We start from the raw sequence: 56,797 nt of genomic DNA, 5'->3' as shown, positions 1-56,797 counted from the left end.
AACTGGTGGAATTCGCCCGGCTTGCCCATATCGACATGCTGATCATCGCGTTGCCGCTCTCGGCGGAGGCTCGCATCCTGCACCTCCTCAAGATGCTCTGGGTCCTGCCGGTCGACATCCGCCTTGCCGCCCACTCCAACAGCCTGCGCTTCCGTCCGCGTTCCTATTCGCATGTCGGCGCGGTGCCGATGCTCGACATCCTCGACAAGCCGATCCGCGACTGGGATTCGGTCGCCAAGCGCGGTTTCGACATCTTCTTCAGCATTGTCGCGCTGCTTTTGCTGTGGCCGGTCTTCATCGGCGCGGCGATCGCCGTCAAGGCGACCTCCAAGGGACCGGTGCTCTTTGTCCAGAAGCGGCACGGCTTCAACAACGAGGTCATCAACGTGCTGAAGTTCCGCTCGATGTATACGGAAATGAGCGATCCGACGGCGCGCCTGGCCGTCACCAAGGGCGACCCTCGTGTTACCCCCGTCGGCCGTTTCATCCGCAAGTCCTCGATCGACGAACTGCCGCAGATCTTCAACGTGCTCAGGGGCGACCTCTCGCTTGTCGGCCCGCGTCCGCACGCGGTTCTGGCCCAGACGCATGACCGCCTCTACGGCGACGTGGTCGAAGGCTATTTTGCCCGCCACCGGGTCAAGCCCGGCGTTACCGGCTGGGCCCAGATCAACGGCTGGCGCGGCGAGGTGGACAATGACGACAAGATCAAGTTCCGCACGGCCTACGACCTCTACTATATCGAGAACTGGTCGCTGCTGTTCGACCTGAAAATCCTGTTCCTCACGCCGTTCCGCCTGCTCAACACGGAAAATGCGTATTGAGCACGCTCGACGCCCATCATCCGGTAGCGTTCAGGCCGCAGATCGCGGTCCTGACGTTGTTCGGCTCGGCGATGGTGGCCTTTGGCGTCTTCCTCTCCGGTTTCGTGATGTCGGAACCGGCTCCTTACGAACTGCTGATGGTCCTGCAGGTTGCGGTCTGGTTCCTGCTCGGGCTGAAGATCTCGCGCGCTGTCGCCCCGCTTCTGGCCTTGCTGCTCACCTTCAATGTCGGCGGCATACTGTCGCTGACCGTGATGAAGGATCTTGGCACCGGGCCGATGTATCTGGCGGTCTCCACCTTCCTGGCCCTCACATCCGTCTTCTATGCGGCGATCATCGAGGACCGCCACCAGCGTCTTCGATTGATCTTCCAGGCCTGGGTGGCGGCGGCGATCATCACCGGGCTGCTTGGCATCCTCGGTTATTTTCACGCCTTCCCTGGCGCCGAAGCCTTCACCCTCTATGACCGCGCGAAAGGTGCATTCCAGGACCCCAACGTCTTCGGCCCCTTTCTCATCGCACCAGCGCTCTATCTGATGCACGGCCTGTTGACCGGAAAACTCTCATCGGCGCCGCTCCGGGTCGCCGGCCTCTTGATCATTGCACTCGGCGTGTTCCTGTCGTTCTCGCGCGCTGCCTGGGCGCTGTTCCTGTTCTCCGCCGTCGCGCTGGTCTTCATCCTGCTGCTGAAGGAGCGCACGGGGGCCTTCCGGCTGAAGATCCTCCTCCTCTCGCTGGCGGCCGTCGTGCTGCTCGTGGTGGCCGTGGTGATCGCGCTGCAGTTCGAACAGGTCCGCAACCTGTTTCTCGACCGCACGACGCTGGTCAAGGAGTATGACGGCGGCCATCTCGGCCGTTTCGCCCGCCACCGCATCGGCTTCCTGATGATGATGGAAAACCCCCTCGGCATCGGACCGATGGTGTTCAGCGAGATCTTCCCCGAGGACGAGCACAATATCTGGCTGAAGTCGCTGACGAGCTACGGCTGGCTCGGCTTCGTCTCCTACGTCGCCATGATGGTGTGGACGCTCACAATCGGCTTCCGCTTTCTGCTGCGCGACCGCCCCTGGCAGCCCTATCTGATGATCGCCTGGATCGTCATCATTGGTCACGTGATCATCGGCAATGTCATCGACACCGACCACTGGCGGCATTTCTATCTGCTGCTCGGCATCGTCTGGGGCTGCGGCGCGCTGGAATGGCGCCACCAGCGGGCGCTGCGACGCAGCCCCTTCCCTGCCTGACCCATGAAAAAGAGCGAGACACCGTTGGACATCCTCGAAGTGCTCGAACCGAGCGGCGGCGGCTCAGGCCGCCATTTCGTCGACCTGTGTGGCGGCCTGAAGGCGCGCGGCCACCTGGTGACGGCGGTCTATTCCCCCGTCCGGGCGGAAGAGCGCTTCGTTCGCGAATTGATGGCACTCGATCTCGCCAAGGTCATCGCCCTGCCGATGCTGCGGGCCGTCGGGCCCGGGGATTTCGCTTCCTGGCGCGCCCTCGGCCGGGTGATCCGCGAGGAAGGCCCGTTCGACATCATTCACGGACACAGTTCCAAGGCCGGTGCGCTGACGCGCCTTCGCCTGCCCGGCCCGCATGTGCCGCGCATCTACACGCCACACGCGTTTCGCACCATGGATCCGAGCCTGTCGTCGAAGGGACGTCTGGTGTTCGGCGCGATCGAAGGTCTCCTCGGACGCTTCTTTACCGACCGGGTGATCTGCGTCTCGAAGAATGAATACGACCACGCGCTCGGACTTGGCATTCCCGGTTCAAGGCTCGCCGTCGTGGTCAATGGGGTCGGGGTGATCCCGGCCGGGCGGCGCGGGGAAGTCCGCTCGCGGTGCGGAATTCCTGAGGACGCGCTGGTGTTCGGCTTCATCGGCCGGCTGTCGGCTCAGAAGGCCCCGGAGCGGCTGATTGCAGCCTTTGCCGCCATCGCGAGAGATATGCCGAAAACCCGCCTGCTGATGATCGGCAGCGGGGAGCTGGAGGCCGACGTGCGGCGCCAAATCGAGGCGGCCGGCATCGCGGATCGCGTCGTCATCGAGGCCGACCTGCCCGGAGCGGAAGCACTGCAGGCGATCGACGTGCTGGTCATGACCAGCCGCTACGAGGCGATGTCCTATGTCATGCTGGAAGGTGCGGCCGCCGGGCTGCCGATGATCCTGACCGATGTCGGCGGAACGGCGAATGTGCTCGACCACGGCGTCAACGGCCTCGTCGTGCCGAACAGCGACGACACGGCGCCGCTCATCGCCGCCATGACAAAGCTCTGCGACGCGGCGACGCGCGCGCGACTGGCCGACGCCGCGCGCGCGCGCAGCGGGCGCTACGGCGTCCACGCCATGGTCGACCAGACGCTCGATGTCTACCGCCAGGCGCTCGCCGGTCGACATGGGGTGCGCGATTGATTTTTCCTGCACATCCGCCATATTCCTTCTCATGATCACACCCGCTCAGATCCGCGCCGCACGAGCGCTCCTCGGCCTCAGTGTCGACCAGATTTCGGCGAAAAGCGGCGTATCCGCCTTCATGGTCCTGCAGATCGAGGAGGAGAAGCCCGCTTCGCCCGATCAGGCCGTCCTGCTCGCCCTTCGCAGCGCCTTCGAGCAGGCCGGCATTGCCTTTCTCGCCGACGGGGATTGTCCTCCCGGTGGGATGGGGGTAAGGCTTGCCGCCCGCCACGACACTGGCGAGGGCCTGCGGCCGGAAAATCTCAACGCGACCAATGACGGCTGAAACCTGCAATCGTCAGGGAACAAAAGCGCGTCTGCCGGTTTATTGCCCGTCACACCTTTTAGGAGCAATGCATGAATCGGAACAATGGTCTCTATCTCGTCATCGGCGCGCTGATCGTCGTGGTCGTCGGTCTGGGTGTCTACCTGTACCGCGAGGAGACGAAGCCCAAAGGCGTTGAAATGACCATCGGAAGCGACGGCGTGAAGATCCAGGAGAACTGAAACAGACTGGGTCCCGACGGCGGCCTGACGCGGCCGACACTGGTTCCTGCTGATAAGAAGCCCGGTTCGCCGGGCTTTTTTTCTTTTCAAGCGCACGCCATCCAACATCGCTTCAGCGACTCGCCAGGATGGCCCGGTTCAAATGGGTCGGCGCGCTGATGCCGCCCTCCAGCATGTAAGGCATACCGGCCTTCACGGTCGCCGAGCGCTTCGCCATGATCGGCAGGCCATGGCCCATTCCTTCGATCAGGCAGAACTCGACCAGCGGTTTTCCAGCCGCATCATGCCAGACCCTTGCTGGCTGTCCCTTGATCGTGACGGCCTTGCCGTCGGCCTCTTCGAGACCGTAAAAGTCGAGCCATTGCGAAAGCGTGGCGCGGGCATTGGCAACCGAGACCACACGGTCGGCCGTTCCATGCCAGATCGATACCATCGGCCGCTTCTTTGGCTGCGGCGTGACGGCACGCACAAGATCGCCCCATTCTTGTGGGGTCCGGTTGATCCCGGAGTTCATCACCGACAGCGCCGACATGGCATCGCGCGCCGCTCCGAACGGCAATCCCGCGACGATCTGGCCGGCAGCGAACAGTTCCGGATAGGTTGCGAGCAGCGCCGAAGCCATGGCGCCGCCGGCCGAAAGGCCCTGAATGTAGATGCGCTTCTTGTCGACATGGTGCCGGGCGCAGGCATTGTCGATCATCTGTCGGACCGACATCAGCTCGCCGCGGTCCCTCGCCACAGCGCTCGGGCGGAACCAGTTGAAGCAGAGATTGGGATTGTTCGACTTGCGCTGCTCGGGATAGAGCAGCACGAATCCGCCCTCACGGGCCAGCGCGCTCCAGCCGCTGCCCCTGTCGAAATCATCGGCCGTCTGTAGACAGCCATGCAGGACGACGACGAGCGGAGCCCCCTTGCGCGCTTTCGGCGGCACGTATTCCAACATGCGAAGGTGACCGGGATTGGTGCCGAAGCCGGTAACCTCGATGAGGCGGGTGCGCACCGTGCGCGGCTTGCGGGGGCGCACGGTGCGGGCCGGCGCGGTCAGCGGGAGTGAAGGCATGGCCTTCAAAATCTTCTTCTGCAGCTTCTTCTGCTGGCCGAGGATGAAGGAAAACGGCATGGGAATCTTGAGGCGCATGAAAAAGGGATTCCTTTTCGAAAAACTCGAAGTATCTCTCCCCGTCTAAAGCCCCGCCGCGCGCTCCGGTTCCCATGCGGAGGACCCAAGAACAAATATAATGCCGCGATGCAGCATTTATAGGGCAAGAACGTCCTTTGACACAAAAAGACACCCGCCCTGCGGCGGGCGTCCGGCTCCCCAAGTTTGCTGATCCGGCTGGCGTGACGCCCTTGCGGAGAAATGGCGGCACCCGCTTTGCACGGGCGCCGCCATGCCTTCGCACCGCCCCAAGACGACGAGTTCAGCAAGCGCCGAGCTCCCGTCCGGCTGCGATCAGTCACGACCTAGATGACAAAGAAGTCGGCGTGCGTAAGCGTGGCGAAATTCGCGATTTCGGCGATCCTGACGGCGCCATAGGCGGTTCCCGAACCATCGCGGTCATAATAGAGATCGCCGCGATCCTGATCGTACAGGATCCGGTCGTTGCTGTCGGCGGCACCCAGGTCAAGGTTCTTGAATGCCGTGGCCGCAAGTACTCCGGTCGCCGTCAGTGCACTGAAAATGCCGTTTTCGAGCCAGATAACATCGTTGTTTCCGGTGGAATTCGAGAAATCCCGGATCGTATCGATGTTGGAAGAGCCAAGGGCGGTATTGAACACGAAGGTATCGTTTCCCACGCCGCCGGTCAGCGTGTCGCTGCCGGCCGCGCCATTGAGCCTGTTGGCACCGACATTGCCGACGATCACATTCGCAAGGCCGTTGCCACCAGCGCTGAGGTTGGCGCTCCCCAGCAGCCCGATGCGCTCGACATTGGCCTCCAGATTGCGACTGACCGACGTTTGAATGGTATCGATGCCGGAACCTGCCGCTTCGCTGACCACGTCACCGGCATTGTCGACCACATAGGTGTCGTTGCCGCCGTAGCCTGACATGCGGTCGGCACCGCCTCTCCCGTTCAGGATGTTGGCGGCGTTGTTTCCACGCATGGTATTCGCCAGGTCGTTGCCGACCCCGTTGATCGCGGCGCTGCCTTCCAGATACAGCATTTCGACATTGGCCGAGAGCGTGGAACTGACGAAAGCCCTCACCAGGTCGATGCCATTGCCGGCGGCCTCGATGACCGTGTCGGCCGCGTTGTCGACGATGTAGGTGTCGTTCCCGCCAAGGCCGAACATGCGATCCGCGCCGCCTCGTCCGTTGAGGACGTTGGCTCCCGCATTTCCGATCAGGGTATTGACCAGTTCGTTGCCGGTCAGGTTGATCGACCCTGTGCCACGGTCGTTCGTCGTTCGCAATTCCTCGACATGCTCGCCTGTCGCAAGGGCAAAACTCACACTGGTATAGACGCGGTCATAGCCTCTTGCGGCGTCCTCGAATACCTGGTCCCGGGCGTTGTCGACGTAGTATGTGTCGTTGCCGCTGTCGCCCCACATGGCGTCAGCGCCGCTGCCGCCATGAAGGAAATCGGCCCCGTCGCCGCCGTGCAACTCGTCAACCCCCGCTTCGCCGTTCAGAAGGTCGCTTCCTGCCCCGCCGGCGGCAAAGTCATTGCCGCCTCCCAGGTAGGTGTCGTCGGCGTAGTCGCTGCCGAAGAGAATATCGATGCCCGTCGAGCCGTAGTAATCCTGTCCGGTCGTCGCCAGCGTATCGTTAACGAGTTGGGCGCGCCAAACGACGGTCTCACCTGTCCAGTCGCTGGAGACCGTGGCGGTGATCGTCTGAATGCCCCTTCCTACATAGTCGTTGAATGCAACGAACGACACGTAGCCGTTCCCGTAACCGGAGCCCACGACACGTCCATCGACCGTGGATTGGAAACTCCAGTCGCTCAGGTCTTCGCCCGTGTACGGGTCATAATAGGAATAGTCCACTGTAGCCTGGGCGTAGAAAGTCTGGCTGTAGCGATCGAAACTGAAACCATACAGGGACATATAGAGCATAGCGACCTCACCGGGAGCAGGGTGCTCAACATCGTCCTTGAGACGTGGCGAAAGTAAGGCCTCAGTCTATGAAAGGTGAACGCGTTCCGCCGCGAAGATGGAAATCACATCCTGCGGCACGAAAGCCCCAAAACGACGAAAGCCGCCAACGGCGGCATTCGAGTATAACCAGGGATATCAAGAGTTTATTGGTCGGGACGGCGTGATTCGAACACGCGACCCCTTGACCCCCAGTCAAGTGCGCTACCGGGCTGCGCTACGCCCCGACCTGCTTTTCGCAAAGCACGTTCTCCATAATGGCAAGGTCCGGCGCACGCAAGGGGAAAAAGGAATGAATCTGCAACGGCTGAGTGGCACCTATCGTACCTGGTCGAGCAGACGCTTGCATTCGAGGAGATCGAACAGCGCTTCCTGCAGCAGGGCGCGGTCTTCCTTGCCGACGGTACTACCCTTTCCGACGGAGATTTCCGGCATATCATCTTCGCTTCCGCCAAAGCCGAAGAATCGGCCGCTGGCCTTGACCTTCGGCCGGCCGACGATCTGGTCCTCCTCGGGGGGGCCGAGCTTGGGCTCCTCCGCCTTGGCAGCGCCGGCGGCCATCAGCGCTTCCATGGTCGCAAGATCGCCGCTGGCGACCGCCATGACGAACTTGTTGCCGTTGGTCTTGAGCAGCTTCTGTACGCCCTTGATGGTGTAACCCTGATCGTAGAGCAGATGGCGAATGCCCTTGAGCAATTCGACATCGTCGGGGCGATAGTAGCGGCGACCGCCGCCGCGTTTCATCGGCTTGATCTGCGGAAAGCGGGTCTCCCAGAAGCGCAGCACGTGCTGGGGAAGATCGAGATCGTCCGCAACCTCGCTGATGGTGCGAAAGGCATCCGGGCTCTTTTCCAACTCCATCTTACCGCTCCTGCCAACAGATAGCGCGGATAAGCCGCGACTCACGGGCTATTTCAAAGATTTGTATCGGAAATTTCAAGCAGCCCGAGAGGCTCGGCCGAACGGTCCACGGTTTTCGTGGTCAGGTCGCGGGGTTTTGCGGCTTCTGCTTGGCCTTGCGCTGCAGGTGCGATCGCAGGATGCGTTGCTTCAGCACGTTCGACGCCTTGAAGGTCATCACGCGTCGGGGCGAAATCGGCACTTCCTCGCCGGTTTTCGGATTGCGGCCGATGCGCTCGTTCTTGTTGCGAACCTGGAAGGTGGCAAAGGACGAGAGCTTGACCATTTCGCCACGGACGATCGCGTTGCAGATCTCATCGATCACCGTTTCGACCAGTTCCGCCGATTCGGTACGCGAAAGGCCCACCTTGCGAAAGACCGATTCCGCCAAATCCGCTCGCGTCACTGTCTTACCGGCCATGGTTCTCGTCCGCTTAAATCAATGATCTTGTTGAATTCGCCAGAGAGTATTGCCCTTGGGCTTGACGGTCAAGCGCTTGTTACAAATCCTTTATTTCGCCTCCGTGCGGCTACCAGCGCAGGAGCACGGCTCCCCAGGTGAAACCGCCGCCCATCGCTTCGAGCATCACCAGGTCGCCCTTCTTGATGCGTCCGTCGGCCGCAGCCACGGACAAGGCGAGCGGAATGGAGGCCGCCGAGGTATTGCCGTGCAGGTCGACGGTGACGACGACCTTTTCCAGCGGAATGCCGAGCTTCTTGGCCGAGCCGTCGATGATTCGACGATTGGCCTGATGCGGCACCAGCCAGTCGATGTCGTCGGCCGTTGTGCCGGTTGCGGTGAAGGCTGCCTCGATCACATCGGTGATCATGCCGACGGCATGCTTGAAGACTTCGCGTCCTTCCATGCGCAGATGGCCGACCGTGCCGGTCGTCGAGGGCCCACCATCCACGTAGAGCTTTTCCTTGTGCGTGCCGTCGGAGCGGAGGTGGGAGGAGAGCACGCCGCGATCGGCATTGGTTCCCTCGCCTTCGGCCGCTTCCAGCACGAGGGCACCGGCGCCGTCGCCGAACAGGACGCAGGTGGTGCGATCCGTCCAGTCGAGGATACGCGAAAAGGTTTCCGCGCCGATCACCAGGACGCGGCGGGCCATGCCGCCACGAATATGCAGATCGGCGGTCGAGACCGCATAGACGAAGCCCGAACAGACCGCCTGCATGTCGAAGGCGAAACCGTGATGCATGCCGAGGCGGTTCTGGATATTGACGGCTGTCGCCGGAAATGTGTTGTCCGGCGTAGACGTCGCACAGATGATCAGGTCGATGTCGGCGACCGTGAGGCCGGCGTTTTCAAGTGCCTTCTGGGCCGCTTCGGCCCCGAGCGACGCCGTGGTCTCTCCCTCGCCGGCGACATAGCGCTGGCGAATGCCCGTGCGCTGCACGATCCATTCGTCGGAGGTTTCCACCGTCTCCTCCAATTCGCGATTGGTCACCACCCGCTTCGGGAGCGCTGCCCCGAAACCGCGAACAACAGAACGGATCATTGTCTTCCTAACCCCGTCGATCATGCCGCTTCCGGTCCGGCCGAAGACGGATGCCGGGCATGATATTTCTTCAGATCGTTTTCGATTTTCTGCGTCAGGCCATTGCGCGCCATGTCATAGCCGACATCGATCGCGGCAGCGAAACCCTCGGCATCGGTGCCGCCATGGCTCTTGATGACGATGCCGTTCAGCCCGAGGAACACACCGCCATTCACCTTGCGGGGGTCCATCTTCTCGCGCAGCTTGTCGAAGGCGCCCTTGGCGAACAGATAGCCGATCTTGGCCAGCAGCGTGCGCGACATGGCGGCACGCAGGTATTCGGCGATCTGGCGTGCCGTGCCTTCGGCGGTCTTCAGCGCAATATTGCCGGTGAAGCCCTCGGTCACCACGACGTCGACCGTGCCCTTGCCGAGATCGTCGCCCTCGACGAAACCGTAATAGTCCATCGTGTCGAGACCCGCCTCGCGCAGCATGCGACCGGCTTCGCGGACCTCTTCCTGGCCCTTGATTTCCTCGACGCCGACATTGAGCAGGCCGACCAGAGGGCGCTCCACTTCAAACAGGGCCCGCGCCATGGCGCCGCCCATCAGGGCGAAATCGAGAAGCTGCTGGGCGTCCGCGCCGATGGTGGCGCCGACATCAAGCACGATGCTCTCGCCCGAGAGCGTCGGCCAGATCGCCGCGATCGCCGGACGCTCGATGGTCGCCATGGTGCGCAGGCAGAACTTGGCCATCGCCATCAGGGCACCGGTATTGCCTGCCGAGACGACGACGTCGGCCTGGCCGGTCTTGACCGCCTCGATCGAGCGCCACATGCTCGAGACGTAGCGGCCACGACGCAGGGCCTGGCTCGGCTTCTCGTCCATGGCGACCGCCACATCGCAATGATGGAAGACCGACTTTTCCTTGAGCTTCGGATACTGGGCGAGGAGCGGCAGACAACGCTCCTGCTGGCCAAACAGAACGAACTGGATGTCGGGATGCCGTTCCAGCGCCTTGGCAGCACCGGGAATGACGACTTCGGGGCCGAAGTCGCCCCCCATGGCGTCAAGAGAAATTCTGATCACTTATGCCTGATCCTTCTTATTCGCTGCCCGGCGAAATTTCGGCCAAAATACCGGTTTCGCTGTACCGCACAACCCAATTCACCGATGTTGCGGCCGCGATCAGTCCTTTTTCCAGTCCTTCAACACGGCGAAGGGCGATGGTCGCCGGTCCTCGGCATCATTGCTTTCGATATGTCCGGCAAATTGCGCACCGGGTTTCTTTGGATAGGGATCGATGCCGAGGGCTGCGAATTCCGCAACCAGTGCACCGGCGTCGATCGTGTCGCCGACGAAGGTTTCCGGCAGGTCCGGCCCTTCGGGATCAAGCAGCATCTCTCCGGCCTCGTCGGTGACGATGCGGGCGAGCTTCGAGCCTTCGGGCACGAAGATCTGATCGATCTCCTGCCGGATTTCGGTGACCACCGGCTCGAGCGTCACGACACAGGCCTGCACGAGTTCTCCGTCGACCTGGCCGCGAATGCGGATACCGTCCTTCTTCCAGCGATTGATCTGCAAATCGGCCTTCAGCCGATTGACCGCCTCCACCTTCCACAACTCTGCGAGTGCTGCGCGCTCGCGTGCATCGGCCTCGACGTGCACCTGCACGGGATTGGCCGACACATGGCCGACCTTGACCCGATAGGAGAAGGCCGATTGATCGGCGTCCTTGTTGTGCGATGTCATATCAGAGCAAACCTCCGGGAGGATCGAGCCGGACGGTGCCGGTCTCGACGACCCCTTCATCGAGGACCCGGAGCTTGCGCTCGACGTCCATCATCCATTCGGCGAGACCGGCCATATCCGGCGCGTCTTCGCCCGTTTCGGGATATATATTGCGCCGAAGGGCAGACGCCAACAGGTCCCGGTCATCTTTGTCGAGTGCGGCGGCATAGGATTCCAGCCGGCCGTAGAACATCCCGGCCAGTTTCTTCATCCGCTTCGGCACGCCCTGGTCGCCGATCCCCAACTCGCGGATGGAATGATCAACATCCTCGAAGAAGGCGTCGACGATCTCCTGGGCGATCTCCTGACCGCTGCGCGGCGACTGGCGCGTGCGGCGAAAATAGAGAATCAGGACCAGCGACAACATTTCGAAGCGGCCCATGACCGTATCGGGCACGGCGAGTTGCTCATAGAAAACAGGCGTTCGCGCGGTGGCGGTCAATGCCGCATACTGGCGCTCGACGATGAGCCGGTTGTGCTTTTTCTGCCGGAAGAACCCGAATAGCATTCATTTCACCAAAAAGAACCCAGCGAACCGGTTCGCCTGCCCTGGGTCGTGTTGCATGATTGCGAAAGCTGGTTTACCGAAGCAGACGTGAATTGCAATGCCGTTTCTGCCGTCCGGTCCGAACCTCGAGGCCGTTACCGGGCAGCCGGCTGCCTGGTCCCGATAGGGTAAAGCAGCACTGGTTTCGACCCCGGAAAGGCCACAATGGTATGCGCATCAGGTTTTGCGGTCGACCCAGTCGGGTGGCCTCATCGTGTCATTGGAGACGTGTGGTTGGAAATGCGGTATCTCGGATCGGACAGAAAAGTTCTCGGCTGCACTGCCCTCGCCCTTGCTCTTTCGGTTGCCAGCCTTAGCGGCTGCACCACGTCGGAAGTCTTCCACAACGGCTATGTCGTCGACCAGGACGCGCTGGACCTCGTGCCGGTCGGCTCGAGCCGCGAACAGGTGCTGTTGTCGCTCGGCACGCCGTCGACCACCGCCACCTTCGATGGCGAAGTGTTCTACTACATCTCGCAGAAGCGCACCCGTTCCGTCGCCTTCATGAAGCAGAAGCTGGTCGAGCAGCAGATCCTGGCGATCTACTTCGACAAGGACGGCGTGGTTTCGCAGCGCGCCAACTACACCATGCAGGACGGCAAGGTGTTCGACATGATCTCGCGCACCACGCCGACGGGCGGCAAGGACCTCACCTTCCTGCAGCAGATCCTGTCGGGTGGCGGCGGCGCCGCCAACAGCGTCAAGAACTTGCTCGGCGGCATCTGATAACCGCCTAGGAATACCGGACAGGTATTTCTCTCGCTCCACTGAAAAAACCGCGGAAGTCAGCTTCCGCGGTTTTCTGTTTCCTACGCTGGCGCCCGAGACTTAGCCGGCCAGAACGGCAAGCAGCAAAAGCGCGACGATATTGGTAATCTTGATCGCAGGGTTAACTGCCGGGCCGGCGGTGTCCTTGTAGGGATCGCCGACGGTATCACCGGTCACCGAGGCCTTGTGCGCATCCGAACCCTTGAGGTGCTTGACGCCATCCTTGTCGACAAAGCCATCCTCGAAACTCTTCTTGGCATTGTCCCAGGCGCCGCCGCCCGAGGTCATGGAAATCGCCACGAACAGGCCGTTGACGATGACGCCGAGCAGCGAAGCGCCGAGCGCCGCAAAGGCCGAGGCCTTGGAGCCCGAGATCGCCAGCACGCCGAAATAGACGACGAGCGGAGCGAGAACCGGCAGAAGCGAGGGAATGATCATTTCCCGGATCGCCGCCTTGGTCAGCATGTCGACGGCGCGGCCGTAGTCCGGCTTGACCGTTCCCTGCATGATGCCGGGGTTTTCCCGGAACTGCCGGCGGACTTCCTCGACGATCGAACTCGCTGCACGGCCGACGGCGGTCATGGCGATGCCGCCGAAAAGATAGGGAATGAGGCCGCCGAAGATCAGGCCGGCGACGACATAAGGGTTGGACAGGCTGAACGAGATGTCGCCCATGTCGGCGAAATACGGATACTGCGCCGCATTGGCGGCGAAATATTGCAGGTCGTTGGAATAGGCGGCGAACAGCACTAGCGCGCCAAGACCGGCCGAGCCGATCGCATAGCCCTTGGTGACAGCCTTGGTCGTGTTGCCGACGGCATCGAGCGCGTCGGTCGACTTGCGGACTTCCGCCGGCAGACCGGACATTTCGGCAATGCCGCCGGCATTGTCGGTGACGGGACCGAAGGCGTCGAGCGCGACGATCATGCCGGCGAGGCCGAGCATAGTGGTCACCGCGATCGCCGTGCCGAACAGGCCGGCAAGCTGGTAGGTCGAGATGATTCCGCCGACGATGACGATAGCCGGGAGCGCCGTCGACTCCAGCGAGACGGCAAGCCCCTGGATGACGTTGGTGCCGTGACCGGTCACCGAGGCCTGGGCGATCGAGTTGACCGGCCGCTTGTTGGTGCCGGTGTAGTATTCGGTGATGACCACGATCAGTGCGGTGACCACGAGGCCGAGGATGCCGCAGATGAACAGGTTCCAGCCGGTGATGTCCATACCGGCGACAGTGCCGATCGAGCCCCAGCCGATGGTCAGCGAAGTCGCCGCAGCAAGACCGAGGATCGACAGCGCGCCGGTGACGATGAGGCCCTTGTAGAGGGCGCCCATGATCGAGCCGTTGGTGCCGAGCTTGACGAAGAAGGTGCCGATGATCGAGGTGATGATGCAGGCGCCGCAAATGGCGAGCGGATAGATCATCGCGATCTCAAGGGCGGCGGAGCCGGCAAAGAAGATGGCGGCCAGAACCATGGTGGCAACAACCGAGACCGCATAGGTCTCGAACAGGTCGGCGGCCATGCCGGCGCAGTCGCCGACATTGTCACCCACGTTGTCGGCGATGGTCGCCGGGTTGCGCGGGTCGTCTTCCGGAATGCCGGCTTCAACCTTGCCGACGAGGTCGCCGCCGACGTCGGCACCCTTGGTGAAGATGCCGCCGCCGAGACGGGCGAAGATCGAAATGAGCGAAGCGCCAAAGCCGAGCGCCACGAGCGAGTCGATGACTTCGCGCGAACCGCTCTCATGGCCGAGTACCACGGTCAGAATGTAGAAGTAGATGGCAACGCCGAGCAGGGCGAGACCTGCCACCAGCATGCCGGTGATGGCACCGGACTTGAAGGCAATGTCGAGACCGGCGGCAAGGCTCTGCGACGAGGCCTGGGCCGTGCGGACATTGGCGCGGACGGAGACGTGCATGCCGATGAAGCCGGCAGCACCGGACAGAACTGCGCCGATCAGGAAACCGATGGCCGCCGTTGCGGAAAGCAACAGCCAGGTCCCGATGAAGACCACGACGCCGACAATGGCAATGGTGAGGTATTGGCGGGCGAGATAGGCCTGGGCACCTTCACGAATATAACCGGCAATTTCCTGCATGCGGGCATTGCCCTGATCGGCGGCCAGCACCGAGCGCGTCGCCCAGACCGCATAGACCACCGAAAGCAGACCGCAAAATATGACGCCTAAAAGCACTGTCATTCGCAATACCTCCCGTATTGCCCGCGCCTCACTCCCCGCGGGCGGTGACGTCCGGCCTGGCCCCTCCTCCAGAGGTCTCCGGACTTGGCGCGAGATTGCGTTGCGGATTCCCTAACGTCAAGCCCCGGTGGCGTCGCAGGGACGAGGGATCAGGCTTGGTCCTTGCGGGCAGCGGCACGCATCTGCAGGACCACGAGGATCAGGCAGACGATGGTCACGGGCCAGATGACGAGGTTCATGAAGGACCAGCCGAAGGCGGAAAAAATCTTGCCCGAGGAGAAGGAGGAAAGCGCCACGGTGCCGAACAGCACGATGTCGTGGAAACCCTGGACCTTGTCTGCCTCGTGCGGCCGATAGCTGGAGGCGACGATCGCTGTCGCGCCGATGAAGCCGAAGTTCCAGCCGATGCCGAGCAGGACGAGCGCCAGCCAGAAGTTCCACAATTCGACGCCCATATGGGCAATGACGGCACAGCTCATGAGGATGAGAAGGCCGGCAGCAACGACCTTTTCCGTGCCGAAGCGCGAGATCAGCATGCCGGTGAAGAAGCTCGGCGCGAACATGGCAATGACGTGCCACTGGATGCCGAGGGTGGCAAGATCGGACGAGAAGCCGCAACCGACCACCATGGCAAGGGGCGCGCCGGTCATCATGAAGGTCATCAGGGCGTACGAACTGATGCCGCAGATCATGCCGGTGGCGAAGCGCTGCGTCATGACGATTTCGCGCAGCGGACGCGCAGGCTCGCCATCGGTCCCCGTCTTCGACGAAGTGTCCGGCAGCTTGAGGAAGAACAGGACGCCGATGGCGAGCAGCATCAGCGGCACGAGACCCATGAAGGCGCCGGCGAACGTCACCGGCTCCATCCAGTCCTTCAGCCAGATCGCCAGCTGCGGGCCGACGATGGCTGATACGATGCCGCCAGCGAGAATCCAGGAAATCGCCTTGCCCTTGTAGAAGCTGGGCGAGGCATCGGCCGCGGCGAAGCGGATCTTCTGGGTGAAGCCGCCGGACAGACCGATCAGCAGGAGGCCGAAGGCAAACAGCCAGAATTCGGAACGGAAAAGCGCAAGGGCCGCAACCGCGCCGCCGATCGCGCCCATCAGCGCTCCAACCATGAAGCTCTCGCGCCGACCAAGAAAGCGGGAGGCGGCAGCAACGACGATGGCGCCGAGCGCCACGCCGACGTTGAAACCAGTCAGAGGCGCCGTCGCCAGAGACTTGTCGGCGCCGAGCAACTGGAAGCCGGCCAGACCGCCGACCGAAAAACTCAAGGGGGCCGCGGATCCGAGAATGGCCTGGGCAACCGTGAGGAGGGACACATTGCGCTTGGCCGTGCGCAGTTGATCGTCCAACCCTTGAGCCTCGTGAGCGGACATAGCGTGTTTCCCGGATTTACTTCTTGGTGATGCCGCGGACCTGCTTGGCGATCCGATCGAGCACGGCGTTGACGAGCTTCGGCTCCTCGTCCTCGAAGAATGCCCGGGCGATCTCGACATATTCGGTGACGATCACCGGGACGGGCACGTCCTTGCGTTCGAGCAGCTCGAAGGTGCCGGCACGCAGGATGGCGCGCACGGTGCTGTCGATGCGCGACAGTGCCCAGTCGTCCTGCAAGGCCTTGGCGATCATCGGATCGATAGCCTTCTGATCGCGCACCACGCCGGCGACGATAGAACGGAACCATGAGGCATCCGCCTTGAGATAGGTGTCGCCATCGACTTCCTGTCCCAGGCGGTGGGTTTCGTATTCGCTGACCACTTCCAGCACGCCGGTTCCGCCGATATCCATCTGATACAGCGCCTGCACGGCCGCAAGGCGGGCTGCGCCACGCTGGTTGGCGGTCTTCACCGGCTGTTTGTCTTCCGTCGACATATTCGTTCAGTTACCCAGTTTCTTCTTCAGCGCGATCATCGTCAGCGCAGCGCGGGCGGCGAATCCGCCCTTGTCGTTGTCCGACCGGCGCGCACGCGCCCAGGCCTGTTCTTCATTCTCGACCGTCAGGATCCCATTGCCGATGGCCAGCGATTCGGACACGGCCAGATCCATCAATGCCCGCGAGGATTCGTTCGAGACGATCTCGAAGTGATAGGTCTCGCCGCGAATGACCATGCCGAGCGCGACGAAACCGTCATAGGCGACACCCTCCTCATCGGCGGCGTCGAGCGCCATCGAGATCGCAGGGGGGATTTCCAGGGCGCCCGGGACGGTGACGATGTCATAGGTCGCGCCCGCTTCGTCGAGTGCCGCCTTGGCGCCATCCAACAAGGCATCCGCCATGTCGTCATAGAAGCGCGCTTCAACGATCAGGAGATGCGGTGCAGATTTCTTCTTGGACATGACCTGGACCCCGGTTTTGAGGAGAAGTCCGCGCAATGTCGGACAGACGGCGGTCAAACCACGGCGCACGGGGCTTGGCAAGTGTTTTTCCGCTCGGTCGGCGCCAGCGCCGTTCGATCCGCCAAAATCGGCGAGGCCGCGCCGGGCGTGCAAAGGAACAAAAATGGCGATGCGGTGTTCTAGCGATGACCACCGCGTGATCACGCGGTCGGGAAACAACATCGAGATCGGCACGTCCGACAGGAGGTATATCATGGGTCGCGGTATTCTGCTTTGGTTTCTTGGGGTTCCGATCCCGCTCATCATTCTGATCATGCTGTTCTGGCGCTAGGAGGCAGCATGTCAATTCCCGTCAGCCCCTCTCCCACCCTGATGCCGATTGAATCTTCGGCGTCAGCGGTGTCGCTCAAGTCGATCATCGCCGGTGCGCTTGCCGCTTCCGCCATCACTCTCATTCTGACACTCATCGGCTCCGGCCTCGGCTTGACCATGGTATCACCCTGGGCGGGAGAGAGCGTATCGCTGGAAGCAATCGGCTGGACCACCGCTGTCTGGCTGGTGCTGGTGCAGTGGCTTTCGGCCGCCTTTGGTGGCTACATGACCGGCAGGCTTCGCACCAAATGGGTCGGCGTCCACACGGATGAGGTTTTCTTCCGCGATACCGCCCATGGCTTCCTGTCCTGGGCACTTTCGACCCTGCTGGTGGCCGGTCTTCTCGGTTCGGTCATCAGTTCCGCCGCTGGAACCGTCGCCGGCGCCACGGCAACGGCGGCAGGTGCCGCCGGCACAGCGGGTATCGCCGCTGCCGCGAACGTCTCGGATGAAGGTTCGGGCTTCTCGGTCGACTATTTCGCGGATGCGATCCTGCGCCCGGCCAATCCGGCCACGCCGCCTGCCGTCCAGAGCGACGAGCGCGTGACGGCCGAAGTCTCCCGCATCCTGATCAACGGCACCGTGCGTGGCGAAATGCCGGCCGATGATCGTGCCTATCTGGACCGTGTCGTCGCTTCTCGCACCGGACTTTCGGAAGCCGATGCCAAGGCCCGCGTCGATCAGACGCTCGCCAATATCGAGGCAGCGAAGACGGAAGCTCAGGAAGCAGCCGATGCAGCCAAGCAGGCGGCGACCGCCATTGCGCTTGCCGGCGCGGTCTCGCTGATGATCGGCGCCTTCATCGCCTCGGTGGCGGCAGCGCTGGGCGGACGTCAGCGCGACGAAGAAGAAGACCTCGTCGCTGTCATCTGATTGCATCTGCAGGAATGAAATACCAAGCCCGGCCGCTTCTGCGGCCGGGCTCTTTTGTTTGGAGCGTACTTGGTGTAGCCGTCAAGCTCGCTCGAAAACGTCCAGACGATCCGGTCCAAAGTGGCTCGAGCGCAACAGACGAAACCGCGCCGGCACTGTCTGCGCCGTCAGCGGTGAAGAGATGCCATCGGCACCCACCTTGGTCGCGCCCTGATATAGCTGGATCTCGTCGACCAGATCGGCGGCGAGGAAATCCCTGGCGACGCGCGCACCGCCTTCGACCATAAGGGAGGAAATCCCGCGGCTGGCGAGGGCGAACAACAAGTCATCGACCGAGGATGCGCCGACAATCTCCACACCGCAGGCCTCGAGCGCGGCTCGCTGCGACACCAGAGCGTCGGTCGCCTGTCCGTTTCTTTCACCGTCAAGACCGTCGCCACTTACAGCGCCGCAGACGACGATCAGCGGAACCGTTCGCGCCGTCCGCACGAGCTTGGAATCGAGCGGCAGGACGAGATCACGATCGAGCACGATGCGGACCGGTGAGCGGTCCTCGAGCCCTTCCAGTCGAACCGTCAACTCGGGATCATCGGCCAGAGCCGTGCCGATGCCGACAAGGATCGCATCGGTCCTCGCCCGCAGAAGCTGGACCTGGTGACGGGCCAGCGGACCGGTGATCGCGACCTGCCCGTCGCCCTTCCGGCCGATCATGCCATCCGTCGAAACGGCAAGTTTCAGAATCACATGGGGCCGGCCCTTCGTCTGACGGGTGAGGTAGCCCGCAAGCGCCCTTCTGGCCTCGGCCTCCAGAACGCCGCTCGATACCGTGATCCCACCATCCTGCAAGATCCGCAGACCCCGGCCCGACACGCGCGGATCGGGATCGGTGACGGCCACGACGACACGGGCAATGCCGGCCTGCACCAGCGCATTGGCGCAGGGCGGGGTCTTGCCGTGATGGGAACAGGGTTCGAGGGTGACATAGGCGGTCGCCCCCCTCGCCTTTTCGCCGGCATCCGCCAGCGCCTCGGTTTCGGCATGCGGCCTGCCGCCCTTGGCGGTGACGCCCCGGCCGACGATTGCGCCGTCCTTGACGATCAGGCAACCGACAGAAGGATTGGTCGAGGTTTGGCCGAGATGGCGCAAGGAGAGCTCAATCGCTTCAGCCATGAAGCGTGCATCATCCGCCGCTCCGGACATGGATCACTCCACGCCGCTGTCGCGCGAGATCTTGGCGTTGATCTCGGCGATGACGTTCTCGAAGTCCTCGGCATGGGAGAAGTCGCGATAGACCGAGGCGTAGCGGACGAAGCCGACATCGTCGAGGCTCTTCAAGGCTTCCAGCACCTGGAGACCGATCTCTTCCGAAGATATTTCCGTCTCGCCCGAGCTTTCCAGACGGCGGACGATACCGGAGACGGCGCGTTCGATGCGCTCGTTGTCGACAGGACGCTTCCTGAGCGCGATCTGGAAGGACCGCACCAGCTTGTTGCGGTCGAAGAGGACCTTGCGGCCCGTCTTCTTGACCACCATCAACTCGCGCAGCTGGACCCGTTCGAACGTCGTGAAGCGGCCACCGCAGTCGGGACAGATGCGCCGCCGGCGGATGGAGGTGTTATCCTCCGCCGGACGGGAATCCTTGACCTGGGTATCTTCCGAACCGCAGAACGGGCAGCGCATGCGCTTTCCTTACATGTAAGGGTACATCGGGAAGCGGCCCGTCAGGGCTACGACCTTCTCACGCACCGATGCTTCCACGGCAGCATTGCCCTCGTCGGAATTGGCAGCCTTCAGGCCGTCGAGAACCTCGACGATCAGGTTGCCGATCTCGCGGAACTCGGCTTCCTTGAAGCCGCGGGTGGTGCCGGCCGGCGTGCCGAGACGGACGCCGGAGGTGACGAAGGGCTTTTCCGGGTCGAACGGGATGCCGTTCTTGTTGCAGGTGACGTAGGCGCGACCGAGGGCGGCTTCGGCACGCTTGCCGGTCGCGTTCTTCTTGCGCAGGTCAACCAGCATCAGGTGGTTGTCGGTGCCGCCCGACACGATGTCGAGGCCGCCGGCGACCAGCGTCTCGGACAGCGCCTTGGCGTTCTTGACGATCTGGGCGGCGTAATCCTGGAATTCCGGCTTCAGCGCCTCGCCGAAGGCCACGGCCTTTGCGGCGATGACGTGCATCAGCGGGCCGCCCTGGAGACCGGGGAAGACGGCCGAGTTGAACTTCTTCGCCAGATCCTCGTCATTGGTGAGGATCATTCCGCCGCGCGGACCGCGCAGCGACTTGTGGGTCGTGGTGGTGGCGACGTGGCAGTGTGGGAACGGCGACGGATGCTGGTTGCCGGCAACCAGGCCGGCGATGTGGGCCATGTCGACCATGAGCCAGGCGCCGACTTCATCGGCGATCTCGCGGAAACGCTTCCAGTCCCAGATGCGGGAATAAGCGGTGCCGCCGGCGATGATCAGCTTGGGCTTGTGCTTGCGGGCGCTCTCGGCCACGGCATCCATGTCGAGCAGGTTGTCACCTTCGCGCACGCCGTAGGACACGACATTGAACCACTTGCCGGACATATTGACCGGCGAACCGTGGGTCAGGTGCCCCCCGGAGTTGAGGTCGAGGCCCATGAATGTATCGCCCGGCTGAAGGAGCGCCAGGAACACGGCCTGGTTCATCTGCGAGCCGGAATTGGGCTGGACGTTGGCGAAGTTGACGCCGAAGAGCTTCTTGGCGCGCTCGATCGCCAGTTCCTCGGCGATGTCGACGAACTGGCAGCCGCCGTAATAGCGCTTGCCCGGATAGCCTTCGGCATACTTGTTCGTCATGATCGAACCCTGCGCCTCAAGTACGGCGCGGGACACGATGTTTTCCGAGGCGATCAGTTCGATCTCGTGGCGTTGACGACCCAGTTCCTTCTCGATCGCGCCGAAGATCTCGGGATCGGTGTCGGCAAGCGTACGGGAAAAGAAAGCATCGGTGTTCGACATGACTGCGGGCTCCTGACGGTTGATGCCAAGGGGTCTTAGCGCTCCGTTTCGGCAAGGGCAATACGGGACGCGACATTTGCGCATCAAACAGCGCAGGCGCACGGAACGCGCGGTGTTGCGGCGTATGCGCGAGAGGAGGTAGAACACGCACGGCGCAATAGAAAGGCGACGATCCGCAGGACCGCCGCCTCTTATTCTACCCTAGCTGCCCAACATGGCCCTCGCCGCATTTATTGCGGCAAGATGTCGTCTTCGACCGAGCCGGCCGAGGTTTCAACGCCGATATTGGCCTGAAGGGCAAGCTGCGCATTGCCGTCGATGGCATAGATGTCGTCGCGGAACTGAACGATATTGTCCTTGGCCGACCATGCGGAAATATAGACCCAGTGCACGCCCACCTCGTCGGTCAGCGCGATCGGCGTATTGACGCGGGTGGCGATCACACGCTCGATCTCCTGGCGGCTCCAACCGGGCGTGTTCTTCAGCAGCCAGACCACGAGATCGCGCACGTTCTGAACGCGCACGCAGCCCGAAGACTCGAAGCGCATCAGCTTGTTGAACAGGCCCTGTTGCGGCGTGTCATGCATGTAGACGGCATGCGTGTTGTGGAAGTTCAACTTGGTTGACGACATGGCGTTGATCTTGCCCGGGTCCTGACGGAACATCAGGTTCGGCGCCTTTTCCGCATGCCAATCGATCGTCTCCGGCGCAACCTCGTTGCCGTTGCCGTCGATCAGACGGATGGCGTTGCGGGAAAGATAGGTCGGATCCTTGCGCATCAGCGGCATGATGTCCTTCTGGACGATCGAGCGCGGGGCGGTCCAGTAAGGGTTCAGGATGACCTCGTGGATCTTCGAATCGAGTGTCGGAGAAGGACGGGTGATCGAGCCGACGATGGCCGTATTGCGCAGGGCCACCCGGTCGTCCTCGACGGCCTCGACATAGGCAGCCGGGATGTTGACGACGACATAGCGTCGCTCCAGCTGCTTGTTCATCATCTCCTGAAGGCGCTGCTGGTTGACGTTGAGCTGCATCAACCGCGTGTCGGCAGGAACGTTGAGCGCCTTCAGCGTGAACTCGCCGAGCACGCCGTCCTGCGGAAGCCCGTGACGGGCCTGGAACCGCTTGACGGCGCCGTCGACGTAGGAATCGAACGAGTTGGACATGCCCGCCGAGCGCGGCAGGTCGCCGGATATCATCAGGCGCTGGCGCAACTGCTGCACCGAGGGGTCGACCGCGCCGATCTTCAGCTTGACCGACGGATTGACCTGCGGCCAGCCGCCGTTCGCCACGATCGTCTGATACTCGGTGATCGCCTGCTGCATGTAGATGAAATTATTGGCGCTGAGCATCGGTGTGTTGGAGGTGACCGCAGCGGTGGTACGCGATGCCTTGGCATCGAACTGATCGTCCCAGTTGCCGCGCCGCGGGGCCGTGATCAGTTCATCGATGGCCGTCTGGGCGGCTGCCTGACCGGCGATGGCGGCAGCACCGGCTGCTGCGGCGCCGGTGAGCAGTGCACGGCGCGACAGGGCTACGATTCCAGACTTTTTCGACATTTTTCCTACCGTTTTCCAAATTGAACGATCCACACCATCCCATACGGAGACATGGTTAACAAATGGACGAAGAACGCCCGTCACCGCGACAAACAGCGACTTTCAGCCACGACGGATTGCAGCTTTTGCATGCAAGGCCGGTCCCATATCAATATGGCCAATTCGTGGCTCGGCAAACCGGCTGGGTTTCACGAACACGTCATCGGCATGGCTACGGATCCGGATTTCCGCCATCGATGCGGCACGGTTCGGGCGCGATCCGGCACCCTTGGGACCTGGCCGAAACGCGAGCAGGCGCCATGGCGGGCATCGCTGCCGCCTGGCGCCGTCTCGTGCTGCCGCATGACTGGAGGAAATACAGCAGGTCCTGTTCTCTTGTGGATCAGAGACGGTACATGATGCTGTCGTTCCAGAAGCGGTCGAGACGCTGCAGAAGCTTGTTCATCTGGGTGAACTCGTCGGAACCGATGCCGCCGACCTTCTGGATCGAACCGATGTGGCGCTCGTAGAGCTTGGCGACCGTCTCGGCCACTTCCTGGCCGCTCTCGGTCAGGCTGATGCGGACCGAGCGGCGGTCGATGCGCGAGCGCTGGTGGTTGATGAAGCCGAGGTCGACGAGCTTCTTGACGTTGTAGGAGACGTTCGAGCCGAGATAGTAGCCGCGCGAGCGCAGTTCACCGGCGGTCAGTTCGGAATTGCCGATATTGAAGAGCAGGAGGGCCTGGACGGCGTTGACGTCGTTGCGACCCTGGCGTTCGAACTCGTCCTTGATGACGTCGAGAAGACGGCGGTGGAGACGTTCAACGAGATGCAGGGATTCGAGATAGAGATTCCGGATCGCGTCTTCCTGGGGATCGAGCGTTGCCGGCTGCGGCTTCATCTTGGTGTTCATGTCGGTCTGCCTCACTGTTTGGGTGGCGGCTGTTGTTTTCTCCCGCCTTAGTGAGGACCATATCCAATGCGCATAAAATTCTATTTAAAACGCAGGCTTAACAGAGGCTTACCGAATGACCTCGTGGCATCAGGGTAAATCAACCCTTATCTCCTCGCCCTTGTGGCGCATTTCGAGCCAGAGCGCGAGGCGGAACACCAGATAGACGGTGGCGACAAGCACGTGCATGGTGATCGCCAGCCGGTTGTAGCCGAATATGTCGGACCACAGCCAGTACATCAGGACCTGCGCGCCGGCGCCGAGCGCCCAGATCACCGGCCCCCAGGACACCGCCATCCACAGCCCGAGCGCAGCCACCGGGAAGATCACCGCCAGGCTGCTGCCCGCGACCTTCCAGGGCAGGTCGAGCAGGTCGAAGCGCGCCCGGCCGCCGAGCGAATAGCCCACCAGCATGGCCCAGTATTGCAGCGCGAACCAAAGGCAGGCGACCGCGACCATGCGCAGGAACACCACAAAGAGGAGTTCCGTCAGGCTGCGCTTGGGTGCGTTGTGAGAATCAGGTTCCATTGCGCGAGGATATGCCGAAGGCACCGGTCGCCGCCAGCCGTAGCCGCGACCAAGCGTCGTCTTCCGTTTTGGCAATCCCTGCCGTAAGTGCTATCCACGCGCTAATCATGAGACAAGGACGAGGACTTCGCCATGCAGGACAAGACACTTCTGGTCGACGACATCACGGGTCACCGCCGGATGCGCCGCAACCGCAAGGCCGATTGGACCCGCCGTCTCGTTCAGGAAAACCGTCTGACCGTCGATGACCTGATCTGGCCGATCTTCATCATCCCCGGAGAAGGTATCGTCGAGCCGATCGCCGCCATGCCGGGCGTCAACCGCATGACGATCGACAAGGCCGTCGAAGCGGCAAAGGAAGCGGCTGACCTCGGAATCCCTGCCCTTGCCACCTTCCCCAATGTCGAGATGGACCTGCGGGACGAGACCGGCTCGCAGATCCTCGAAGCGAACAACCTGATCAACCGCGCGACCGCCGCGATCAAGAAGGCCGTGCCGAATATCGGCGTCATCACCGACGTGGCGCTCGACCCGTTCACCAGCCACGGCCATGACGGCATCCTGCGCGGCAACGAGATCGTCAATGACGAAACCGTCGAACAGATCGTTCGCGCCGCGGTGCTGCAAGCCGATGCCGGTTCCGACATCATCGCACCTTCCGACATGATGGACGGCCGCATCGGCGCAATCCGCCGCGGGCTGGACGCCGCCGGCCACCAGTCGGTCGGCATCATGTCCTACGCCACCAAGTTCGCCTCCTGCTATTACGGCCCCTATCGCGAGGCGATCTCGACCGGCGGACTGCTGAAGGGTGACAAGAAGAGCTACTATATCGACCCGGCCAACGGCACGGAGGCACTGCGCGACGCGGCCCTCGATGTCGAGGAAGGCGCCGACATGCTGATGGTCAAGCCCGGCCTGCCCTATCTCGACATCTGTTGGCGGATGAAGGAAGCCTTTGGCCTGCCGGTCTTTGCCTATCAGGTGTCGGGCGAATATGCGCAGATCAAGGCGGCTGAGGCCAATGGCTGGATCGATGGCGAACGCGCCATGCTCGAGACCCTGCTGTGCTTCAAGCGCGCCGGCTGCGATGGCATCCTGACCTATTTCGCCGTCGACGTGGCGAAATATCTGGCTGCCAAGGGCTGAGGATCGCGCCCTTCGGATTGTATTTCCTCGTTATCTCCCCATATCCATAGCTCGAAACACCAGCGGGAGCCGACGATGACCCTCGATCCGAATCCGATCTATGCTGCACCGGACGACTGGCGCGCCTATAGCGGCGTGCTGTCGCGCCGCGTCTTTGCCTTCCTCATCGACTACCTGATCGTCGCCGCGCTGTGGATTCCAGCCGCGGTTCTCGTCTTCTTCGTCGGCGTGCTGACGCTCGGCCTCGGCTTCCTGCTCTATCCGATCCTGTTCTTCATCGTTGCGGGCCTTTATTTCGGCATGTCGCTTTCCGGCCCGTCGCAGGCGACGCCCGGCATGAAGGCCATGGGTATTGCCATGGTGCGCCTCGACGGCCGACGGATCGATTTCGTCCTGGCGCTCGCCCACTTGGCGCTGTTCTGGATCCTCAACTCGGTCCTGACGCCGCTCATCCTGCTCGCCGGTCTGTTCACCGAGCGGTCGCGCCTGGTGCACGATCTGCTGCTTGGGACCGCCACCATGCGGACAGCCTGAGATCGGCTGCCGGCCGTGCCATCCGCAATTGGGTGGCCAGCGGCCGGCGCCTGTCGGCGTCATGGTTCGTGACAGACAGTTGACGTTTTCCAATCTTGCGCCATGCTGATATATATTCGATGGCGAAGGCTTCCGACCGGCGGACGATGAACACACAGGCTTCCCCTTCCCCGCAATTCTACCTCACGGCGCCGGCGCCGTGTCCTTACCTGCCGGGCGAGATGGAGCGGAAAGTCTTCACCCATCTGGTCGGGCCGCGCGCCACGGAAATGAACGACCTGCTGACGCAGGGAGGTTTCCGCCGCTCGCAGAACATCGCCTACCGGCCCGCCTGCGAGGGCTGTCGCGCCTGCGTCTCGGTCCGCGTCCTGGTGGACGAGTTTGAACCGACACGCTCCCTTCGGCGCGTTCAGTCGGAGAATCGCGACATCGTCTCGACGGTTTTTCCCGCCCAGCCCTCGACCGAGCAATTCTCGCTGTTTCGCACCTACCTCGATCATCGTCATCAACAAGGCGGCATGTCGGACATGTCAGCGCTCGACTATGCCATCATGGTCGAGGACACTCATGTCCAGACGCGGCTCATTGAATACAGGCTTCGTAGCCCCGGCGACGGCCTGAACCTGCAGCCGAAGGGTGAACTGGTTGCCGTGGCGCTGTCCGACCTGATGAGCGACGGCCTGTCAATGGTCTACTCCTTCTTCAATCCGGCCATGGTCAAGCGCTCGCTCGGCACGATGATGGTGCTCGACCATGTCAAGCGCGCCAAGGCGCTCGGCCTGCCTCATGTCTATCTCGGCTACTGGGTGAAGGGCTCGCACAAGATGGATTACAAGACCCGCTTCCAGCCGCAGGAACATTTGACCAATCAGGGATGGGAAAGATACCAGCCGAACGATGGCGATGACGATGGTGGTGCCGACCAGGAATGAGGCGATGGGGGTATGACCCGCACCGGCGGAATTACGTCCCTACGTCACGCCACGAGTACCGCGTCTACCGGTCGGCGCGGAGAATAGGGCATTTCCGGCGCATGGCCGAAGCGCAGGACGACATCCGTCCTTCGCGATCCAAGACCCGCCAATGCGGCCATTTCATTGCGCAGTTCAGGCACTTCGACAGGCTGGTTGACGAAGGCGGTCTTTACGCCCAGCGCGGTGGCAGTCAGGCAGAACCGCTGGCACGCACGCCCGACGGCGATCCATCCGGCCGGCCCTTCGTCCCGCGCAGCGAACACGGCGACGCCGGCCGAGCTATTCATGTGACGCGCATATTTGTCGGCTTCGCTTTTGGGCTTGAACGCCAGATCGAAGGCGATCGGCCCCAACCATTCGGGCAAGGGCGGGTTGCCGCTCGCCGGTGCATAGAGCCCGTCGCCTCGCTCCATCGCTGCCGATGGACTGAAGCGCAACCAGTCCTTCAACTCCCGCATGAAGGCGGGGTCGGCCATCTGAACGTCATTGCCGGCGATAACGAGGTCGCGCACCCGATCGACGGTCGACCGCTCGTTAAGCAGAACGATGTCGACGCCCTCGACTGTCGCGCTGTCTGAAAGCCGCTGCAGATGATCGAAGCTCACGGGAGTTCCGTCATAGAGACTGCGGGTCGACTGGCGGACGGGAATGGCGCGGAAAAGCTCAAGAGTTGCCGGATCGGCCGTGCCCGGTTGCGGCGAGAAGGTGAAGGTCGCGCCGCCCTCCCCCTCGATCACCATCTCACCGGATCGCCCCGTCGCTCTTGCGGCGATCTCCAGGTTCTCTATCGCGCAGCCAAGGCTGACATAGAGGTGATGGTCGTCCGGATCGACCACCGGTGTGCGCCGGGAAAAGTCCGGCAGGACAGCAATGGCCTGCCCACTCTCGCGAAACAGCCAGGGCTGGGTATTGTGGCCGTTGGCGGCAAGGGTAGCGTAGCGGATCAGATCCCGGGACGCCGCTTGCGGTTTGGGCGGTTCCCGCAATTGGGCGGCATAGGCGGTATAGTGGCTGCTCGCCAGCCTCATCGACAAGACCGTGCCCACCCCGCCAGCAGTCAGGATCGCCGCTCCACCTGTCAGTATCCCACGCCGTGTCAGCATTGGCCGTCTCCTGAATATCCGCGGGCGAGCATAGAGTGGCAAGACGACACCGCGTTGACCGCGGTCAAGTGCATCGACGAGTAACCCGCATCGCGTGTGCCATGTGTTCTTTACCGACCCTACGCCCCATGTTATAACCTTGTTGCAACACAAGGACCAACACGATGAACGTCATCATTCGCAAGATCGGCAATTCCGAAGGTATCATCATCCCGAAGGAAATCCTCGACCGTCTGGGCTTGAAGGCGGGGGACAGCTTGGCGCTGTCAGAAAGCCAGAATGGCTTGCTGATGAAACCGATGGATGACGACTTCGCGCGTCAGGTCGCGCATGCCGAGCGCTTCATGGACAAGTACAAGACCGCCCTGAAGAAACTCGCCGAATGAGCAGCTTCTTCTTCATTTCCCGGCCGGTCGTCGAGACCCTGCACCAGATGCAGATTGAACGCTTCGGCGGAGCCTACGGCCTGCGCGACGAAGGCGCGCTCGAATCTGCCCTTGCCCGCCCCGTAAACCGGGAGGCGTACGGGTGTGACGATGTCAACGAATTAGCCGCCGCCTATCTGTTCGGCCTGGCCAAGAACCATGCTTTCATTGACGGAAACAAGCGCATAGCGATCGTGACCGCCGCTGTCTTCCTGATGGAAAACGGCTACGAGATCAACGCCACGGACGCGGAGCTCTACGCCTTCGTCCTTTCCGTGGCCGCGGGCGAGATCGACGAGGAAGGCGCGACGCGGTTCCTGAAGGATCACACCGTCGCGCTTTCCTGACCCGAGCGAAATCAGCCGGAGAATTTGCCGCTGCGCGGGAAGCCCTTGGGCACGGTGCGGCCGGCCGAGGCGCGGTCGCCCTGCCATTCGATCAGTTCGTCCTTGGTCTTGGTGAACATCCGGGCGGCACTGTCTTCCCAGGTCAGGCCGTCGGCAATCGCGAAACACTTGATGTCGGAAATGCCGCCATCCTTGTAGCGCTGCAGGCGAACGCCCTTGCCGCGCGCCATCTCCGGGACCTGCGCCAGCGGGAAAACGAGCATCTTGCGGTTCTCGCCGACCACGGCGACGTGGTCGCCCGCCACCGGCACGACCAGCTTCATCTCGTCCGGCATGCCGACATTCATCACCTGCTTGCCCTTGCGGGTATTGGCGACGATCTCGTTTTCGGCAACGACGAAGCCGTTGCCGGCGGTCGAGGCAATGAGCAGCTTGCGACTCGGATCATGGACGAAGGCGGTCAGCACGTCCTGGTCGTTTTCCATGTCGACCATGATGCGCAAGGGTTCGCCATGGCCGCGTCCGCCGGGCAGCTTGTCGCCGCCCATCGTGTAGACCTTGCCGCCCGTCGTCACCAGCAGGATCTTGTCGGTGGTCTGTGCCGGGAAGGCCACGCGAAGCGCGTCGCCCTCCTTGAAAGTCAGGCTGGTGGTGTCGGAAATATGGCCCTTCAGGGCGCGGATCCAGCCCTTTTCCGAGATGACGACCGTGATCGGTTCCTTCTCGATCATCGCCTGCTGGATCGCCTCGACATCAGCGACCGGGGCATTGGAGAAGGTGGTGCGCCGGCGGCCGAGATCGGTCGCCTTGGCATACTTCTTCTTGACCTCGCCGATCTCCCAGGAGACCGTTTGCCACTGCTTGTCGTCGGAGGCGAGCAGCGTCTCGATTTCCGCCTTTTCCGCCGACAGGGACTCATGCTCCTTGCGGATCTCGAACTCTTCGAGCTTGCGCAAGTTCCTGAGCCGCATGTTGAGGATGGCTTCAGCCTGGTTGTCGGTCAGCGTGAACCGCTCGATCAGGACCGGTTTCGGCTCGTCCTCCTCGCGGATGATGCGGATCACCTCGTCGAGGTTGAGATAGGCGATGAGCAGGCCGCCTAGGATCTCGAGCCGCCGGTCGATTGCCGCCAGGCGGAACTTCGAGCGACGAACGAGGACGTCCTTGCGATGTGCCAGCCACTCGGAAAGCACCTCGTTGAGCGCCATCACCTTCGGCACCTTGCCCTGGCTGAGCACGTTCATGTTGAGCGGGATGCGGCTCTCAAGCTCGGTCAGCTTGAACAGCGATTCCATCAGCAGCGTGGCATCGACGGTGCGGCTCTTCGGCACCAGAACGATGCGCACATCCTCGGCCGATTCATCGCGCACGTCCTCGAGCAACGGCAGGCGGCGGGCGATCAGAAGCTCGGCGATCTTCTCGATCAGGCGCGACTTCTGGACCTGGAAGGGGATCTGCGTAACGACGATCTGGTAGCCGCCGCGACCGAGATCCTCGGTTTCCCAACGGGCGCGGACGCGAAAACCGCCACGGCCGGTACGGTAGGTCTCGATCATGCTCTCGCGGCTTTCGACCACGATACCGCCTGTGGGCAGGTCCGGTCCCTCGATGCCGCCCCTTTGCGGATTCGCCGGATCGGCCAGCAGTTCCTCGACGGTCGCGCCGGGATTCTTGATCAGGTAGAGCGCCGCGTCGCAGATCTCGTGGACATTGTGCGGCGGGATCGAGGTCGCCATGCCGACGGCGATGCCCGAGGCACCGTTGGCCAGAAGGTTCGGGAAGGCGCCCGGCAGCACGACCGGCTCCTCGTCTTCCTCGTTATAGGTCGGGCGGAAGTCGACCGCGTCCTGGTCGATGCCTTCGAGCAGAAGTGCCGCGACATCGGTCATGCGCGCTTCGGTGTAACGATAGGCGGCAGCTGAGTCGCCGTCGATATTGCCGAAATTGCCCTGCCCGTCGACCACCGGATAGCGCTGGGAGAAATCCTGCGCCAGCCGCACCAGCGCGTCGTAGACCGACTGGTCGCCGTGCGGGTGGAACTTACCGATGACGTCACCGACGATACGGGCGCATTTCTTGAACGCCGAGTTCGGACGGATGCCCATCTCGCTCATCGCGTGGATGATGCGCCGATGCACCGGCTTCAGCCCGTCGCGCACATCGGGCAGCGCCCGGTGCATGATCGTCGACAAGGCATAGGCGAGATAACGCTCCTCGAGCGCCGCCTTCAGATCGATCGGTTGAATGTGGTCGCCGCCGTCATCGGGCGGAATAAGACTTTTCCCCATGGCATCCAACTAGACGAGATGACCGCAAACAGCAAGGAATCCCGGCATTCTGGCTGTGGATTACCGCGGATGTGACAACAGTCACGGCAGCCGGAAAGTAAGGCTGCGCGACGCAAGGAAAGCAGTGGAAGTTTCCGTGCCAGGCCATATAAGGTTTGGCACAAATATACTGCGCCGAATTTCACCCGTTCCGATGAAAGGATCGTTCCATGACCCGAATTCGCTTCAAAGGGCTCCTGTTGGCAGGCGCCGCATCCGCCGCTCTCTCCGGGCAGGCCTTCGCGGCCCTCGACGGCCAGGACCTGCTTGCCAAGATCAACGCCGCCTATGCCGCCGGAAGCGGCGTGCTGAAGGCCGAATCGATCGAGGTCAACGGCGATGACGTCGTGCTCAAGGGCACGACCTTCACCGCCACCGGCCCGCAGGAGAAGTCCATCGCGCTGGGTAATCTGACGCTGCAGGACGTGACCGAGGCAGACGGCGGCGCCTATCATATCGATCGCATCGAATTCCCCGAGGTCAATGTCACCGAGGAGAAGAGCAGCATCAACGTCAAGGATCTCTACCTCGCCGGCGTCGTCGTTCCGGGCAGCACGGCGGGCGAAGGCCTGTCTTCGATGATGATGTACGAAGAGGCCAGTAGCGGCCCGATCACCGTGACGACGGATGGCAAACAGGTTTTCGCCGTTGAAAAGGCGAGCGGCTCAGTCGCGCTCGCCGAAGACGAAAGCTCGCTTTCCTTCGAAGGCACCGTCACCGGTATCAAGGCCGATCTCTCCAGCATCGAGGACGCCGAGGGCAAGGAGGCAATCAACGCGCTCGGCCTGCAGACGATCAATGGCGAGATCAGCGTCAGTGGCAATTGGGAACCGGTATCCGGCACGGTCAACCTTGAAGACTATACATTGGACTTCGCCGATGTCGGCAGCTTGTCCCTGTCCTTCGCGCTGACCGGCTATACGATGGATCTCGTCAAGCAGTTGCAGGAAACCGCCCGAACCATGCAGGCCGATGCGAACAACGAACAGGCCCAGCAGGCAGCCGGCATCGCCATATTCGGCCTGATGCAGCAGATGTCGTTCCAGAGCGCGCAGATCAGCTTCGAAGACGCCGGCATCACCGAGCGCGGTCTCGATTATGCAGGCAAGCAGCAGGGGTCGAACGGCGAACAGATGGCGCAGATGGTCAAGGGCATGCTGCCAATCCTGCTCGCCCAGGCCAAGCTCGGCGCACTGCAGAACCAGGTGTCCGAAGCGGTCAACGCCTTCATCGACGATCCGCAGAACATCACCATCACGGCCGAGCCGGAGAAGGAAGTGCCCTTCCCGATGATCATGGGTGCCGCAATGGGCGCGCCGGAGAGCGTGCCCGCCCTGCTCGGCGTCTCCGTCACCGCGAACGAATAGCGGCTTTCCCGCGATCCCGAACCAGTCTCCGCTCCCGGCCTCCGTGGCCGGGCGCGACAGTATATCCAGGGCTTGCACATTGACCGGCGCGCGGCATTCGCTAAGGCTAGCCCGAAGGATCTACCGCCTCAACGGCCACACTTGCGGAACGAAACATCATGCTCGGCTGGCTTCAGCGCCCCGTCAACATCTCCGAGAGGCTCGAAGGGCACGACTTCGAGCCGGCCCATGCCGACTACTACGACGGCAAGCCCAATCGCCCGCTCAACCTGCTTCTGCAGGCACGAACCGACTTCCTGTCCGTCTGGCGGGTCGGCGATTTCAAGGAGAAGGTCAGCTCGATCCGGATAATGGGGCGGCAGATCGTTCTGGTGAACTCGCCCGATCTGATCCGCCATGTCGTGGTCAATCGCCACGACAATTTCGAACGCAAGTCCCCGCAGATGCGGCGCGCGCTCGAGTATCTGCTGGGCGACGGCCTGTTCATCTCGGATGGCGAAACCTGGAAGCAACGCCGCTCGCTGGTCAACGACATCGTCCACCGCAACCGCGTGCCGGCCTTTGGTCCGGTGATGGAGAAGACGGCGAGCGAAATGGTCGAGCGCTGGAACTCCATGCCCGACGGCACCGAGATCAACGTGCTGCACGAAATGGCGGGGCTCACCGCCGAGATCATTTCCCGCAGCGTGTTCGGCAACCAGCTCGGCCGCGAGAGCGCCGACGCCATCACCGACAGCTTTTCCAGCTACCAGTCGCTGATCGATTCGGTAAACCTCGGCTATTTCATCGGTTTCGACGAAGGCCTGCCCGTGCTGCGCACGCCCTCACTCAAGCGGTCCGTCAAGCGCATCCATGACCTGATCGACAAGGTGGTCGAGGATCACCTCGCCGGTCGCGGTGACCACAGTTCCATGGTCGATCTCTTGATCCGCCGCCAGCAGCGCAATCCGGAACTCAACCTCGACATGGTCGCGCTTCGCAACGAGGCAGCCACCATTTTCATGGCCGGCCACGAGACGACGGCCGCCACCCTCACCTGGGCCTGGTACCTGCTGTCGCAGGCGACTTGGGTGGAGCGTCAAGTGCATGACGAGATCGCCCGCGTCTGCGGCGACCGCGTACCGACGATCGACGACGTGCCCCAACTCGACTGGTGCCGCGCCGTGATCAACGAGACGCTCAGGCTCTATCCGCCGGTGCCGATCCTCGCCCGCCAGGCCAAGGAAAAAGATCGGATCGGCGACATCGACGTGGCGCCCGCCTCGCTTGTCCTGATCGTGCCCTGGCTGCTGCACCGCACGCCGAGCCTGTTCGAACAGCCGCATCACTTCAAGCCGGAGCGCTTCCTCGGCGACAACCGGCCGAAGCCCTACAGCTTCATCCCCTTTGCCAGCGGGCCGCGCGTCTGTCCCGGACAGCATTTCGGCGAGACCGAGGCGATCCTGTGCCTCGCCATCCTGGCGCAGAAGTTCAGCCTCAGGCTTCGTCAGGGCCACAAGGTGGAACCGCATTGCCGCCTGACGCTGCGGCCGAAGGGCGGCTTGCCGGTCACGCTGCATCGCCGGGGAGCTTCGAGCCAATGACAGAGCAGGACGCGCCGGCAAGGTCGGCAGGGGCAAGTGCTAAACCGGACATCGCCAAGCGCAAGGCCTGGCGGTTCAGCCGGCCCGACGCGCCGGGCTTCGCCGACTTCATGGCGGGCGGCAAGGCTCGCAAGGCTTTCGTCAAGTACTGGCTTAACGACAATGTCTGGAACGGGCTGCATCTTGCCGGTCACTACGGCATGAAGCTGATGCCGATGGATGTCTGTTCCAATTTCGGCGCCCGCCTCGGCCTCTTCGCCCTGCCCCGTTATCACAAGGTGGCGCAGAGACGGGCGCGGGCGACGATCGCCCGGCTCTGCCCGCAGATGAGCGAGGCCGAGCGCGAAGCGCTCTACATAGAGAACTGCAAGGCGCAAGGCCGGCTGATGACCGAGTTTTCGGTGGTCAACCGCATCGCCCGGCAACCGGAACGCATGGTGCTGCACAATCCGGAATACATCCAGGACGCGGCCAAGGCCGGACCGATCATCATCGTCGGCATGCATCTCGGCAATTGGGAGATCGGCCCGATCATCCTGCGCCAGATCGGCGTCCAGCCCTATACGTTCTACGTTCCCCCGGTCGAGCGGGCCAAGGCCTGGATCGCCGAGCGGGTCCGCAGCAAGACCGGCCTTCGCTTCATTCCGCCCGGCATGCAGGGCATTCGCCCGGCGGTCAGCCTGCTGAAGAAGGGCGGCGTCGTCTCGGTCTTTGCCGACGAGGCCTTTGCCGGCAAGATCCGCGGTCCATTGTTTGGCCGGGCGCCACATCTCGAGGGCAATATCGCGCTGACCATTCGCCTGGCGCGAATGACCGGGGCGACGATCTGCCCCTGGTACAATGTGCGCAGGAGTGACGGCTTCCGCTTCGACGCCTATGCACTGCCGCCGTTCAAGCTGCCGGCGGAAGCAAAGCCCGGCGAGCGGCTGGTGGAAGACATCAAGCTGTTGAATGCGGTGATCGAGCCGGTCGTGCTCACCCATCTCGACCAGTGGTACTTCCTCGACAACGCCCTGCCATCGTGATTCAAGGCGCGCCGTCAGCCTGTTGATCCATAACGACAAAACCCCGATCGCGTCGGCGACCGGGGTTTCGAAAGGCTACAGGGTCAAAGGACCGATCAGTCCTTCTTCGGCTGCGGCACGACCCGCAGCGCCAGTTCGCGCAACTGCGTCGGGGTCGCCGGCGAAGGCGCGTTCATCAGCAAGTCCTGCGCCTGCTGGTTCATCGGGAACAGCGAGATTTCGCGCAGGTTCTTCGCACCGACGAGCAGCATGACGACGCGGTCGATGCCGAAGGCGCAGCCGCCGTGCGGCGGGGCGCCGTACTGGAAGGCGCGGTAGAGGCCGCCGAAGCGCTCTTCGACGTCAGCCTGACTCAAGCCCACCTTCTCGAAGGCCTTGACCATGAGTTCGGGCGACTGGTTACGAATCGAACCGGAAGCGATTTCGAAGCCGTTGCAGACCGCATCATACTGATAGGCCTTGAGCGACAGCGGATCCTGGCTCTCCAGCGCTTCAAGGCCACCCTGCGGCATCGAGAAGGGGTTGTGGGCGAAGTCGATCTTCTTTTCTTCCTCGCTCCATTCGTAGAACGGGAAATCGACGATCCAGCAAAGTTCGAAACGGTCGCGGTCGACGAGGTCCAGTTCCTCGCCGGCGCGGGTGCGGGCTTCGCCGGCAAACTTGTAGAATTTCGCCGGATCGCCGGCGACGAAGAAGCAGGCGTCGCCTTCATCCAGGCCAAGCTGCGTGCGGATCGCTTCGGTGCGCTCCTCGCCGATGTTCTTGGCGAGCGGGCCGGCCCCTTCGAGCACGGCACCTTCCTGGCGCCAGAAGATGTAGCCGAGTCCCGGCTGGCCGGTCGACTGCGCCCAGGCGTTCATGCGGTCGCAGAAGGCGCGCGAACCGCCGGTCTTGGCCGGGATTGCCCAGACTTCGACCTTGGGGTTGGAGGCGATCATGTTGGCGAACACCTTGAAGCCGGAACCGGCGAAATGCTCGGTCACTTCCTGCATCTCGATCGGGTTGCGCAGGTCCGGCTTGTCGGAGCCGTACTTGCGGATCGCGACATCGTAGGGAATACGCGGCCACTGCTTGGTGACCGGCTTGCCATCGGCAAACTGCTCGAACACCTGGGTCATGACCGGCTCGATGGTTTCCCAGACATCTTCCTGGGTGACGAAGCTCATTTCCAGGTCAAGCTGGTAGAACTCGCCCGGCAGGCGGTCGGCGCGCGGGTCTTCGTCACGGAAGCAGGGTGCGATCTGGAAATAGCGGTCGAAACCGGCGACCATCAGCAGCTGCTTGTACTGCTGCGGGGCCTGCGGCAGGGCGAAGAACTGGCCCTCGTGGATGCGGCTCGGGACGAGGAAGTCGCGTGCGCCTTCCGGCGAGGAAGCGGTCAGGATTGGCGTGGTGTATTCGGCAAAGCCGATATCGCCCATGCGACGGCGCATGTCGGAGATGATCTGCGTGCGCTTGACGATGTTCTTGTGCAGCGTGTCGCGGCGCAGGTCGAGGAAGCGGTACTTGAGGCGCACGTCTTCCGGATAGTCCGGCTCGCCGAAGACCGGCAGCGGCAGTTCCTTGGCGGCCGAGAGAACCTCGATTTCCTGAGCGTAGAGTTCGATCTCGCCGGTCGGCATGGTCTTGTTGACCGTGTCCTCGGTGCGGGCCTTGACGAGGCCGTCAATGCGGATCACCCACTCGCCGCGCACGGTTTCGGCCAGCTTGAAGGCCGGGCTGTCGGGATCGGCCACCACCTGGGTAATGCCGTAATGGTCGCGCAGGTCGATAAACAGCACGCCGCCATGGTCGCGGACGCGATGGACCCAGCCGGAAAGCCGGACGGTGGAACCGACATCGGACTTGCGGAGAGCGGCACAGGTGTGGCTGCGGTAACGGTGCATGGTTTTATCCTGCATATTCTTTGAAGGGGTCCGGCAAGGGCACGGAATCTCGGGCTTTAAATCGCGCGGACAAGCGCATGACGCGCCCGATTTGTCAAGGCTGAAGGCTTTCGTGCGGCAGGGCAATTGCCAAGGTCAATCGATTTTCGTGATGGCTTCATTCACGACGTGAACTGTTTTCGTTGCACGGGCACAGATACAAGATGAACGGCGTCCGGGCGATTCCGAGTCGCGCCTCAACCTGCCCGAATAGGCCTTCATGTCATCGCTGCGCCCGCTCATCCCCCTGCTTGCCACCGCCGGCATCCTGATCGGTGGCAACGGCCTGCAGGGAACCTTCATCTCGCTGCGGGCGCTTGAGGAAGGCTTTTCGACCTCGATGATCGGCGTGGTCGGCACCGGCTACAATATCGGTTTTGCCATCGGCTGCATCTATGTCACCCGGCTGATCCGGGCGACCGGCCATATCCGCACCTTCTCGGCGCTCGCCGCCATCGCTTCCGCCGCCTCGATCCTGATGCTGCTGTTCATCGATCCGACCGCCTGGTTCCTGATGCGCCTCGTCCAGGGCATCTGTTTTGCCGGACTGTTCGCCGTGGTGGAAAGCTGGCTGAACGCCAAGGTGACCAATTCCACCCGTGCCCGGACCCTGTCGATCTATCGCTTCGTCGATCTGGGCGCCGTCACGCTGGCCCAATATGCCATCCCGGCCGTCGGCATCGGCGGCTTCGAGCTGTTCGTCATCATCTCCATGGCGCTGACGCTGTCGCTGGTACCGATCTCGCTGACCGACCGCTCCAGCCCTGAAGCGCCGGAAGACGTGCGCTTCGACATCCGCGTGCTGTGGAAGGTGTCGCCGCTGGCGACGGTCGGCTGCATCGTCGTCGGGCTGACCAATTCCAGCTTCCGCTCGCTGGGTCCGATCTATGCCGACGGCATCGGCATGTCGGTGACGGCAATCGCCACCTTCATGAGTGTCGGAATCTTCGCCGGGGTGGTGCTGCAATATCCGCTCGGCCATTATTCCGACAAGCTCGATCGACGGCTGATCATCCTGGTCGCCACCTTCGGCGCCTTCGCTTCGGGACTGTTCCTGGCCTTTGTCGCCGGGACCAATGCCTGGCTGAATTTCGCCGGCATCTTCGCCTTCGGGGCCTTTGCCATGCCGCTCTACTCGCTCTGTTCCGCCCATGCCAACGACCATGCGGCGCCCGGCCAGCATGCCCTGGTTTCGGCCGGCACCCTGTTCTTCTGGTCGATCGGTGCGGTGATCGGCCCGCTGTTCGCCTCCTTCATGCTCGACCTGTTCGGCCCGCAGGCGCTGTTCATCTACATGGTCGTCGTGCTTTTCGGTTTCATGGCCTATACGCTGAGCCGCATGATGGTGCGCGAGGGCGTCCCGGCCTCCGAGCGCCGCATGGGTTTCCGCAACCTGCTGCGCACCTCGACCTTCTTCAACAAGCTGGCCGCACCGCCGTCCGACAAGGGCGATTGATCACCCTCACCGAGAGTGGGAAAGCCAGGATGACCGGGGATCCGCGGATCGTTCGAGACGACGGCATGGTTGACAACTGTCAACGCATGCCGCGGGATGGCATAGTCCCGACGCTTCCATCCTGCAGCGCCGTCGCGCCATAAGGAGCCACGCCTTGCCAAACCTCGCCGCCACGATGACCGTGCTCGAGCCCTATCCCGATCTCTATGCCTATTACGACGGCCGGATCGTCGGAAAGCGCCTTTACTCCGAGGCAAAGAACTGGCTCGACGACGGCGCCTATTCGCTCGGCATCGCCACTTACGCCCTGGTCGCCGGCCATGAGGCGATCGTCTACGACAGCCATACGTCGCTCGACCATGCCCGCGCGGTGCGCGACCACCTCGAAGGGCTGGGCGTCACGGCCATGCGCCTCGTGCTCAGCCACTGGCACACCGACCATATTGCCGGCAATGCGATCTTCGCCGATTGCGAAATCATCGCCAACCGACTGACGGCAAAGGCGCTGATCGAGAAGGTCAAGACACTCGCGCGCAAGACGCCGCCGATCAATCCCGTGGTCATGCCGAACCGGCTGTTCGACCGGCAGATGACCCTGACGCTCGGCGAACGGACGTTCGAACTTCTGCAATTCGACATTCACAGCGCCGATGGGACCGTGCTGTTCCTGCCGGACGAGGGCATAGTTCTGGCCGGAGATACGCTCGAGGACACCATCACCTACATCTCCGAGCCCGAGCATATCGCCACCCACATCGCCGAACTCAATCGGCTGAAGACCCTACCGATCCGCCGCATCCTGCCGGACCATGGCGCACGCGAGCGGATCGCCGCCGGCGGCTATGCGCCAAGCCTGATCGACGCCAATCGCGACTACCTGCAAAGGCTGCTCGATCGCGCCGAAGACCCGGCCCTCGACAGCCTCTCCCTGCGCGACTTCGTGGCCGAGGATATCGACGCCGGGCGGATCATCTATTTCGAACCCTACGAAGAAGTCCACCGAGCCAACATCGCGGAAGTGCGCAAGGCGCGCGGCATCGATGCCGCCGACCAAGGCTGACCTATCAGCCACGCGGAAAAGCCGTGGGTCAACGCCCCGGCAAGGCCCGCAGGGCGCCGGTTGTATTGACATCGCCGGTCGAAAGGGGAACTAAGGTTGATCCACTCCAGTTCATGACCGAGCCCCAATGATCGAGACCACTGCCGCATTAGAAGAAGCCTGCCTGAAGCTCGCCCAATCGGATTTCATCACCATCGACACCGAGTTCCTGCGCGAAACGACGTTCTGGCCGGAACTCTGCCTGATCCAGATGGCGAGCCCCGATCTCGAAGTGATCGTCGATCCGCTGGCCAAGGGCCTCGATCTTTCGCCCTTCTTCACGCTGATGGCCGATACATCGGTGATCAAGGTATTTCATGCCGCCCGCCAGGACATCGAAATCATCTTCCATCTCGGCAACCTGATCCCGCATCCGATCTTCGACACCCAGGTCGCAGCAATGGTCTGCGGCTTCGGCGACAGCGTCTCCTACGACCAGCTGGTGCAGAAGGTAAAGAACGTCCATATCGACAAGACTTCGCGCTTCACCGACTGGAGCCGCCGGCCGCTGTCGGAAAAGCAGCTCGACTATGCGCTGGCCGACGTCACCCACCTGCGCGACGTCTATCTGAAGCTCAAGGAAGAACTCGACCGCGAGGGCCGTGCCGCCTGGCTGACCGAGGAAATGGCGATCCTCGAATCCCGCGAGACCTACGACCTTCATCCCGACGACGCCTGGCAGCGGCTGAAAATGCGGCTGCGCAAGCCGCAGGAACTGGCCGTCATGCAATATGTCGCCGCCTGGCGCGAACGCGAAGCGCGCAATCGCAACGTCCCGCGCTCGCGCGTGCTGAAGGATGATGCGATCTACGAGATCGCCCAGCAGCAGCCGAAGGACACCGAAGCGCTGGCAAGGCTGCGCACCATCCCGAAGGGCTGGGAACGCTCTGCCTCGGGTGCGGCGATCGTCGAACAGGTCAATGCGGCGCTTGCCTTGCCGAAGTCGGACATGCCGCATGTCCAGCGCCACAGCCACGCCCCCGAGGGCGCCCAGGCCGCCGTCGAGCTGTTGAAGGTGCTGCTCCGTCTTACCTCGGAGAAACATGGCGTCGCCTCGAAGGTGATCGCCAATACCGAGGATCTGGAAAAGATCGCCGCCGAGGGCGAAAAGGCCGATGTCCAGGCCATGCATGGCTGGCGGCGCGAACTGTTTGGCGATGTCGCGCTGAAGCTGATTTCCGGTGGGGTCGGCCTGCGCTTCGTCGACAAGCGCGTCGAAGCGGTGGAATTCTGAGCCCCGCAGGCTAGCGAAAGAGGACGGGATCGATGGAACTCCCCGCCCCGCTCAAGGCCGCCGTCGAGCAGATGCTGGCGCATGAACCGATCGAGCGTCTGGCCCGCGCCAGCGAAAAACTCTCCGATCGCTATCGGCGGGAGGTGCGCGACGGCAAATTCCATCTCGATGGCGAGCTTGCCGCCAAAGCCTATCTCGCCACCCGCCTGCCGGCGACCTATGCCGCGGTTCGCGCTGCGCTCTCCATGGTCGAAGAGGCGTCCGCCGATTTCCAGCCGACGAGCCTTCTCGATTTCGGCGCCGGGCCCGGCACGGTGTTCTGGGCGGCCACAGATGTGTGGTCGGAACTGGATCGTGCCACCCTCGTCGAGGCGAGCCCCGCCATCCGCTCGGTCGGCGCGGCTTTGGCGAAGCACTCGAACGTCGTGACGGACTGGCTCGCCGGCGACATCACCGGCACCGTCCCGCCGCTCGAACCGGCCGACCTCGTGACGCTGGCCTATGTGCTGGACGAGATTGCCGAGACGGCCATTGGAAATGTCGTCAAGCGTCTCTGGGATCTGACCGACCATACCATCGTCATCGTCGAACCGGGCACGCCGGCCGGATGGCGGCGCATTCTTGCGGCGCGGCAGGTGCTGATCGACGCGGGTGCCGAGATTGTTGCGCCCTGTCCGCATGCGAAAGCCTGTCCGATCACGGCACCCGACTGGTGCCATTTCTCGCGCCGGGTCGCGCGCTCGCGGGTTCACCGGCTTTCCAAGGGGGCCGAAGTGCCGTGGGAAGACGAGAAATACATCTTCATCGCCGCCTCGCGCCAAGCCGCTACGCCGCCCGCCGCCCGCGTGCTCGCGCCGCCGCGCACGTCGAGCGGACTGGCCAGGCTGAAGCTCTGTCTTGCCGACGGTCGCGCCGAGGAACTGACCGTCAGCCGCCGCGACGGCGCCGTGTTCAAGGAGGCCCGTCGCGCCGACTGGGGCGATGCTTTCGAACTGGAGAGCGGGGACGTTAGCGATGACGACGACGCTTGATGGCGAGACCGCCGACCGCTTCGCGCGGATCGCCCTTGGCCATGTCGAGCGCGAATACCCGCACAAGCCCGGCCATGTGCTTGCCGGGGAGAGCGATGTGCAAAGCCCACGCGAAAGGCATCCGGTCTTCTTCGGCAGCTTCGACTGGCATTCCTGCGTGCACGGCTACTGGATGCTTGTCCGTTTGCTCAACCGTTTTCCCGACATGCCATCGGCCGAGGCGATCCGCGCGCTGCTCAACCGCCGGCTGACGGGTGAGAGCATCGCCGGCGAATGCGCCACCTTCGATCGCCCGATGAATCGCGGCTTCGAGCGGTCCTATGGCTGGGGCCGGCTGCTGAAACTGGCCGCGGAACTGGAGGCGGCCGAAGACCGCCGCTTCGCCCGGTCCCTGCGGCCACTGACAGACCGGATCGTCGGGCGCTTCTGCGAATTCCTGCCGCTCGCCACCTATCCGGTGCGGGTCGGCACGCATTTCAACACGGCCTTCGCCCTTCGCCTCGCCGCCGACTATGGCAATGCGGTTGGTGACGAAAGCTTCATCGATCTGCTGCGCATGACGGCGCTCCGCTGGTATGGGCCGGACGAGAATTGTCCTGCCTGGGGCGAACCCTCGGGCGACGACTTCCTGTCCTCGACGCTGATCGAGGCGGAGTGCATGCACCGGCTGCTTCGCGCCGACGATTTCGGCGTCTGGTTCGGCCGTTTCCTGCCCGGCCCCGAAAGCGGCGAACCCAAGACCCTGTTCTCCCCGGCTTCGGTCTCCGATCGCTCCGACGGCAAGATCGCCCATCTTGACGGGCTCAACCTTTCGCGCGCCTGGTGCTGGCGGTCGCTGGCCGCATCGGTCGCGGAAACGGACGCCCGGCGGACGATCATGAACGCAGCGGCCGAGCGCCATCTGGAGGCCGCCCTTCCCCATGTCGCCGGGGACTATATGGGCGAACACTGGTTGGCGAGTTTTGCCGTGCTGGCTCTGGAGGCGTGAGAGCATCTTTCACCAACGCGCGCCCACTGATCGCTGTCACGCTTGAGGACAGTCACCGAAACTTCATCGAACGGAGATCGCTCTGACACGGGCGCTCCCTAACCATGCCGCGTCTGAAACCGTCTCACGAATGGTGACGCCATGAAAAATCATCTCTTTGCTTCCGTATCCCTTTTCCTCCTCGCCACTCCGGCCTTCGCCGACGAAACCGCTTTTCCGGCAAAGCTCGTCAGCCATGCGATCCTGCCGGCCAACACGATCATCGCCGCCCCGGCCGACGCGCCGGCGCACCTGAAGACCTCGGGCAAGTTCACCACCGCCGACCGCAAGCGCGCGGAAGGCCTCGGCACCGTACCCGGCAAGGACGGCGTGCGCGCGACCGGCCTGTCCATGCCCTTCGACGGCCAGGCCATGCAGGGCTTTTCCGGCATCAAGACGATGGATGACGGCACCTTCTGGAGCCTGTCCGACAACGGCTTCGGTTCGAAGAACAACTCGTCCGACTCGATGCTGATGCTGCATCACATCAAGTTCGGCTGGGACGCCGGCAAGGTCGAGCATCTCGAAACCGTCTTCCTGTCCGACCCCGACAAGAAGGCTCCCTTCCCGATCGTCATGGAAGGCGCCGAGCAGCGCTACCTGACCGGCGCCGATTTCGACGTCGAATCGATCCAGCCCACGGCTGACGGCTTCTGGGTGGGCGAGGAATTCGGCCCCTATATCCTGAAGTTCACCCGGGACGGCAAGCTCACCGACGTGATCCCGACCAAGGCCGGCGAGATCGAGGTGAAGTCGCCGGACAATGCGACGCTCGTCGTTCCGGCAAACCCGACCGCCAAACTGCCCGCCTTCAACCTGAAGCGTTCGGGCGGCTATGAAGGCATGGCTATGTCGAAGGACGGCGCCAAGCTCTATGGCTTGCTCGAAGGTCCGCTCTTTCTCGAAGACGGCTCGGTCGAAAAGGCTGATGGCCTGACGGCGCTGCGCATCATCGAACTCGACACCGCCTCCAAGGCCTGGACCGGTCGTTCGTGGCTCTATCCGCTGTCGGAAGGCGGCGAGGCCATCGGCGACTTCAACATGATCGACGGCACGACCGCCCTCGTCATCGAGCGCGACAACGGTGCGGGTGCCACGACACAGGCTTGCGCCGATCCGAAGAAGCCGGAACCGACCTGCTTTGCCACGCCCGCCAAGCACAAGCGCATCTACAAGATCGAAATGACCGACGAGAATGCCGGCAAGGCCGTTCGCAAGATCGGCTACATCGATCTGATGAAGATCGCCGATCCGGACAACAAGAAGCGCCAGGGCGGCGGCGAAGGCTTTTATGACATGCCGTTCGTCACGATCGAGGACGTCGATGTCATCGACGCTACCCACATCGTCGTCGGCAATGACAACAACCTGCCGTTCTCGGCCGGCCGCGCCCTCGACAAGGCGGACGATAACGAATTCGTGCTGCTCGAGGTCGGCGAGTTCCTCGCCGCCAAGTAAACCTGGCTGCACGCAGGCGGAAACGGAAGAGCCGGCGGGTCTCCCCCGCCGGCTCTTTTTGCTCTTCGTTCGGTCCAGAGGCAAAGGACCATGCCGACCGTCGCCTTGCAGATCCGGCTATTGCCTAACTTGTCAACGATGGACGAAAGCTGGACTGCCGTTGGAGCGCCCCGCAGGCGCGGTGCGAAAACCCTATTCGAAGCGGAACGCCAGCCGCTTGCCGGTCAGGCGCGCCAGTTGCTGCAGGCGGCCGTCGAGCCGTTCGCCGGCGAATTCGCGATAGGCGGACGGCACGACGAATTCCAGATCGAGATCCGGCCGCGCGGAAGGCCGGAATGCCAGGTTGTGGACGATACCCGGCATCGAAGCGGAGAACAGATAGACGACACGCAGCAGACCGCCGAGCAGCTTGGCGTTTTCCAGCAGCCGCTCGGTGGCGATCGTCGCCAGCGGACCCGTCTGGCCATCGTCGTAGAGGCCCTCGAAACGATAATAATTGGCGAGCGCGATAAAGGCGCGGCCCGGGTGGGTGATGCCGACGAAGGAGGAATGGGCGATGATGTTGAGTGCCTGCAGGCCGCGATAGTCGGGATGTGCGCGCCAGCTGATATCGGCAAGCAGGCAGGCGGCCTGCCGGTAGCGGCTCTCCTCTTGCGTTTCGGTCACGCCGAAGAAGGGCATCATGCGCCCCGTCCAATCGGCCAGTTCGCGGGCATGTTCCGGTGAACGGGCCCTGAGGATGGCCAGTTCGTCGGCCGCCGCCAGCAGCGGATCGAGCGCGCGATCCTCCTCGGACAGCAGAGAATAGAGGTAGCCCTCGCGCACGCCCTGTGCCGAGAACGAAACCCGGTCGGGCCGCATCACCTCCAGCACCTCGCGCATGGCGACCGCACCGAAGGGCAGCAGGGTACGGCGGCTCTTGGAAATCGATCCCCAGGCCGGATCGCGGGCGTTGGTACCGGATATGATGTCATCGAGAAACCGGACGATTTCGTCGTAAGGCAGCTCGTAGCCCTGCATCATGTGCAAGGGGTAGTTCCGCATTTCCATGTGCAGCTTGGCGATGTTTCGCCATGTGCCGCCGACCGCGTAGAAGGTGCGGCCCCTGCCCCGTTCCAGCATCGCCGCCGACTTGATCAACTTGCGGGAATAAGCCCGTGCCTTGGCGATCGAACCGCCGGCCGTCTCGGACAGCCTCAGGCCGCCGAGCGGCAGGGTGACGCCGGTGCCAAGTTCGCGCCCCTTGATGTCGATCAGTTCGAGCGAGCCGCCGCCGAGGTCGCCGGCGATCCCGTCCGGATCATGGAAGCCGCTGACGATACCAAGCGCCGAATAAAGGGCCTCCTGCTCGCCGGTCAGGACCTCGATGCCCTGGCCGAGGATTTCTTCGGCCCGGCGGATGAAATCGGGGCCGTTCTGCGCCTCGCGGGCGGCGGCGGTCGCCAGCACATACATCGCCGTGGCGCGTGCCTGGCGCGACAGCGCGCCGAAACGCTTCAAGGCTGCGAGCGCCCGCGATACGCCCTCGTCGTCCATCCGCCCGGTGGTCGCCAGACCCTTGCCCAGCCCGCACAGCACCTTCTCGTTGAACAAGACGGTGGGTGCCCGCGACAGGCCTTCATAGATGACCAGTCGGATCGAGTTCGAGCCGATGTCGACGACGGAGACAGGGGCTATGCCAGGCAGTCGCCCCTGCGCTTCTGATCTTGTCATGAAGTACCAGTTATTGTTTCCTGCCGGAGATGATCCCGGCAATCAGTTTCGGCGCGCTTTCATTCAGCGAATCTCCCCGGCCCGACAGGCTCGGATTGGTCATGAAATAGTGTTGCGCGTTAAAAGGTTCCTCGCCGGGCCGCACTTCCATGCGCCGCGACGTCCCGTCGGGCAATATCTCGTAGCTCTGCTGGTTGTCAATCAGGTTGCCCAGCATGATCTGTGAAAGAACCTGCTCATGGACGGTCGGGTTGACGAGCGGCACCAGCGTCTCGACCCGGCGGTCGAGATTGCGCGGCATCATGTCGGCCGAGCCGATGTAGACGAGCGCCTTTTCCGAGGGCAGGCCGAAGCCGTTGCCGAAGCAGAAGATGCGGCTGTGCTCGAGAAAGCGGCCGACAATCGACTTCACGCGGATATTGTCGGACAAGCCCGGCACGCGCGGACGCAGGCAGCAGATGCCGCGGATGACGAGGTCGATCTCGACGCCGGCCTGGCTGGCGCGGTAGAGCGCGTCGATGATCTCCGGGTCAACCAGTGAGTTCATCTTCATCCAGATCGATGCCGGTTTGCCGGATTTCGCGTGGACGATCTCTTCCTCGATATGGCGCAGGATGCGGGGCCGAAGCGTGTAGGGCGAAACCGCGAGCTTCATGCCCTCCTCCGGTTCGCCATAGCCGGTGATGAAATTGAAGACATTCGCCATGTCGTGGGCGATCTTCGGATTGCAGGTGAAGAAGGACAGGTCGGTGTAGATCTTCGCCGTCACCGGATGGTAGTTGCCGGTGCCGAGGTGGCAATAGGTCCGAAGCTTGCCGTCTTCGCGCCGCACGACCATGGACATCTTGGCGTGGGTCTTCAGTTCGATGAAGCCGAACACGACCTGCACGCCGGCGCGTTCCAGGTCGCGTGCCCAGCGGATATTGGCCTCCTCGTCGAAGCGGGCTTTCAGTTCGACCAGCGCCGTTACCGATTTGCCGGCATCGGCGGCGTCGATCAGCGCGCGCACGATCGGGCTGTCGTTCGATGTGCGGTAGAGCGTCTGCTTGATCGCCAGAACGTCCGGGTCGCGCGCCGCCTGGAGCAGGAACTGCACGACCACGTCGAAGGATTCATACGGGTGGTGGACCACCATGTCCTTCTCGCGGATGGCCGCCAGGCAATCGCCCGCATGTTCGCGCACCCGTTCCGGGAAACGGGCATTGTAGGGCTCGAAGCGCAGGTCGTCGCGCGGCGCCTTGGCGATTTCCGAAATCGTGTTGAGAGCCAGCAGGCCGGGCAGAACAGCGACGCGATTGTCCGGAACCGCCAGTTCATGCACGACGAACTGGCGCAGGCCGACCGGCATTTCCGAATCGACCTCGATGCGGATCACCGATCCGCGGCGGCGGCGCTTGAGTGCCGTTTCGAAATAGCGCACCAGGTCTTCGGCCTCTTCCTCCACTTCGATATCGCTGTCGCGAATGATGCGGAAGGTGCCGAACCCCTTGACCTCGTAGCCCGGATAGAGGCGGTCGATGAACAGGCCGACGACGTCTTCCAGCGTGATATAGCGGATCGTCGACTTGTCGTCCGGCAGGCGAACGAAGCGGTCCAGCGTCGGCGGCAGGCGCAGGAGAGCCGTCATCGGTTCGGCCGTGCGCCGGCTCTCGAGCTGCAAGCCCATCGAGAAGCCGAGATTGGGGATGAACGGGAAAGGATGGGCCGGATCGATCGACAGCGGCGTCAGCACCGGGAAGATCGATTCCTCGAATTCCGTCGCAAGCCAGGTCCGGTCCTCGGCAGACAGCGCCGCCGGACGGACGATCAGGATGTCCTCCTTGGCCAGGTATTGCTGCAGGACGGCCAGCGAAGCCTGCTGTTCCATCTGCAGGTTGTCGATTTCCTTCAGGATATCATCCAACTGTTCGGCAGGCGTCTTTCCGTCCGGGCTCTTGATGGTGATGCCCTGACGGACCTGGCCCTCGAGGCCTGCGACTCGCACCATGAAGAATTCGTCGAGATTGGCGGCGGAAATCGACAGAAATCGGATGCGTTCGAGCAGCGGATGCGCCGTGTTTAGCGTTTCCTCGAGTACGCGACGGTTGAACTGCAGCCAGGAAAATTCGCGATTGATGAAGCGCAAGGGGCTGTTGGTCAGGTCCTCCGGTGCCTCCCCCACGACGTGATCGGGGATATTCGTCTCAGTCACCACAGAATCCATTGCCCATCCCTCGATTGCCGGCCCTCAAATGCCGGAGTGCCCGCAATTATAACAGTTTAACGACAATCCTGTGACGCTCACTCCGTGCCGTCGGGCTCGTAGAGTTCTCCCAGGACTTCGGCCGCCAGCCCCCGCGTGATCTTCGTCCGTCGCGACAGGGCCAGCCGGTCGATCCGGTCGACGACCTCCTGGGCTGCGGCACACGAACGCTCCATGCGCTTCACGATATAGTCGACGATCTTGTCGTCAATATTAAGCTGGCGATCGGCGAACAGCTTGACGATCACCTGGGACAGGAGCGCCTCGTCCGGGCTGCCGATTTCCACCAAGGTGGCCGCCTTCAGCCGCGAACGCAGGTCGGCGAGCGCCACCGGCCAGGACAGAGGCCAGGTGCGCGAGGTCATCAGCAGGCTGGTGCCATGCTCGCGCACACTGTTGATCACATGAAACAGCTCGACTTCGTCGAATCCCGCGCGATCGGCGTCCTCGAGCAGGACGGGCCCCTCAGCAGCGAGGCGGGCGGCATCCTTGCCCGTGACCGGATCGATCGGCGTCGCCTGCGCCTGTTCAGCCCAGATCCGCGCCAGATGCGACTTTCCCGATCCGGCCGGTCCCGCGAGGATCACCACCGGCGACGGCCAGTCGGGCCAGCTGTCGATCAGCGCGACGGCGGTCGCCAGACGATCCGAAACCAGAAGGTCGTCTCGGCCGGACGCGGTGCCGTACTCGAAGGCGAGCGGCAGTTGTTCGGCTGCCCTGCGGTTCGGCGCGGCCTTCATCGTTTCACGCATCTACTTCTCTGAAACGCCGGGATCGGGAGCGATTTCCACCAGCGTCGATTGTCCATAATACAGATCGCTCTCAAGATACCGCGACAGTGCGAAACGGACAAGCACGCCGACCGAGGCGGCCGCCGGCACGGCGATGAGCACGCCGACGAAGCCGAACAGCGCGCCGAAGGCGAAGAGAGCAAACATCAGCCAGACCGGGTGAAGTCCGACGCTCTTGCCCACCCATTTCGGCTGCAGAATATTGCCTTCGATGAACTGGCCGGAGAAGAAGAACACCACGACGATGATCAGGTGGACATAGTCCGGCCAGAACTGCACCACCGCCACGCCGGCCGCGAGCACCAGCCCAACCGTCGAGCCGACATAGGGAATGAAACTCAGAAGGCCGGTCAGGAAGCCGATCAGCAGGCCAAAATTCAGGCCGATCAACGACAGGCCGACCGCGTAGTAGATGCCGAGGAAGAGGCAGAGCGAACCCTGCCCGCGCACGAAACCGGCAATGGTGCTGTCCAGTTCGGCGGCGATCTCGCGGACCGTGGCAACATGGCCGCGCGGGATCCAGCTGTCGACCTTGGCGATCATCCGGTCCCAGTCGAGCAGGAGGTAGAAGGCGACGACCGGGGTCACCACCAGCAGCGAAGCAATGTCGACCAGCGCCTTGCCGGAGTTCCAGATCTGCGCGATCAGCGTGCCGAGGAAGCCAACACCTTCGGAAAGATACTTGGAGAAGTTTTCCTTGATCGTATCGGTCTGGGTGCTCAGCCAGCCCGGCAGCCATGCCGCGTTGGACGTGGTGATATAGGTCTGCAGCTGCGTGATGTAGCCGGGAATGTGCTGGATGAACTCGTTGAGCTGGCTTGCGAGGATCGGGATGATGATCATCAGCGACAGCACGAACACGACGATGAAGGTGACCAGGATCACGACGGTCGCCCACATGCGCGACAGACCGAGCCGTTCCAGCCGGTCGGCGACCGGATCGAGGAAATAGGCGAGCGCCATGCCGGCGATGAACGGCAAGAGAATGGTCCGGAACATCATCAGGAAGAAGATGAAGACCGCGAGCGCAGCCAACCAGAACATCAACTGCCGCCTGAGCCCGCTTCCACTGATGTGCTGAACCATTGTCCGTCTTCCTCTTTCTTGCCGCAGCCGCATGCCTTGCCGGCTCTTCTAGCAGGAAACGCCAGATAGGTCAGGCCGAAAGCGAAGGTCAAGGTCGTGCATCCGCAGGAGCATGACGGCGATGGCAAAACGCCGGAAAACCGCGCTTTCCCCGCCGCGCGACTTGCATATCCGGGCTCTTCATGCAATGGCCACCGGCAATATCGACACCCATCGGAGGCACGAGATGAGCCAGTCTGAACGCAACGGTTTGACCTATAGCGACGCAGGCGTCGACATCGATGCCGGCAATCTGCTGGTCGAGAAGATCAAGCCTCACGTGCGCTCGACGCGCCGTCCGGGCGCCGACGGCGAGATCGGTGGCTTCGGCGGCCTGTTCGACCTCAAGGCCGCAGGCTTCACCGATCCTGTTCTCGTCGCCGCCAATGACGGCGTCGGCACCAAACTGAAGATCGCCATCGACGCAGGTATCCACGACACGGTCGGCATCGACCTCGTCGCCATGTGCGTCAACGATCTTGTCGTCCAGGGGGCCGAACCGCTGTTCTTCCTCGACTATTTCGCCACCGGCAAGCTCGACCCGGACCAGGGTGCGGCGATCGTCGGCGGGATTGCGGCCGGCTGCCGCGAGGCGGGCTGTGCGCTGATCGGCGGCGAGACCGCCGAAATGCCAGGCATGTATTCCGGTGGCGATTATGACCTGGCCGGCTTTGCCGTCGGCGCCGCCGAACGCGGCCAGCTTCTGCCCGCCGGCGACATCGCCGAAGGCGACGTGATCCTCGGGCTCGCCTCGTCCGGCGTCCATTCCAATGGCTTTTCGCTGGTGCGCAAGATCGTCGGGCTTTCGGGTCTCAACTGGAATGCGACCGCACCCTTCGACACGGCCAAGACGCTCGGCGCCGCCCTGCTCGAGCCGACCCGCATCTACGTCAAGCCGCTCTTGAAGGCGATCCGCGAGACCGGCGCCCTGAAGGCGCTCGCCCACATCACCGGCGGCGGCTTCCCGGAAAACATTCCACGCGTGCTGCCCAAGCACCTCGCCGCCTCGATCGACCTCGACGCCATCACCGTGCCGCCGGTCTTTTCCTGGCTCGCCCGCACCGGCGGCGTTGCCCAGAACGAGATGCTGCGCACGTTCAACTGCGGCGTCGGCATGATCGTCGTCGTCGCCGAAAAGGACGCCGCGCGCGTGACCGAAGTGCTTTCGGCCGAAGGCGAAAAGGTCGTGACGCTCGGCCGCATGGTCGCCCGCGCCGAGGGCGAGGCCGGCACCCGCTACGAAGGCAAGCTCGCTCTATGACGACGGCCCGCAAACGTGTCGTCGTCTTCATTTCCGGCGGCGGTTCGAACATGGTGGCGCTGGCGGATGCCTGCGCCGCACCGGACTTCCCGGCCGAGATCGTCGCCGTCATCTCCGACAAGCCGACGGCGGGCGGACTGGCCAAGGCCGCCGAGCGCGGCATCGCCACCCACGTCTTCGAGCGCCGCGCCTATGCCAGCAAGGGCGAGCACGAGGCGGCGATCCTTGCCGCGCTGGCAGCACTCTCGCCCGACATCATCTGCCTCGCCGGCTACATGCGCCTGCTCAGCGCCGATTTCATCCGTCCCTACGAAGGTCGGATCCTCAACATCCACCCTTCCCTTTTGCCGCTCTTTCCCGGTCTGCATACCCATCAGCGGGCGCTCGACGCCGGCATGATGGTGGCGGGTTGCACCGTGCATTTCGTCACTGAAGGCATGGACGAGGGGCCGATCGTCGCCCAGTCCGTCGTGCCGGTTCTTCCCGGCGACACCTCGGACAGCCTTGCGGCCCGGGTGCTGACCGTCGAGCACCGCAGCTATGCCCAGGCGCTGCGCCTGTTCGCCGATGGTACGGTGCGCATGCGCGCCGACGGTCGTGTCGCGCGGACCGGCTTTGCCGGAGACGCGGCTGCGAGCCTGGTTTCGGTCTGAGAGACTATTTCGCGTTGCTCATGAAGTATGATGCCCCGAGCGCCAGCAGGCGGCGGGGAAAAAGGCGCGTCGACAGCGTGATCAGCCTGTTGGCCAATCCCGGCACGACGCTGGCTCGCCCGGCATAAAGGGCATCCAGGCTCGTCTCCGCCACGGCCTCGGGCGTCATCAGGACCGCGGACGCCATCCGGTTCAGCCGGTGGCCAGCCCGCTCCCAGAAGGGCGTTTCCGTCGGGCCGGGACAGGTGACGGTAACCACGACCTTGCGGCGGGCAAGCTCGCGGTGCAGCGCGTGGCCGAAGGCCAGCACATAGGCCTTGGACGCCGCATAGACCGCATAGCCGGGGATCGGCTGGTAGGCGGCGGTGCTCGCGACCAGAAGGATATGCCCGCCGCCACGCTCGGCCATATCCTTTGCGAAGAGATACGAAAGATCGGTCAGCGCCCGCACATTGACGTCGACCATGCCGAGTTCGGCGTCGCGCTGCCGCGAGACGAAACGGCCTTGAACGCCGAAGCCGGCATTGGCGACCAGCGTCTCGATGACCAGTCCGCGGGCGTCCAGCGCCTGTTTCAGGCCCAGGCAGGCATCCTGCTCGGCCAGATCCGCGACTTCCACCACGACCTCGCCACCGTGGCGGCTGAGCTCCGCCGCCAATTCCTCCAGGGCGTCGGCCTTGCGGGCGGTCAGCACGAGATTGTAGCCGCGCCTCGCAAGCGCCATGCCGAACGCTTGCCCCAGCCCGCCCGTCGCGCCCGTAATCAAAGCCCATTTGCGATCATCCGCCATCTAGGTCCCCCTGCCTGCCGGCCGATCATCGGGAAAAACACCCCGTGCCGCAAGCGCCAAGGGCGGCGCGGGGATGCCGGCATTCTCCCACCAAAGACAGACACTTGCGCCGAAACGGTGAATGCACCCAGTTTTGGCCGCCACAAGGCCCAGAAGTGGACGCTGCAAGCCATTGAGACCATTTGGGTTTTCCGTAAGGGTGCCGGCCATCGGACTTCACTGACATGGGGACTTTCGCATGACCAAGCTCTTGACCACGACCGCGCTGTTTGCCGGGCTGGCATTATGCCCGACCTTCGCCGCCGCCGAGGAAAATCTCTTTACCTCGCCGGACGGCGCATTCTCCCTCTATGGCAGCGTCGGCCTTGCCAACGTCAAGGCTGGCGAGTTCGTCTATGACGGCTCCCACAAGCTGAGCCAGCTCAACTGGGAAAGCCAGGGCATGACGCTCTACACGCTCGGCGCCGATGCGCAGATCGACAAGAACTGGAAGGTCCGTGCGGCCTTCAACGTCGGCACCGGGGGCGACGGTCATATGGTCGACTATGACTGGATGGACTACAGCAATGACGACTGGACCGATCGTTCGGTCCATCCCGACACCCAGCTCGACCACTATTTCAGTGGCTCCATCGAGCTCGACCGGCAGGTCTATGAAAACGACACGACCAGCTTCGACGTCGGCGCCGGCTTCCGCTACACCGACGTCAAGTGGACCGCCTATGGCGGCTCCTACATCTACAGCAGCGGCGGCTTTCGCGACGACATCGGCGACTTCCCCGATGGCGAGCGCGGCATCAGCTACCAGCAGAAGATCCCGGTCGGCTTCCTGGCGGTCAATGGCGCCCACACGATCGGCGCGCTGACGCTGAGCGGGGGCCTGCAGGGCGGCCTCAGCTTCGGCATCGACGACATCGACGATCATTGGATGCGCGACCTGCGTTTCTACGACAGCATGGAGATCGCCCCGATGATCGGCGCCAATGTCACGGCCAACTACCAGCTCAATGAAATGGCGGCGCTCTACGTCACCGGCTCGTTCGAGCGCGTGTTCCATGCGCGCGGCGACATGAAGATCGTCGACACGACGGGTGCGAGCCCCGATTCCCATTCCTCGGATTCGGCCGGTGCGACCTATCAGGCGATGTCGATCTCGTTCGGCCTCAAGGGCACGTTCTAAGAATACAGAGCCCCCCGCGGGCAGCGCCTGGCGCTGTCCGTCCGGCCGCGGACGCTCCCTTTGCGCGTCCGCGGCCATTTTCTTTGTCAGGGCGAAAGGGCGTCCGGATTGAGCGCCGCCCATTGCAGCAGCATGATGGTCTTGGCATCGCAGATGCGCCCGTCGGCGATCATCGCCATGGCGTCGTCGAGAGACAGCTCGGTGATCTCGATGTCCTCGTGTTCCTCGGCCAGCCCGCCGCCGTCCGCCGTCTTGTGGGCGGCCTCGATGCGGGCGAAGTAGAAATGCACCTTCTCCGTCACCGCGCCGGGAGAAGTGTAGGCGCTGAAGAGATGGCGCGGTGCGGCGACCTCGTAGCCGGTTTCCTCCATCGCCTCGCGGCATACGGTCTCCGCCGGGTCCTCGCCATGCTCCATCGAGCCTGCGGGCACCTCCAGCAGGAAGGCATGGTCGCCCATCAGGTGGACCGGGATGCGGAACTGCCGGACCATGACGACGACGCGCCGCTTGGGGTCGTAGAGCAGGATCGCCACGGCCTCGCCGCGGTCGAACACCTCCCATTCCAGCTGGACCTTGCTGTCGTCGGGCCGGATATAGTCGAAGACGATGCGGCGGAAATGGCTCCAGCCCTTCCACAGGGTCTCGTCCTTGCGGATGGTGATGCGGATCTGATCGAAGCGGCTCATCCGGCGGCCTTTTCCAGCCAGACCTTGTTGTCGTGGAAGGCGGCCCCGCCATGCGGTGCGGGGGCATCTGCCCCGGTCAGCACGTTGACGCCTTCGCCGTCGAGATGCGCCTTGTTGGGCCACAGCCCCTCGGCCACCAGCACCCCCGGCTTGACCGCATCGGTGATCCGCGCGTGAATGCGCAGGCTTCCCCGCCGGTTGCCGAGGCGGACGACGTCGCCGTCGGCAATGGCAAGCCCCAACGCGTCGGCCGGACTGACCATCACCTCGGGCCTTCCCTCTTTCTCGCGCGAAGTCGGCGTCTCGGAGAAGGTCGAGTTGAGGAAATTGCGGGCCGGCGAGGTCGCCAGTCTGAACGGATGCTCGGCATCGACCACCTCGATCAGATCGACCTGGTCGGGAAACTCAGGCAGGGCGGCGACCGGGCCGAGATTGCCGAGCCTGACCGGCGGTTTGTTCGGCGCCTTGCCGTTCTGCCAGTCCGGACGGAAGCGGAACTTGCCGTCGGCATGGCCGAAACCGTCGAGGTAATGCGCCGTGCCAAAATCCGGCTGGCAGTCGAACCAGCGTTCCTGCTTCAGCGTGTCGTAGCCCGGCCAGCCGCTTGCGGTGAGCATATGGTCGATATGCTCCTGTTCGGTGAGGCCGAAACCGGGCCGGTCCGAGACACCCAGGCGCTTGGCCAGTTCCTCGATGACGAAGAGGTTGGTGCGCACCGTGGCCGGTGGCTCGACAATCTTCGGGCCAAGCAGGATATGGCTGTGGCCGCCGCCGCGATAGAGATCGTCGTGCTCGACGAACATGGTGGCCGGCAGAACGATGTCGGCGACCTCGGCCGTCTCCGTCATGAACTGCTCGTGCACGGCGACGAACAGGTCGTCACGGAGGAAACCTCTTTTCACCAGCCGCTGTTCGGGCGCGACATTGACGGGATTGGTGTTCTGGATCAGCAGTGCTGTGACGGGGCCGCGGTGACGCAGCGCCTCGGCGTCGCCGGTCAGCACACGGCCGATCTGTGACTGGTCGAGCATGCGGATGTCTTCATCGACATAGCTCGTGCCCATCAGTTCCGCCTTGTTCAGCCGGAAGATGTCGCCATTGTTGTGGAAGGCGCCACCGCCTTCATACTGCCAGGAGCCGAGGACCGTCGCGACCGAAAGCGCCGCGTGCATGCCAACCGCGCCATTGCGCTGGCGGGCAAAGCCGTAGCCGAGGCGGAAGAAGGTCTTCTTCGTCGTGCCGACAAGCCGGGCGAAGGCCTCGATCTCCTCGACCGGAAGGCCGGTGATCGCGGCCGCCCATTCCGGGGTGCGGGTCTTGAGATGCACCTCGAGACCGGCCGGGTCGTCGGCATAGCGGGCCATGTAGTCGCGGTCGGCATAACCGTCTCGGAAGGCAATGTGCATGACGGCGCAGGCGAGCGCCGCGTCCGTACCAGGCCGTACGATCAGGCCAAGATCGGCCTGCTTCATCGTCGCATTGTCGTAGACGTCGATCACAACGATCTTCGCGCCGCGCTCCTTGCGGGCCTTCATCGCGTGCGTCATCACATTGACCTGGGTGGCGACAGCATTGGTGCCCCAGATGACGACGCAATCGGCCTTAGCCATTTCGCGCGGATCGGGGCCGCGCAGGGCGCCGGTGCCCATCACATAGCCGGTCCAGGCCATGTTGGTGCAGATCGAGCCGAAGAAGCCGGAATAGCGCTTGGCGTGGCGCAGCCGTTCGATCGAATCGCGCTGCACCTGGCCCATCGTGCCGGCATAGAAGTAGGGCCAGATGGCTTCCGAGCCATGCGCCGCTTCCGCCTTGACGAAGGCTTCGGCGATCTCGTCCAGGGCATCCTCCCAGGAAACCTCCTGCCAGACACCCTCCCCCTTGCCGCCCTTCCGGCGCTTCGGCGTCAGCAACCGGCCGGGATGATAGAGCCGCTCGGCATAGCGGGCGACCTTGGCGCAGATAACGCCGGCGGTGTATGTATTGTCGGGCGAGCCCCGGACGCGACCGATGCGGCCGTCCGCCTCGAGATCGACGTTGAGCGCGCAGGCGGATGGACAGTCGTGCGGACAGACCGTATGACCAGTGGTTCGGATAGGGCTCGCGATGTTCATGACGTTTGTATATGGCATGGCCGGACGGCTC

Annotated in this window: 52 protein-coding genes and 1 tRNA gene (1 of these 53 only partly in view); 24 read left to right on the top strand and 29 right to left on the bottom strand. The window is 63.1% G+C overall.

What is annotated here, in order from left to right; all coding sequences use genetic code 11:
* From DYZ14_RS07050 to DYZ14_RS24110, 5 genes are all read left to right on the top strand, one after another.
* Positions 1-824: the 3' portion of an undecaprenyl-phosphate glucose phosphotransferase gene (locus DYZ14_RS07050; protein WP_154720038.1), read on the top strand. The gene continues 733 nt to the left of window position 1, outside the view; the window shows 824 of its 1,557 coding nt (coding positions 734-1,557); the start codon falls outside the window, past its left edge; the stop codon is at positions 822-824.
* Positions 821-2,068: an O-antigen ligase family protein gene (locus DYZ14_RS07045; protein WP_154720037.1), complete on the top strand. Its 1,248-nt coding sequence runs from the start codon at positions 821-823 to the stop codon at positions 2,066-2,068. Before DYZ14_RS07050 ends, DYZ14_RS07045 begins: the two co-directional genes overlap by 4 nt.
* Positions 2,069-2,092: 24 nt before the next feature.
* Complete coding sequence (locus DYZ14_RS07040; RefSeq protein WP_232365453.1) at positions 2,093-3,235, top strand: glycosyltransferase; 1,143 nt, start codon at positions 2,093-2,095, stop codon at positions 3,233-3,235.
* Between the two features lie 31 nt (positions 3,236-3,266).
* Positions 3,267-3,563, top strand: a complete 297-nt coding sequence (locus DYZ14_RS07035; RefSeq protein ID WP_154720035.1) for a helix-turn-helix domain-containing protein — start codon at positions 3,267-3,269, stop codon at positions 3,561-3,563.
* 71 nt (positions 3,564-3,634) lie between these two features.
* Positions 3,635-3,784 (top strand): hypothetical protein, encoded by a 150-nt coding sequence (locus DYZ14_RS24110; protein ID WP_181904020.1) that lies wholly within the window; start codon positions 3,635-3,637, stop codon positions 3,782-3,784.
* Positions 3,785-3,896: 112 nt separating this feature from the next.
* On the opposite strand, the gene DYZ14_RS07030 is transcribed toward DYZ14_RS24110, so the two are convergent.
* The 9 genes from DYZ14_RS07030 to DYZ14_RS06990 all read right to left on the bottom strand — a co-directional run bounded on the left by DYZ14_RS07030 (position 3,897) and on the right by DYZ14_RS06990 (position 11,562).
* Entirely contained in the window at positions 3,897-4,922 is a 1,026-nt protein-coding gene (locus DYZ14_RS07030; protein WP_154720034.1) for an extracellular catalytic domain type 1 short-chain-length polyhydroxyalkanoate depolymerase, read from the bottom strand.
* Between the two features lie 326 nt (positions 4,923-5,248).
* Positions 5,249-6,844: a calcium-binding protein gene (locus DYZ14_RS07025; RefSeq protein ID WP_154720033.1), complete on the bottom strand. Its 1,596-nt coding sequence runs from the start codon at positions 6,842-6,844 to the stop codon at positions 5,249-5,251.
* Between the two features lie 189 nt (positions 6,845-7,033).
* Positions 7,034-7,110 (bottom strand) — tRNA-Pro (locus DYZ14_RS07020).
* A gap of 91 nt (positions 7,111-7,201) precedes the next feature.
* The gene (locus tag DYZ14_RS07015) at positions 7,202-7,738 is read right to left on the bottom strand and encodes a MerR family transcriptional regulator (RefSeq protein ID WP_154720174.1); all 537 of its coding nucleotides are present in this window, start codon (positions 7,736-7,738) and stop codon (positions 7,202-7,204) included.
* A 127-nt stretch (positions 7,739-7,865) separates the two neighbouring features.
* Entirely contained in the window at positions 7,866-8,204 is a 339-nt protein-coding gene (locus DYZ14_RS07010) for an integration host factor subunit alpha (RefSeq protein WP_115670761.1), read from the bottom strand.
* 109 nt (positions 8,205-8,313) lie between these two features.
* Positions 8,314-9,285 carry a beta-ketoacyl-ACP synthase III gene (locus DYZ14_RS07005; protein WP_154720032.1) on the bottom strand — a complete coding sequence of 324 codons (972 nt, stop codon included), beginning with the start codon at positions 9,283-9,285 and terminating at the stop codon, positions 8,314-8,316.
* Between the two features lie 20 nt (positions 9,286-9,305).
* Positions 9,306-10,352, bottom strand: a complete 1,047-nt coding sequence (gene plsX, locus DYZ14_RS07000) for a phosphate acyltransferase PlsX (protein WP_154720031.1) — start codon at positions 10,350-10,352, stop codon at positions 9,306-9,308.
* A gap of 99 nt (positions 10,353-10,451) precedes the next feature.
* The gene (locus DYZ14_RS06995; protein WP_154720030.1) at positions 10,452-11,015 is read right to left on the bottom strand and encodes a YceD family protein; all 564 of its coding nucleotides are present in this window, start codon (positions 11,013-11,015) and stop codon (positions 10,452-10,454) included.
* Between the two features lies 1 nt (position 11,016).
* Positions 11,017-11,562, bottom strand: coding sequence for a ubiquinol-cytochrome C chaperone family protein (locus DYZ14_RS06990; protein ID WP_154720029.1), 546 nt, complete (start codon positions 11,560-11,562; stop codon positions 11,017-11,019).
* A 267-nt stretch (positions 11,563-11,829) separates the two neighbouring features.
* On the opposite strand from DYZ14_RS06990, the gene DYZ14_RS06985 reads away from it, so the two are divergent.
* Positions 11,830-12,327: an outer membrane protein assembly factor BamE gene (locus tag DYZ14_RS06985; RefSeq protein WP_115670756.1), complete on the top strand. Its 498-nt coding sequence runs from the start codon at positions 11,830-11,832 to the stop codon at positions 12,325-12,327.
* Between the two features lie 102 nt (positions 12,328-12,429).
* Here DYZ14_RS06985 and DYZ14_RS06980 read toward each other — a convergent pair whose 3' ends face one another.
* The 4 genes from DYZ14_RS06980 to ribH form a co-directional block, all read right to left on the bottom strand.
* Entirely contained in the window at positions 12,430-14,568 is a 2,139-nt protein-coding gene (locus tag DYZ14_RS06980) for a sodium-translocating pyrophosphatase (protein ID WP_154720028.1), read from the bottom strand.
* Between the two features lie 149 nt (positions 14,569-14,717).
* Positions 14,718-15,947 (bottom strand): MFS transporter, encoded by a 1,230-nt coding sequence (locus tag DYZ14_RS06975; protein WP_154720027.1) that lies wholly within the window; start codon positions 15,945-15,947, stop codon positions 14,718-14,720.
* A gap of 16 nt (positions 15,948-15,963) precedes the next feature.
* Complete coding sequence (gene nusB, locus DYZ14_RS06970; protein ID WP_115670753.1) at positions 15,964-16,443, bottom strand: transcription antitermination factor NusB; 480 nt, start codon at positions 16,441-16,443, stop codon at positions 15,964-15,966.
* 6 nt (positions 16,444-16,449) lie between these two features.
* Positions 16,450-16,908: a 6,7-dimethyl-8-ribityllumazine synthase gene (ribH, locus tag DYZ14_RS06965; RefSeq protein WP_154720026.1), complete on the bottom strand. Its 459-nt coding sequence runs from the start codon at positions 16,906-16,908 to the stop codon at positions 16,450-16,452.
* 339 nt (positions 16,909-17,247) lie between these two features.
* Between ribH and DYZ14_RS06955 the strand changes: the two genes are divergently transcribed.
* Positions 17,248-18,153 carry a hypothetical protein gene (locus DYZ14_RS06955; protein ID WP_154720024.1) on the top strand — a complete coding sequence of 302 codons (906 nt, stop codon included), beginning with the start codon at positions 17,248-17,250 and terminating at the stop codon, positions 18,151-18,153.
* Between the two features lie 81 nt (positions 18,154-18,234).
* Here the strand turns inward: DYZ14_RS06955 and ribD are convergent, their stop codons facing one another.
* The 6 genes from ribD to DYZ14_RS06925 all read right to left on the bottom strand — a co-directional run bounded on the left by ribD (position 18,235) and on the right by DYZ14_RS06925 (position 24,150).
* Positions 18,235-19,353, bottom strand: coding sequence for a bifunctional diaminohydroxyphosphoribosylaminopyrimidine deaminase/5-amino-6-(5-phosphoribosylamino)uracil reductase RibD (gene ribD, locus DYZ14_RS06950; protein ID WP_154720023.1), 1,119 nt, complete (start codon positions 19,351-19,353; stop codon positions 18,235-18,237).
* A 3-nt stretch (positions 19,354-19,356) separates the two neighbouring features.
* Positions 19,357-19,833, bottom strand: a complete 477-nt coding sequence (gene nrdR / locus DYZ14_RS06945; RefSeq protein ID WP_154720022.1) for a transcriptional regulator NrdR — start codon at positions 19,831-19,833, stop codon at positions 19,357-19,359.
* A gap of 9 nt (positions 19,834-19,842) precedes the next feature.
* On the bottom strand, positions 19,843-21,132 hold the full coding sequence (glyA, locus tag DYZ14_RS06940) for a serine hydroxymethyltransferase (protein WP_154720021.1): 1,290 nt from the start codon (positions 21,130-21,132) through the stop codon (positions 19,843-19,845).
* Positions 21,133-21,362: 230 nt separating this feature from the next.
* A complete protein-coding gene (locus tag DYZ14_RS06935) occupies positions 21,363-22,691 on the bottom strand; it encodes a L,D-transpeptidase family protein (RefSeq protein ID WP_154720020.1) in 1,329 nt (442 codons plus the stop codon).
* A gap of 382 nt (positions 22,692-23,073) precedes the next feature.
* Entirely contained in the window at positions 23,074-23,583 is a 510-nt protein-coding gene (gene ldtR, locus DYZ14_RS06930; RefSeq protein WP_115670745.1) for a transcriptional regulator LdtR, read from the bottom strand.
* Positions 23,584-23,712: 129 nt separating this feature from the next.
* Positions 23,713-24,150 carry a DUF6163 family protein gene (locus DYZ14_RS06925; RefSeq protein WP_154720019.1) on the bottom strand — a complete coding sequence of 146 codons (438 nt, stop codon included), beginning with the start codon at positions 24,148-24,150 and terminating at the stop codon, positions 23,713-23,715.
* Between the two features lie 132 nt (positions 24,151-24,282).
* On the opposite strand from DYZ14_RS06925, the gene hemB reads away from it, so the two are divergent.
* From hemB to DYZ14_RS06910, 3 genes are all read left to right on the top strand, one after another.
* Positions 24,283-25,299, top strand: a complete 1,017-nt coding sequence (gene hemB / locus DYZ14_RS06920; protein WP_154720018.1) for a porphobilinogen synthase — start codon at positions 24,283-24,285, stop codon at positions 25,297-25,299.
* 75 nt (positions 25,300-25,374) lie between these two features.
* Positions 25,375-25,833 carry an RDD family protein gene (locus tag DYZ14_RS06915; protein ID WP_154720017.1) on the top strand — a complete coding sequence of 153 codons (459 nt, stop codon included), beginning with the start codon at positions 25,375-25,377 and terminating at the stop codon, positions 25,831-25,833.
* Positions 25,834-25,979: 146 nt separating this feature from the next.
* Positions 25,980-26,765: an arginyltransferase gene (locus DYZ14_RS06910; protein WP_154720173.1), complete on the top strand. Its 786-nt coding sequence runs from the start codon at positions 25,980-25,982 to the stop codon at positions 26,763-26,765.
* Positions 26,766-26,809: 44 nt separating this feature from the next.
* Here the strand turns inward: DYZ14_RS06910 and DYZ14_RS06905 are convergent, their stop codons facing one another.
* Positions 26,810-27,910, bottom strand: coding sequence for an Acg family FMN-binding oxidoreductase (locus DYZ14_RS06905; RefSeq protein ID WP_154720016.1), 1,101 nt, complete (start codon positions 27,908-27,910; stop codon positions 26,810-26,812).
* A 164-nt stretch (positions 27,911-28,074) separates the two neighbouring features.
* On the opposite strand from DYZ14_RS06905, the gene DYZ14_RS06900 reads away from it, so the two are divergent.
* Complete coding sequence (locus DYZ14_RS06900; RefSeq protein WP_154720015.1) at positions 28,075-28,296, top strand: AbrB/MazE/SpoVT family DNA-binding domain-containing protein; 222 nt, start codon at positions 28,075-28,077, stop codon at positions 28,294-28,296.
* Positions 28,293-28,682, top strand: a complete 390-nt coding sequence (locus DYZ14_RS06895) for a type II toxin-antitoxin system death-on-curing family toxin (protein ID WP_154720014.1) — start codon at positions 28,293-28,295, stop codon at positions 28,680-28,682. Before DYZ14_RS06900 ends, DYZ14_RS06895 begins: the two co-directional genes overlap by 4 nt.
* 11 nt (positions 28,683-28,693) lie before the next feature.
* On the opposite strand, the gene parC is transcribed toward DYZ14_RS06895, so the two are convergent.
* Positions 28,694-30,970, bottom strand: a complete 2,277-nt coding sequence (gene parC, locus DYZ14_RS06890; RefSeq protein ID WP_154720013.1) for a DNA topoisomerase IV subunit A — start codon at positions 30,968-30,970, stop codon at positions 28,694-28,696.
* A gap of 209 nt (positions 30,971-31,179) precedes the next feature.
* Between parC and DYZ14_RS06885 the strand changes: the two genes are divergently transcribed.
* The 3 genes from DYZ14_RS06885 (at position 31,180) to DYZ14_RS06875 (ending at position 34,984) form a co-directional block, all read left to right on the top strand.
* A complete protein-coding gene (locus tag DYZ14_RS06885; protein WP_154720012.1) occupies positions 31,180-32,376 on the top strand; it encodes a hypothetical protein in 1,197 nt (398 codons plus the stop codon).
* A 158-nt stretch (positions 32,377-32,534) separates the two neighbouring features.
* Positions 32,535-33,959, top strand: coding sequence for a cytochrome P450 (locus DYZ14_RS06880; RefSeq protein WP_154720011.1), 1,425 nt, complete (start codon positions 32,535-32,537; stop codon positions 33,957-33,959).
* Positions 33,956-34,984, top strand: a complete 1,029-nt coding sequence (locus tag DYZ14_RS06875; protein ID WP_154720010.1) for a lysophospholipid acyltransferase family protein — start codon at positions 33,956-33,958, stop codon at positions 34,982-34,984. The genes DYZ14_RS06880 and DYZ14_RS06875 overlap by 4 nt, the downstream gene beginning before the upstream one ends.
* 95 nt (positions 34,985-35,079) lie before the next feature.
* Here the strand turns inward: DYZ14_RS06875 and aspS are convergent, their stop codons facing one another.
* On the bottom strand, positions 35,080-36,870 hold the full coding sequence (aspS, locus tag DYZ14_RS06870; protein WP_154720009.1) for an aspartate--tRNA ligase: 1,791 nt from the start codon (positions 36,868-36,870) through the stop codon (positions 35,080-35,082).
* 259 nt (positions 36,871-37,129) lie between these two features.
* Between aspS and DYZ14_RS06865 the strand changes: the two genes are divergently transcribed.
* The 6 genes from DYZ14_RS06865 (at position 37,130) to DYZ14_RS06840 (ending at position 44,214) form a co-directional block, all read left to right on the top strand.
* The gene (locus DYZ14_RS06865) at positions 37,130-38,365 is read left to right on the top strand and encodes an MFS transporter (RefSeq protein ID WP_154720008.1); all 1,236 of its coding nucleotides are present in this window, start codon (positions 37,130-37,132) and stop codon (positions 38,363-38,365) included.
* 154 nt (positions 38,366-38,519) lie between these two features.
* Positions 38,520-39,425, top strand: a complete 906-nt coding sequence (locus DYZ14_RS06860; protein ID WP_232365452.1) for an MBL fold metallo-hydrolase — start codon at positions 38,520-38,522, stop codon at positions 39,423-39,425.
* Positions 39,426-39,552: 127 nt separating this feature from the next.
* A complete protein-coding gene (gene rnd / locus DYZ14_RS06855; protein ID WP_154720007.1) occupies positions 39,553-40,698 on the top strand; it encodes a ribonuclease D in 1,146 nt (381 codons plus the stop codon).
* 32 nt (positions 40,699-40,730) lie between these two features.
* Positions 40,731-41,729, top strand: coding sequence for a small ribosomal subunit Rsm22 family protein (locus DYZ14_RS06850; protein ID WP_154720006.1), 999 nt, complete (start codon positions 40,731-40,733; stop codon positions 41,727-41,729).
* Positions 41,713-42,717, top strand: coding sequence for a DUF2891 domain-containing protein (locus DYZ14_RS06845; RefSeq protein WP_154720005.1), 1,005 nt, complete (start codon positions 41,713-41,715; stop codon positions 42,715-42,717). Before DYZ14_RS06850 ends, DYZ14_RS06845 begins: the two co-directional genes overlap by 17 nt.
* Positions 42,718-42,858: 141 nt before the next feature.
* Positions 42,859-44,214: an esterase-like activity of phytase family protein gene (locus tag DYZ14_RS06840; protein ID WP_154720004.1), complete on the top strand. Its 1,356-nt coding sequence runs from the start codon at positions 42,859-42,861 to the stop codon at positions 44,212-44,214.
* 192 nt (positions 44,215-44,406) lie between these two features.
* Here the strand turns inward: DYZ14_RS06840 and ppx are convergent, their stop codons facing one another.
* The 4 genes from ppx to DYZ14_RS06820 form a co-directional block, all read right to left on the bottom strand.
* Positions 44,407-45,927: an exopolyphosphatase gene (gene ppx / locus DYZ14_RS06835; RefSeq protein ID WP_154720003.1), complete on the bottom strand. Its 1,521-nt coding sequence runs from the start codon at positions 45,925-45,927 to the stop codon at positions 44,407-44,409.
* A gap of 10 nt (positions 45,928-45,937) precedes the next feature.
* Positions 45,938-48,130, bottom strand: a complete 2,193-nt coding sequence (locus tag DYZ14_RS06830; protein WP_154720002.1) for an RNA degradosome polyphosphate kinase — start codon at positions 48,128-48,130, stop codon at positions 45,938-45,940.
* A 77-nt stretch (positions 48,131-48,207) separates the two neighbouring features.
* Positions 48,208-48,921, bottom strand: a complete 714-nt coding sequence (gene hdaA, locus DYZ14_RS06825) for a DnaA regulatory inactivator HdaA (protein WP_154720001.1) — start codon at positions 48,919-48,921, stop codon at positions 48,208-48,210.
* The gene (locus DYZ14_RS06820) at positions 48,922-50,046 is read right to left on the bottom strand and encodes an AI-2E family transporter (RefSeq protein WP_154720000.1); all 1,125 of its coding nucleotides are present in this window, start codon (positions 50,044-50,046) and stop codon (positions 48,922-48,924) included.
* A gap of 226 nt (positions 50,047-50,272) precedes the next feature.
* Here DYZ14_RS06820 and purM point away from each other — a divergent pair, with 226 nt between their 5' ends.
* Complete coding sequence (gene purM / locus DYZ14_RS06815; RefSeq protein WP_154719999.1) at positions 50,273-51,346, top strand: phosphoribosylformylglycinamidine cyclo-ligase; 1,074 nt, start codon at positions 50,273-50,275, stop codon at positions 51,344-51,346.
* The gene (gene purN, locus DYZ14_RS06810) at positions 51,343-51,999 is read left to right on the top strand and encodes a phosphoribosylglycinamide formyltransferase (RefSeq protein WP_154719998.1); all 657 of its coding nucleotides are present in this window, start codon (positions 51,343-51,345) and stop codon (positions 51,997-51,999) included. The genes purM and purN overlap by 4 nt, the downstream gene beginning before the upstream one ends.
* A 4-nt stretch (positions 52,000-52,003) precedes the next feature.
* On the opposite strand, the gene DYZ14_RS06805 is transcribed toward purN, so the two are convergent.
* Entirely contained in the window at positions 52,004-52,789 is a 786-nt protein-coding gene (locus tag DYZ14_RS06805) for an SDR family NAD(P)-dependent oxidoreductase (protein WP_154719997.1), read from the bottom strand.
* Positions 52,790-53,027: 238 nt separating this feature from the next.
* Between DYZ14_RS06805 and DYZ14_RS06800 the strand changes: the two genes are divergently transcribed.
* Complete coding sequence (locus DYZ14_RS06800) at positions 53,028-53,969, top strand: omptin family outer membrane protease (protein WP_154719996.1); 942 nt, start codon at positions 53,028-53,030, stop codon at positions 53,967-53,969.
* 86 nt (positions 53,970-54,055) lie between these two features.
* Here DYZ14_RS06800 and DYZ14_RS06795 read toward each other — a convergent pair whose 3' ends face one another.
* Positions 54,056-54,655 (bottom strand): NUDIX domain-containing protein, encoded by a 600-nt coding sequence (locus DYZ14_RS06795; RefSeq protein ID WP_154719995.1) that lies wholly within the window; start codon positions 54,653-54,655, stop codon positions 54,056-54,058.
* Positions 54,652-56,784, bottom strand: a complete 2,133-nt coding sequence (locus DYZ14_RS06790; RefSeq protein WP_154719994.1) for a molybdopterin-containing oxidoreductase family protein — start codon at positions 56,782-56,784, stop codon at positions 54,652-54,654. The genes DYZ14_RS06795 and DYZ14_RS06790 overlap by 4 nt, the downstream gene beginning before the upstream one ends.
* Positions 56,785-56,797 lie beyond the last annotated feature (13 nt).

It is taken from the genome of Ciceribacter sp. T2.26MG-112.2 (assembly GCF_900492205.1).
Lineage (GTDB): Bacteria > Pseudomonadota > Alphaproteobacteria > Rhizobiales > Rhizobiaceae > Allorhizobium > Allorhizobium naphthalenivorans_A.
Note: the sequence above shows the minus strand (reverse complement) of the source record. Positions and strands in the feature narration are given on the sequence as shown.

What these genes read in the sequence shown, in the direction of transcription:
- DYZ14_RS07035 (WP_154720035.1), top strand. Translation starts at nt 3,267, where the DNA reads ATGATCACACCCGCTCAGATCCGCGCCGCACGAGCGCTCCTCGGCCTC.
- DYZ14_RS24110 (WP_181904020.1), top strand. Translation starts at nt 3,635, where the DNA reads ATGAATCGGAACAATGGTCTCTATCTCGTCATCGGCGCGCTGATCGTC.
- DYZ14_RS07030 (WP_154720034.1), bottom strand. Translation starts at nt 4,922, where the DNA reads ATGCGCCTCAAGATTCCCATGCCGTTTTCCTTCATCCTCGGCCAGCAG.
- DYZ14_RS07025 (WP_154720033.1), bottom strand. Translation starts at nt 6,844, where the DNA reads ATGCTCTATATGTCCCTGTATGGTTTCAGTTTCGATCGCTACAGCCAG.
- DYZ14_RS07010 (WP_115670761.1), bottom strand. Translation starts at nt 8,204, where the DNA reads ATGGCCGGTAAGACAGTGACGCGAGCGGATTTGGCGGAATCGGTCTTT.
- DYZ14_RS07005 (WP_154720032.1), bottom strand. Translation starts at nt 9,285, where the DNA reads ATGATCCGTTCTGTTGTTCGCGGTTTCGGGGCAGCGCTCCCGAAGCGG.
- DYZ14_RS06995 (WP_154720030.1), bottom strand. Translation starts at nt 11,015, where the DNA reads ATGACATCGCACAACAAGGACGCCGATCAATCGGCCTTCTCCTATCGG.
- DYZ14_RS06990 (WP_154720029.1), bottom strand. Translation starts at nt 11,562, where the DNA reads ATGCTATTCGGGTTCTTCCGGCAGAAAAAGCACAACCGGCTCATCGTC.
- DYZ14_RS06980 (WP_154720028.1), bottom strand. Translation starts at nt 14,568, where the DNA reads ATGACAGTGCTTTTAGGCGTCATATTTTGCGGTCTGCTTTCGGTGGTC.
- DYZ14_RS06975 (WP_154720027.1), bottom strand. Translation starts at nt 15,947, where the DNA reads ATGTCCGCTCACGAGGCTCAAGGGTTGGACGATCAACTGCGCACGGCC.
- nusB (WP_115670753.1), bottom strand. Translation starts at nt 16,443, where the DNA reads ATGTCGACGGAAGACAAACAGCCGGTGAAGACCGCCAACCAGCGTGGC.
- ribH (WP_154720026.1), bottom strand. Translation starts at nt 16,908, where the DNA reads ATGTCCAAGAAGAAATCTGCACCGCATCTCCTGATCGTTGAAGCGCGC.
- DYZ14_RS06955 (WP_154720024.1), top strand. Translation starts at nt 17,248, where the DNA reads ATGTCAATTCCCGTCAGCCCCTCTCCCACCCTGATGCCGATTGAATCT.
- ribD (WP_154720023.1), bottom strand. Translation starts at nt 19,353, where the DNA reads ATGTCCGGAGCGGCGGATGATGCACGCTTCATGGCTGAAGCGATTGAG.
- nrdR (WP_154720022.1), bottom strand. Translation starts at nt 19,833, where the DNA reads ATGCGCTGCCCGTTCTGCGGTTCGGAAGATACCCAGGTCAAGGATTCC.
- glyA (WP_154720021.1), bottom strand. Translation starts at nt 21,132, where the DNA reads ATGTCGAACACCGATGCTTTCTTTTCCCGTACGCTTGCCGACACCGAT.
- DYZ14_RS06935 (WP_154720020.1), bottom strand. Translation starts at nt 22,691, where the DNA reads ATGTCGAAAAAGTCTGGAATCGTAGCCCTGTCGCGCCGTGCACTGCTC.
- ldtR (WP_115670745.1), bottom strand. Translation starts at nt 23,583, where the DNA reads ATGAACACCAAGATGAAGCCGCAGCCGGCAACGCTCGATCCCCAGGAA.
- DYZ14_RS06925 (WP_154720019.1), bottom strand. Translation starts at nt 24,150, where the DNA reads ATGGAACCTGATTCTCACAACGCACCCAAGCGCAGCCTGACGGAACTC.
- hemB (WP_154720018.1), top strand. Translation starts at nt 24,283, where the DNA reads ATGCAGGACAAGACACTTCTGGTCGACGACATCACGGGTCACCGCCGG.
- DYZ14_RS06915 (WP_154720017.1), top strand. Translation starts at nt 25,375, where the DNA reads ATGACCCTCGATCCGAATCCGATCTATGCTGCACCGGACGACTGGCGC.
- DYZ14_RS06910 (WP_154720173.1), top strand. Translation starts at nt 25,980, where the DNA reads ATGAACACACAGGCTTCCCCTTCCCCGCAATTCTACCTCACGGCGCCG.
- DYZ14_RS06905 (WP_154720016.1), bottom strand. Translation starts at nt 27,910, where the DNA reads ATGCTGACACGGCGTGGGATACTGACAGGTGGAGCGGCGATCCTGACT.
- DYZ14_RS06900 (WP_154720015.1), top strand. Translation starts at nt 28,075, where the DNA reads ATGAACGTCATCATTCGCAAGATCGGCAATTCCGAAGGTATCATCATC.
- DYZ14_RS06895 (WP_154720014.1), top strand. Translation starts at nt 28,293, where the DNA reads ATGAGCAGCTTCTTCTTCATTTCCCGGCCGGTCGTCGAGACCCTGCAC.
- parC (WP_154720013.1), bottom strand. Translation starts at nt 30,970, where the DNA reads ATGGGGAAAAGTCTTATTCCGCCCGATGACGGCGGCGACCACATTCAA.
- DYZ14_RS06885 (WP_154720012.1), top strand. Translation starts at nt 31,180, where the DNA reads ATGACCCGAATTCGCTTCAAAGGGCTCCTGTTGGCAGGCGCCGCATCC.
- DYZ14_RS06880 (WP_154720011.1), top strand. Translation starts at nt 32,535, where the DNA reads ATGCTCGGCTGGCTTCAGCGCCCCGTCAACATCTCCGAGAGGCTCGAA.
- DYZ14_RS06875 (WP_154720010.1), top strand. Translation starts at nt 33,956, where the DNA reads ATGACAGAGCAGGACGCGCCGGCAAGGTCGGCAGGGGCAAGTGCTAAA.
- aspS (WP_154720009.1), bottom strand. Translation starts at nt 36,870, where the DNA reads ATGCACCGTTACCGCAGCCACACCTGTGCCGCTCTCCGCAAGTCCGAT.
- DYZ14_RS06865 (WP_154720008.1), top strand. Translation starts at nt 37,130, where the DNA reads ATGTCATCGCTGCGCCCGCTCATCCCCCTGCTTGCCACCGCCGGCATC.
- rnd (WP_154720007.1), top strand. Translation starts at nt 39,553, where the DNA reads ATGATCGAGACCACTGCCGCATTAGAAGAAGCCTGCCTGAAGCTCGCC.
- DYZ14_RS06850 (WP_154720006.1), top strand. Translation starts at nt 40,731, where the DNA reads ATGGAACTCCCCGCCCCGCTCAAGGCCGCCGTCGAGCAGATGCTGGCG.
- DYZ14_RS06845 (WP_154720005.1), top strand. Translation starts at nt 41,713, where the DNA reads ATGACGACGACGCTTGATGGCGAGACCGCCGACCGCTTCGCGCGGATC.
- DYZ14_RS06840 (WP_154720004.1), top strand. Translation starts at nt 42,859, where the DNA reads ATGAAAAATCATCTCTTTGCTTCCGTATCCCTTTTCCTCCTCGCCACT.
- ppx (WP_154720003.1), bottom strand. Translation starts at nt 45,927, where the DNA reads ATGACAAGATCAGAAGCGCAGGGGCGACTGCCTGGCATAGCCCCTGTC.
- DYZ14_RS06830 (WP_154720002.1), bottom strand. Translation starts at nt 48,130, where the DNA reads ATGGATTCTGTGGTGACTGAGACGAATATCCCCGATCACGTCGTGGGG.
- hdaA (WP_154720001.1), bottom strand. Translation starts at nt 48,921, where the DNA reads ATGCGTGAAACGATGAAGGCCGCGCCGAACCGCAGGGCAGCCGAACAA.
- DYZ14_RS06820 (WP_154720000.1), bottom strand. Translation starts at nt 50,046, where the DNA reads ATGGTTCAGCACATCAGTGGAAGCGGGCTCAGGCGGCAGTTGATGTTC.
- purM (WP_154719999.1), top strand. Translation starts at nt 50,273, where the DNA reads ATGAGCCAGTCTGAACGCAACGGTTTGACCTATAGCGACGCAGGCGTC.
- purN (WP_154719998.1), top strand. Translation starts at nt 51,343, where the DNA reads ATGACGACGGCCCGCAAACGTGTCGTCGTCTTCATTTCCGGCGGCGGT.
- DYZ14_RS06805 (WP_154719997.1), bottom strand. Translation starts at nt 52,789, where the DNA reads ATGGCGGATGATCGCAAATGGGCTTTGATTACGGGCGCGACGGGCGGG.
- DYZ14_RS06800 (WP_154719996.1), top strand. Translation starts at nt 53,028, where the DNA reads ATGACCAAGCTCTTGACCACGACCGCGCTGTTTGCCGGGCTGGCATTA.
- DYZ14_RS06795 (WP_154719995.1), bottom strand. Translation starts at nt 54,655, where the DNA reads ATGAGCCGCTTCGATCAGATCCGCATCACCATCCGCAAGGACGAGACC.
- DYZ14_RS06790 (WP_154719994.1), bottom strand. Translation starts at nt 56,784, where the DNA reads ATGCCATATACAAACGTCATGAACATCGCGAGCCCTATCCGAACCACT.